Source organism: Sanguibacter sp. 25GB23B1, from assembly GCF_040012415.1.
Lineage (GTDB): Bacteria > Actinomycetota > Actinomycetes > Actinomycetales > Cellulomonadaceae > Sanguibacter.
Genome location: NZ_JBDYKL010000035.1, coordinates 1 through 53,757, shown reverse-complemented (window position 1 = coordinate 53,757; position 53,757 = coordinate 1). Strand labels below are relative to the sequence as shown.

Sequence of the window (53,757 nt, the reverse complement as noted above, 5' to 3'; positions counted from 1 at the left end):
ACCACGCACGACGAAGGCCGGGACCCGCGGGTCCCGGCCTTCGTCGTGCGTGGTTCAGCGGCGGCGGACAGCCGAGGCGATCGAGGTGCCGACGAGCGCCACGCCAGCGGCACCGAGGAGCACGATGAGCGCGAGGTCGTTGTCGAACTCGGCGCCGAGCGCGCGGGCGAGGATTCCCGCACCGACGACGGCGACGACCAGACCCCAGATGATCGTGCTGGGGCGGAGCGGGCGACGCGCCGGCGGGATGGGCTCGGTAGCGGCCGTGGCCTCGGGCTGGACGGGGAGCGGTGCGGTGGGCTGTGAGTCGGTCATGACTCCTCCTTGATGAAGATCTCGCCGGCCCCGGCCTTGACGACCAGGTGGATGTCGGGCGTCGCGCCGTCGCGGACGTCCTCGGTCTCGAACTCGGCACCGGCGGTGCCGACGCCGCCGCGGACGTCGTCGTCACCGTCGAGCTGCCAGTACACCTGGCCGGCTCCGAGGGTGATCTCCGCCGAGGCCGACGGGTCCTGCGGGAGGATGACCGTGACGTTGCCTGCCCCCATCTCGACGGGGACGGTCACGGGTCGGTCGTCGACCGGCGGGAGGTCGAGAGAGGTGAGGTCGAGCGTGATGTCGCCCAGCCCGAACGAGTAGCCGTCCTCGGCGTCCTCGACGGTCTCCGGTGCGTAGGAGCTGCTCCCGATGGCCGAGCGGTTGGCACCGTCGAGGAAGATGCCGTCGGAGGACCAGGACGCCGCGGGTGCGCCCACGATGATGGCGACGATCGCGAGGAAGCCGAGGCCACCGGAGGACCGGCCCCGGATGCCGGCGAGGACGATGGCGAGCCCGGTGAGGATCACCCCGACGCCGACCGCCGTGAGCCACGGGCTGTAGTCGAAGTCTCCGGAACGGTCGAGGAGCAGGAGGGCGGCGAAGGTGAGCAGGCTCAGGCCGAGGACCGAGCTGACGTACGTCACGCCGGCGCTCCGCGGGCCGCGAGGGTGGTCGCCGGGCTTCTGGTTCCCGTCCCACGTCGCCCCGTAGACCTGCGGTCCGCGCGGCGGACCGCCCGGCGCCTGCCACGGCTGCCCCGAGCCGGGGTGGATCGCGCCGGTGCCACTCGGGGTGCCCTGCCCGGACTTCTGGAGGTTCGGTCCGTGGACGGTCCCGGTCGTGGGCGACGAGGGGACGGCGCCGGCGGCGAACGTGCCGGACGGCATGGCGACCGTGGGGGTCGAGCCCGGCGGGGTCGGCGCGGTCGGTCCCGCGTGCGGGAAGCCCTGACCGGGCGCGCCGGGCGAAGGCGCACCGGGCCCCGGGACGAAGGGCGGCTGACCGTTGCGCTGGTTGCGGAACGTCACGAGGGCGTAGACGGCGAAGACGGTGAGAGCGACCCAGAACATCGCGCCGAACCAGTGCCCACCGTCGCCCCACCATCCGAGGCCGCCGGTCGTCACGCCGACGAGGAAGACGATCCCCGCACCGACCAGAGCCGAGTCGAAGCGACCACGGATCGCCTCCTGGAGGTGGATCCGGCCGTCGATCTGCTCCGGCAGGAGGGCCCAGCCCAGGGCGTAGAGGACGAAGCCGACCCCCGAGACGAGGAAGAGGACACCGAAGGCGGCCCGGACGAGGAGGGCGTCGACACCGAGCCGGAGGGCGACACCGGAGGCGACGCCCCCGATCCAGCGGTCCTGCGCACGGACGATACCGGCTCGGCGGATCGAGTCGAAGAACTCGTCGACCTTGTCGGGAGGGCCCACCGGGGTGGTGGGCGGTTCACCCGGTGGCGTCCCGGGTGCGGAACCTGCTGCGGAGGAGTCGGAGGTGTTCATACCGACGATCCTTCTCGCTCGGCAGCCTCCCGACCATCGGGTGTTCCCCTGAGACCCCCCTGATTCTTCGCCCGGGCGACCCTGAAGAACTCCTCGGATCCCCTCCGGGACGCCTCTCGCGTGTGACGATCAGTGAGTGAGCCCATCGACCACCCTGCCCGGCGCCCCGCGCGCACGCCTCCCGCTGCGTCGTCCACCCGGGAACCGTCTCCTCGGTGGCGTCTGCCTCGGCATCGCCGCGCACCTCGACCTGCCGGTGCGCTCCGTGCGCATCATGGCGACGATCCTCGCCCTCGGTGGTGGCATCGGAGTGCTGGCGTACGTCTTCCTCTGGGCCACGGTGCCGACCGGTGACCCGGCCGCCGTCGCCGCGGAGCAGCGTGACCCGGCGCTCGCTCGGATCGCCTCCCGCGGGCAGCAGCGCTGGGACGCCGAGCGCCAGGACCTGTGGTCGAACGTGCCGGTGCGAGACATCCTCGTCGGCGGCCTGCTCGTCGTCGCGGCGGCCGCGCTCGTCGCAAGCCGTCTCGGTGTGACGATCGAGTGGTCGTGGGTGCTTCCGGTCCTCATCGCCCTCGCGGGGGTCGGGATCGCGTGGAGCCAGCTCGACGAGACGGAACGTGGCCGGTGGCTGACGCGGGCCGGTGGCCGGACACCCAACGTCGTGCTCCGGCTCGCGGGCGGCATCGTGCTCGTCCTCATCGGCGTGCTCCTCCTCGTGAGCCAGGACATGAGCGGCTCGGAGATGATCCCCGCGGTGGTCGCTGCGACGGCGGTGCTCGCCGGGGCCGCGCTCGTCCTCGCACCCTGGTGGTTGCGACTGGGTCGGGAGCTCAGCGAGGAGCGGGCGGCCCGTGAGCGCGCGAACGAGCGCGCAGACATCGCCGCGCACCTGCACGACTCGGTGCTCCAGACCTTGGCGCTCATCCAGCGCAGCGCGGCACGACCCGGCGAGGTCACACGGTTGGCGCGCAACCAGGAGCGGGAGCTCCGGGAATGGCTCTACAAGGACCGTCCGGCCGCCGGCACGTCGCTCGCGGCGGACGTGGCGGCACTCGTCGCCGAGGTCGAGAACACGCTCACGGAACGGACCGGCGGTGACGAGTCGGTGTCGATCGACGTCGTCGTCGTGGGGGACTGCCACCCGAGCGAGGCGACGAGCGCCCTGCTCCAGGCGACCCGGGAGGCGCTCGTCAACGCCGTGGTGCACGGCGCGCCGCCGGTGTCGCTCTACCTGGAGATCAGCGAGCAGGCTGCCGAGGTCTACGTGCGCGACCGTGGCGCGGGCTTCGACCTCGACCAGATCCCGCACGATAGGTTCGGCGTGCGGGAGTCGATCCTCGGACGCGTGCAGCGCAAGGGGGGCGAGGCCACGGTCGTCTCCCACGGGGACCGCGGGACCGAGATCGCGCTGCGCATGCCGCTGGCGGACACGAACCACAAGCAGAGCACGACCGAGGAGCGAGCACGATGACAGCGACAGAGCAGGTGCGAGTGGTGCTCGTGGACGACCACGACATGTTCCGGGCGGGGGTGCGGGCGAGCCTCGACGCTCACGTCGAGGTGGTCGGCGAGGCGGCCGACGTGGACGGTGCGGTCGAGGTCATCCTCGCGACCCGGCCGACGGTGGTGCTCCTCGACGTCCACCTCCCGGGCGGCGGTGGCGGTGGTGGTGCGGAGGTTCTCACGCGGTGCGTGCCCGTCATCGGTGAGACCCGCTTCCTGGCGCTGTCGGTGTCCGACGCGGCGGAGGACGTCGTGGCGGTCATCCGGGCCGGCGCTCGCGGGTACGTGACGAAGGCGATCTCGGGCCCGGAGCTCAGCGCCGCGATCGACCGTGTCGCCGGCGGCGACGCGGTCTTCTCGCCGCGGCTGGCCGGCTTCGTGCTGGACTCGTTCGGAACGCAGGCGGCAGACGTCGCCGTGCGGGACGACGAGCTCGACCGGCTGTCTGCCCGCGAGCAGGAGGTCATGCGCCTCATCGCGCGCGGGTTCTCCTACCGGGAGGTGGCCGGTGAGCTGTTCATCTCGATCAAGACGGTCGAGACCCACGTGTCGGCGGTGCTGCGCAAGCTCCAGCTCTCCTCCCGGCACGAGCTCACGCGCTGGGCGGCGGCGCGGCGGCTGCTCTGACCTGTCGGAGGCTCGACCGTCGCCCGTGTCTCAGTAGATCGGGTCGGTGACGAGGCGGCTGCGGAGCTCGGTGACGAGGCGGCTGCGGAGCTCGGTGACGCTGATCGAGGGGGCGGTGGTCGTGGTCGTGGCCGTGCCGTCGATGGGTTGGTAGGTGGTGCCGCCGTCGAGGGAGAGCTCGCCGGTCCATCGGGTCGTCATCGTGACGGCATAGTCGCCGGCCTGCGTGTAGGGATGGGCAACGGTGTGGTGGGGCCAGGCGTGGCCCGGGTCCGTGGTGGTTGTCGGGGTGCTGCCGTCGGCCCAGTCCCAGGTGAACTCGGTCGGTGTGGCACGGACGGTGACAGGCTGTCCGACGATGGTGGTGGCGAGGATCTGTGGGGTCGCGTCGGTGTAGGCGATGTTGTCCATCTGGACGGGGAGCCAGCCGCCGGTGGGGCCGACGACGATGACCGACGGGGTGATCGGGAGCGCCTGGAACTCGGCCGCGGTCATGGTCACCGGGAGCGCACCGGTGGGAGTCGTCGCGCAGCTGACGAAGGAGTTGTGCACGGGTGCGGTCCAGTTCCCGAACGTGTCGAGCTCGCTGATGCTGGTGGGCGCGAACTCGAAGTCGGTCGGGTCCTCGCACCGCTCGGCTGCTTCGTTCGCCGAGACCGTCGCACACATCACGACCATCGCCCCGGGCCCACAGCTCATGGACGTGGGCGCGATGTGGACTCTCTGCTGGCTCTTCTTCGGGTCAGCGAGAGTGGTCCAGCGTGCAACCTGACCGTCCAGCGTCACGATGTCGTCTGTCGCCGACGCGCCGAGCGTGCGTTCTTCTGACTTGTCACGTGGAGCAACCGCCACCACCGTGTCTCGCGACGGTGCCGGGTTGACGTCAGTCACGGACCAGCCCGTGTCGGGGCTGAGAGTGATTGCCACCGCGAGGGCCGTCTGAAGAGCGATGCCTCTCATCAGGAGACCTCGGTCGGACCGTCGATGCCGACATTGAATCCCCACCATGCCCCGGAGTCGAAGAAGACGGCGACGCCCCCCGAGTAGCTTCCGGTGAGGCTGGACGAGACCTGATCACCGTCTGGTCCGAGTACCTCAAGTGGGGCTTGAGTGATCTCTCCCTTCAGGACATACATGCTTGAGTCGTCTTGCCTGCTGATCGCCGGTTCGCCGGTCCAGCCGATGTCGCCACCGACAAAGCGCTCTTGTGCCTCCGTCTGGTCCGCGACCTCCTGCTCTGTCGTCGCACAGAAGCTGCTCTCGTCGTGGCAGAAGGCATCGAGCAGCGTCACGTCGCCGGACTGCAGCGTGTAGCCGTAGAGCGCGAGGAAGTAGTCTGCGGCGGCGCGAGCGCCGGCCTCGTCGTCGTTCGCCATCGCGGCCGGTTTCTCGGGCGGTGCTGGTGGCTCGGAGGGAGCCGTGGTGGCCTCGTCGTCAGCCGTCGGGGTGCTTGTTGCGCTCGGCGGCGAGCTCGGCTCGGGATCTGCGGTGCACGCCCCGAGCGTGAGGAGAGCAGCGAGACCTCCGACGACCGTGAGGGTGCGGACATAGTGACGAGGGGGCATGGACTCGACCTTAATGTCTCGATCGCCCGCATGGTCGGCTCGTCCATCGCCTGTGGATGAACGCTCGCTGGCTGACGAACCCATGCCGAGCGTCGATCCGGCAAGATGGCTCCATGACCACTTCGAACGACCAGGCAGGCAGCGTCCAGGACGACATCGAGGGCACGGACGGACGCCCGGTGCTCGTCGCGTGCTCGCACGGGACGGACAACGAGCAGGGCCAGGCGATCATCCGTGACCTCGTGGCCGCGGTGCGTGACCTGCTCCCGGACGTCGAGGTCCTCGAGACGTACGTGGACGTCCAGTACCCGCAGGTCGACGAGGTCGTGGCCAGCGTCGCCCCGGAGCGCGGCGTCGTCATCGTCCCCCTGCTCCTCTCCGGCGGCTTCCACGTGCACGTGGACATCGCTGCGGCAGTGGAGACACGGTCGGCCACCGGCGGGCCGACGGTCGCGGCACGAGCACTCGGCCCGGACGAGCGTCTCGCCGAGATCCTCGTCGAGCGGCTCGTCGAGGCCGGTGCGCGCCAGGACGACTCCGTGGTCGTCGCGGCGGCCGGGTCCAGCGACGCGCGAGCGGCGCGGGACGTCGAGCAGGTCGTCGAGACGGTGGCCCACATGTGGAACGGTCCGGTGAGCGTCGGGTACGCCTCCGCGGCGGCTCCGCGGGTCGCCGTCGCGACCGACCTCGCCCGCGCCTCCCTCGGAGGGCCCGCCCACGGTCGTATCGTCGTGGCGACGTACCTCCTCGCGCCGGGCTTCTTCCTCGACGGTCTCGGCCGTGTCGGTGCCGACATCGTCTCCGCGCCCATCGGTGCGCACCCGCTCCTCGCCCAGATCGTCGTCGACCGCTACCGCGCGGCTGCGGCGACGCTCGCGACCGACTGACGTGGACACTCCGCTGCGCGTGACGAGCGACCTGCTCGTCCCGGCGAGCGAGCTCACCTGGCGGTTCTCGCGGTCGTCGGGGCCCGGCGGCCAGGGCGTGAACACGGCCGACAGCCGTGTCGAGCTCCTCTGGGCACCGGCGGCGTCGCCGTCCGTCGCGGCGCTGCCCGAGCCGCTCCGTGAGCGGCTCCTCGAGCGGCTGCACGGCCGGCTCGTCGGTGACGCGGTCGTCGTCGTCGCGTCCGAGCACCGTGCCCAGCTGCGCAACCGGACGGCTGCGCGGGAGCGGCTCGCCCAGATCCTCCGGGAGGCGCTCGCGCCGCCGCCGCGGAAGCGGCGCGCCACCCGGCCCACGCGCGGCTCGGTCGAGCGCCGACTCGGGGCGAAGAAGAACCGCTCGGACATCAAGGCGGGGCGGTCGGGTGACCACCGCCGGTCCGGAGCCTGAGCCTGAGCCGCGAGGCGCATCCGGTAGCTAGTGCTGCTCCACCCAGTCGGGGGAGCGGCGCACGACCTCGCCGACCACGGTGATCGCCGGCGGGCGGACGCCCGCGGCGACGGCGCGCTCGGAGATCGTCGCGAGCGTCCCGACGGTCGTGCGCTGGCGTGCCCCGTACCCGTCCTCGACGACGGCGGCCGGCGTGCTCGGGTCGCGCCCGTTGGCGATGAGGCCGGCGGTCGTCAGGGGCAGGTGGGAGACGCCCATGAGCAGGATGACCGTGTGGTCGGGAGCCGACGGGACGTGGCCGACGTCCTCGTGGCCGGTGAGGACCGTGAAGCCCCGGGACAGCCCACGGTGCGTCACCGGGATGCCGGCCGCGGTGGGGACGGAGATCGCGCTCGTGACGCCGGGCACCACCTCGACAGGGATGCCGGCCGCCTCGCACGCGTCGAGCTCTTCACCGCCGCGCCCGAAGACATAGGGGTCGCCACCCTTGAGCCGCACCACGCCGCGTCCGGCGAGAGCGTGCTCGACGAGGAGCTCGTTGATGCGGTCCTGCGGGATGGGGTGGTGCCCGGCCGTCTTGCCGACGTCGATGACATCGACGTCCCGCGGCAGCTCGTCGAGGATGGCGCGCGGGGCGAGCCGGTCGATGATGACGACGTCCGCCGCGGTGAGCAGCACCCGGGCTCGGACGGTGAGCAGGTCGAGGCGGCCAGGACCGCCGCCGACGAGCGCGACCCATCCCTTCGTCGTGGGCGCCGCCACGGATGACGCGGGGTCGCCCGTCCCGGTCACGCTCGTCGCGACCGCCCCGGCCGTCGGGCGCGGGGGCGTGTGCCGGACCGGCAGGGTGCCGTCGCGCAGACCGCGCTCGATCGCGTCGCGCACCCGGATGGACCGGCGAGGGTTGCGCTCGCGCGCGGACGACGACGTCACGGACACGATCACGTCGTCGACGACCGCGACCGCCGGGACCCACGCGGTGCCGGCGACGGCGTCACCGGCGGCGATGCAGAAGACCTGACGCTCGTCGGCGTCGGCGGAGACGCGGGCGTCCGCGTCGCGGTCGCCGGTGGCGGTGTGCACGAGCCACGCGCCGTCGAGGTCGCCGGGCGCGTACTCGCGCTCGTGCTCCCAGGTGACCGTCCCGGCCGCCACAAGCTCGGCCATCGGGGCGCACAGCGCGGGGGAGACGACGGCGACTACGGCACCCGCGTCGGCGAGCGAGCGGGCACGGCGTGCGGCGACGAGGCCGCCGCCGACGAGCACGACGCGCCGTCCGGTGAGGCGCAGCCCGAGCGGGAAGATCTCCGAGGTGGCGTTGTCGTCCGTCATGGGACCAGACCCTACGACGATTGTGTTCCCGGTGTCCGTGCGGTCCGCGAGTTAGGCAGGGGGGAGTGTCCACAGGCGGATCGCCTGCCTGCCGACGAGCGGCAGGTGGGTACCGTGCGGCCGTGTCAGATGCGAAGCTGTCGCGGCCAGAAGAGAACGGGATGTTCGTGTCGCCCGAGTCGTGGGCGACCCGCTTCGGATCTCTTGAGTGCCCTGGTGAGTAGGGCGGGTCATCTCCAGATTGCGTGTCTGGTGATTCTGCGCAGATGTCGCACGCCGTCCCGGAAGGGTCGCAGGTGTGAACGGCGCCCTGTTGCGACGGGGCCGAGGACTACCGGGTGTTCTCCGATGCGAAGTCCGGTGCGGTGTGCCTGGATGATCATCTCGGTGGCGTATTCCATGCCGGTGCTGTGCGGGGAGACCGCGAGCATGGCTGAGGGTGTGGTGCTTCGCAGACCGCAGTGGACGTCGGTGACCGACGTGCCGATGGCTGCGCGTGTCAGTGCGGACAGCCCGCGGTTGCCCCACAGGTGCATCAGACTCATCGCGCCGTGCACGCGCGCAGTACCGAGGCGGTTTCCGATCACTACGTCGCATGACCGTTCGGTGGCGATCGGATCGTAGAACGCGTCGAGGTCGCCCAACCCGTAGGTGTTGTCGGCGTCGGCGAAGATCACGACGCGACCTCTGGCGTTGACGGCCCCCGATCGCAGTGCACGTCCGTAGCCGACGCGCGGCTCGCTGATGACGCGGGCACCAGCGATGCGCGCAGCCGTGGCAGACCGGTCTGTGCTCGCGTTGTCGACGACGAGCACCTCACCGACAAGCCCCCGTCCAGCGATCCAGGTGAGTGCGTCCGTCACGCAGATGGCCACCGTGCGCTCCTCGTTCCGGCACGGCAGCAGGATGGTGACGTCGATCTCTTCGGTGACCGCTGTGGACGTTCTGTGCTCTCGTCGAGCGGGATCCACCCTCACGGAACGCAGGTGCTGTAGAGGGCCCAGTGCGTGTTGTTCGCCCGAGGGGGGACGCCTGCCGGGAAGGTCGCTTGCTGGTCCAGCGGTGTGTAGGGGCCGTATCCGGCGAGCAGCGCCGCCTCCATCGTCAGCGGTTGGAGCAGCACGCCCTCCAGTGCCTCGCCCCCGACCTGAACCTGAGCCAGTCGTAGGTCGAGGTGCCATGCAGCGATCGGGACCATCGCGGGACTACGTACGACCAGTGGCCGCGCGCAGGCATCGACGAGGTCGGAGTCGAGCACGTCTCGAGCCGCCTCGAACACCTCGTGGCGCATCTCCCGTGCCTCGCGAACATCTCGCCACCCTGCGACGTTCGCGGCCACGGTGGCCGCCACGAGGACTGTCGCCAGGAGCGGGCCGGCCACGGCGCGGGCGACACCAGCTCGAGGGATCCGCACCGCGGCGAGCATTGCAGCGGCCAGCGGCACGCTCAGGAGTGCTGCCAGGAGGAGGTAGCGGGAGACCAGCGGGGTGCCCAGTGCGCCCTGCGCGAGGTAACCGAGGCAAGCGACGGCCGCGATGCATGCGATCGTCAGCACGGCCCGTCGGCGCTCCTCTGCCTCTGCGGATGCTGCTGTGAAGGCAGCGGGGGCCTGGTGTCGGAGGACAACGGGCAGGAGGCCGATCGCGACCGTCAGGAGTGCGGTAATGATCACGACGCCGCTCGTCGGTGACGCCAGTCCAGCGGCGAGGGTCGTGAACGCGGTGCTCACGCCGCGGGGGTTGTTGTTCAGCTCGGCGTTGCCAGCGGCCGAGTGAATGGCCACCAGAGCGTCGCCACCAGCCGCGCCCAAGACGATCCAGGCTGCGACTGCAGCGGTGAGTCCGCCCGTGAAGACCCACACGGTCCTCGAGAGCCGCGGCTGCCGCGTGTCGGATCGCCGGATGCGGCGCCACTCGAGGCTTAGCGGGACGAGCGCGAGGAGCACCGCTTCCGGTCGGAGCAGGGCCGCGACCATGAAGACTCCGACTGAAGCGCTGTGTTGGCCTCGTACGGCCAGGACGGTCGCGCCCACCGCGAGTGCCGCGTATGCGATGTCGAGCGATCCGTTCATGACGAGGAGCGCGACTGGTGCGCTGACGAGACCGATGAGGATCGCGCCAGTCGCTGCAACCTTGTCACCCGAGGTTCGCATCGCCAGCGCCCCCAGCAAGAGAAGGAGCGCGACGGCAGCGATGGCCGAAAGGACTCCTGTCAGGAGCTCAGCGAGGTCGCGCGGGAGGCCGCCGACCGCGATCGCGCCGAGGACCGTGAGGGGGTGCGGCGTGGGCGAGGAAGGGTGCGTGTAGTCCAGTCCCGCGCCGTGCATGACGTCGCGTCCCCAGGCGAGGGCGTACAACGCGTCATACCCCGGCCGAACGAAGAGGGAGACGGCGATAACGATTCCGGCAATCGCGACCGTCGAGATAACGCGGATGGCGATTGCCTTAACCGATAACGAAGAGCGCACTTCGTAATCAGTTTTTTCTTTTTTCGACAAATCCTGGCCTTCCCCCTCAAAGTGGTGCCACACTACAGCCAATCCGTTCCATGAGGAGCGTTTCTGCAGGGGGAGAAGTACGTTCATGCACCATCGTTCTCGCGCGCGCCAAGGCGTCAGAGTCTTCACGGGTCGCTTTCCCCAGCGACCTGTCAGCCCAGCGATCACGGGGCTCCTCGTCGCCGTCGTCGGCCTTGGAACGATGGTGGTCGTGCCCGCCGCCCCTTCTGCGGCCTACGTCGCAGTCACGGCGGACCCAGCTCCGGTCGGCACGGTGGCCGACTCCTCCGGGGTCGTCCCGGTGACTCCCACCTCGGCGCCGGTCGAGGAAGCGCGGGTCGAGTCCTGGACTCCGAGCAGTCATTCAGTCACCGAGAACGGTGAGACAACCCTCGATCTCTTCCCTCAGCCGGCGTTCAAGCGAACGTCGGACGGGTGGTCGGCAGTCGATCCGACGATCACGGCCGGCGCCGGTGCGTACCCCTTCGAGGCGCTGGGTCTGGTCAACCCCGTTCATTTCGGTTCGGACGCTGCGGCCCTGGTGACGATCGACACGACCAGCGGACCGATCGCGTTCGGCCTGGAAGGTGCGACGGTCACCGCCCCCACCCTCGACTCCGGAGTCGTCACCTACGCCGAGGTCTTCCCGGGCGTAGACCTCGAGTTCCGTACCGAAGGTGGCCGGGTCGGAAAGCACCTCGTCATCCACGACGGCTCGTCGCCACAGTCGTTCCGCTTCGTCATCGCAGACCCCGGGCACACTCTCGGCGACCCGGTCGAAGGTAACGCCGAGTCGTGGGACTTTCCATCCGCAGTGGCCTTCGGAACGGGCATCTCACTTCCCGCGCCCGCTGCATGGTCTGCGGCCGACCAGTCTGCGACCGGTCTTCCCGGGAGCTCCCACCAAGAGGTGTCGGTCGTGCCCGACGGATACGCCGTCGACCTCAGCCTCGACCCTCTCTGGGCCGCCGGGGCAGAGTTCCCCGTCGTGCTCGATCCCGCGATCGAGTGGACCGACGAGTACTGGACGCAGGACGATGGCCTCTCCCTCGCCTTTGCTCCGACTGGAGCCACCACCTGTGATGGTGGACCGTGCCAGCTCGCTGATCCCGTCGAAGGCAGGATGTGGGTAGGGGACCCGGATTCTGACGATCCTGACCTGGGTTCCTACCTCGCATACGCGGGAGTCGACCTCTCGGCGCTCAGCGATCGGCAGGTCACGTCCGCGGTGCTGTCCGGATACGACTACTGGGTCATTCCCGAGCTTTACGCTCTGTGCTCTCCGATCCTCGCGGACAGCACCGGTAGGGATCTTTCGGACGCGCGCTGTGATGCGACGACACCTCTCAACACCGACCGGCCATCATCGACCTCGTGGTTCGTCGATACGACGGAGACTGTTCGCTCGGCCATCTCGGGAACCGGCCCGACGGGCCTGCAGGTCGGGTTTGCGATCGATGGGGAACTCAGAGATTCCTGGGCTCCAGAGGATGGGCGGCGGATGTACGCCCCGTACTTCCAGATCAGCTATTCCGGCTACCCCGCCCCTCGTCCACTCACCCAGGAGCAGACCTTCGGCTGTGACTGTTGGGCGGGGCGTTCTACCGCCAATCAGGCCCTCGCCGCGGACCCGGTGAACACCGCAACCGGCGCCCTGATCGAGCGCTTCGAGGATCTCTCGATCGCCGGGGTCGGCCAGCAGATCGACCTCGCGCGCACCTACAACAGCCTTGACACCGCACCGGGTCCTTTCGGGCCCGGATGGGCATACTCCTACGGCGCGACCCTGACCGAGAACGCGAGCGGAGAGCTCGTCTTCCGCGACGGGTCCGGGACACAGTCCCGGTTCGGCGCGCTGATCGACGGCGGCTACGCACCCCTGGACCCAGCAGTCTCCGCCGACCTGACAGCCGGTCCCGATGGCACGCATGTCATGCGAAACCTGACCGGGTCGACGATGACCTTCGACTCCGCCGGTCTGTTGGTCGCGGCCGCTGACGAGCGCGGCCAAGGTCTGACGTTTGCGTACTCGGCCGGGACCTTGACCACGATCACCGACGCCCTCGGCCAGTCGCTCGAGCTGGCGTGGGACTCAGGCGTCGGGACGGATGCCCGGATCACCTCGGCGACGGCCTCCGACGGCCGCACCGTCAGCTACACGTACACGACCACTGCGGGAGACAAGCGCCTGACGGCAGTCACCGGCGTCGACGGGACGACAACGACGATCGCGTACGCCAGCACCGGGGGCATCTCCAAGATCACCGACCCCCTCGGGAACGTCAGTGCCCGCAACACGTACGACTCCGCCGGCCGGATCGTCAAGCAGCTCGATCAGATGGGCTTCCAGACGACGTTCGCGTGGGACGCCTCAACGCAGACCGCGACAATCACCGACCCGACCGGCAAGACTCGCCAGGACGTCTACAACGGTCTCAACCTCGTCAAGCAGATCGACGGTTCCGGCGCCTCAACGCAGACCCTGTACGACGGCGACAACAACCCGGCCGGAACGGTCAACGACTCCAACCAGCTGTTCCGTCAGGAGTTCGACGACCGCGACCGCCTCGTACGACGCGTCGCTTCCGCGCCGCTGCACTACAGCGAGTCCTGGACCTATGACGACGGCGACCGGGTCACGAGCTACACCGACGCCGAAGGCCATGTCACGTCCTACGCCTACGACACCTCCGGTCTTCTGCTCTCCGAGACCGACGCCAACGGTGGGGTCACGACGTACGCCTACACCACCGGTTCTGACGACGCGCCAGCGCACCTGCTTGCGTCCGTGACCGATCCGCTGGGGCGGACGACGACCATGGACTACGACGCCGCCGGTGACCTGGTCTCGACGACCTCCCCTGGCGGGCGGGTGACCACGAGCACCTACGACGCCCAGCACCGCGTCACCTCGACGACGAGCCCGTCCGGCGCCGTCACGTCCTTCACCTACGACGCAGCGGGCCGCCTGCTGACGTCAACCGATCCGCTCGGCGCGATCACCAAGAACGCCTACGACCTCGATGGCCGCCTGACGTCGACCACCAACCCCCTGGGCCGGGTGGTCCGGTACACCTACGACAAGGCCGACCGACTCCTCAAGGTGAGGCACTCCTCGGGCCGAACGACATCGACCTCCTACGACAAGGCCGGACGGGTGGCAACCACCACCGATGCGCTCGGAGCCGTCACCTCCTACGCCTACGACGACACCGGTCGTCCGATCTCTGTCACCGACGCCCTCGGCCAGGTCGCCACGACGACCTACGACGACCTCGGTCAGGTGATCGCCACGACGGACCCGTCCGGCGCCATCACGACATACACCTACGACGTCATCGGTCGACAGACATCCGTGACCGACCCAGACGGGGTGACGGTCTCCACGAGCTACAACCGTCGCGGCGATGTCACGAGCGTCCATGATGCCTTCGGGTACTCCGAGACCAACTACGACCCCGTCGGCCGCGTGAGAGGCACGTACGACTCCGACGGCGTCTACGCCGAGCGCTCCTACGACGCCGCCGGCCAGCTCACCGAGATCGTGACCGAACGCTCGACGAGCAACTACATCCCGAACTACTGGAGCGACCGCACCACCTTCGGCTACGACCTCGACGGCTTCACGACCACGACGGTGGACCCGCGCGGCAACGTTCCAGGCGCGGACCCAGCGGCGTTCACCACCACGAGAACCTACGACGCCGACGGCCGGCTCGCCGCAACGACGGACCCCTTGGGCCGCACGGTCTCGACCAGCTATGACCTGGCCGCGCGCCCCCTGTCGGTCACAGATCCTGCGGGCTTCACCACATCCACGGCGTACAACGCACTGGGTCTGCCGGTCACCATCACCGAACCCAACGGCGCGCGGACGCAGTTCGCGTACGACGGGTACGGACAGGTCACCAAGCGGGTGGACCAGCTAGGACGATCGACCCTCTACGCCTACGACGCAGCCGGATCCCTCATCTCACAGACGGACCCGCTGGGTCGCGTCACCTCGACCGCCTACGACGCCGTCGGGAACGTCTCGACCATCACGAAGCCCTCAGGCACAGCCACGAGCACCGTGAGCACGGACGGGCAGATCACGTACGACTACGACGAGGTCGGACGCGTCACGTCATCCACCTTCAGCGACGGCACCCCGTCCTTCCAGTACACCTACACACCCGCCGGCCGCCCCCAGGCCGCCTCCCGCGTCCAAGACACCACGACGCTCGCCACGGCCACCTTCGCCTACGACGCTGCAGGTCGAAAGACATCGACCGAGCGAACCGGACCCGGCGGAGGGACCTCGAACTACGCCTACACCTCCACCGGCCGCCTCGCGGGCGCGTCGTGGCCGACCGGTCAATCCGAGGCGTACAGCTACAACAGCCTCGGACAGCTCACCACCATCACCCCGTCTGGGGTGGGCGCCGTTGGTCCGGTGTCCTACCAGCATGATCCAGCCGGTCTGTTGACATCGGTGACCCGCAACGGCGCAGTGATCAACACGAGCACCAGCACCTATGACGCAGCAGGCCAGCTCGAGTCGCTCACCCACAGCGCCGCAGGCACGCCCCTGAGCTCCTACGGGATCGTCCGAGATGTCCGGGGCAACCCCTCAACAGTCACCGCTTCACGGGCCGCAGTGGACACGACGCCCGCATCAACGAAGACAACCCTGTACTCCTACGACAAGATCAACCGCATCACTTCCGAGTGCCAGGTACTGCGAGGCGCGACCTGCACCAGCACGTCCGCCAAGACAGCGTTCTATTACGACAAGGTAGGCAACCGCACCTCGCAGAACGTCCGACCCGCCGGCGGCGGAGCGTCGGTCGTGACGGACTACGCCTACGACACCGCCGACCAACTGCTCACCCAGCAGGTCGCCGGCACCGTCACCGCGACCGACACGTGGGATCTGAACGGCAACCTCCTCACCTCCCAGACCAGCGCGGGGACACGCACGTTCGACGTCAACCTCGCCGGGGAGACCGACTCAGTCGTCCTCGAAGACGGCAACACAGTGGGATACACCCACGACGCGCAAGGCAACCGCACCTCGCGAACGTACAACGACGCAACCGAGGCGACCTGGGCCTGGGACGACATCACCGGCATCACCACCCGACTAGCCGAGTACGACCAGAACGGTGCCATGACCTCCACATGGCTACCCGACCCCACCTCGAGCACCGGCACGCCCCTGGCATGGACAAACACCACAGAGACCTCGTGGTTGCTCAGCGACCCCTTCAAGAACGTCTCAGACTCCGTCCCCGCTGGAAGCGCGACCGTCGCCGGAAGCCAAACGCTTGGAGCCTTCGGGACCCCGATTGCCCCAGCGAGCGGCTCGATGATCGACCAGTCACTGGGCTTCCACGGCCAGTACCTCGACGCCCGCACCGGCCTGTACAACGTACGAGCCCGCGACTACTCCGCACAGACCGGCCGCTTCACAGCCAGCGACCCGATCACCATCCCCCATGGCTCTCCCTACGCCAACGGCTACACCTACGGCTTCGGGAATCCCATGATCGCCACCGACCCGAGCGGGCTCTGGCCCGACTGGAGCGAGATTGGGAGTGCGATCGGGGACAGCTTCGCGACGGCTGGGCGTCGCTTCGTGGGTTTCAGCACGGGCATCGCACTCGGTGTCGGGGACACAGCCACCGGGCTGTGGGGGGTAGTTCGCCATACCGAAGAGACGGCCGAAGCACTCAGTGCCCAGTGGAACGCCGACATGGATGAAGGTGGCCTCTATCAAGCGGCCATGTTCTACAACCCGGGTTACCACATCCTCGTGAACGGTGCCGCAACCATTGATGCTATTAAGGCAGGTTGTGCGACAGAAGCCGGGAGGAGCTTCGCCCACACAACGCTGAGTGTCGCGGGAGCAGCCACACTCGCAGGTGGAACCGTCCGTGCCGGAGCCGGCCTGGCGCGCAAGCCGGGCGCCTCGGTGCCAACCGGGATCGCGGCGAACCAGGCTGCCGGCAACGCTGGGCGCGATGCCATCGCTGCAAGATTCCCTGGGTCGCAAATCGAGCAGACCTTCACGACGTCTGCTGGAGTACGGCGACTCGACGTCCTGACTGTGACCCGTATGGGCATCGAGACGAAGGTAGGACGTACGTCGCTTACGACCATGACCACGTCTCAGATCGCCAAGGACTCGTTGCTTCTGCAGAGCGGCCAGGTCCGCAGCATCGAGTGGATGTTCATGCGTAGTGGGGTCACGGGTCAGATCGGCCCGACCGCACCACTGGCCGCTGCCTTGAACAAGGCGGGTATCAATTGGAGTCTTGTGCCATGAGTATCGACTGGAACGGTTACGAGACCTACGAGACCTACGAGCCCATCGGCCCTGGTTCGCCGAGTCATCTTCCTCGAATCGAGGCGCGGAGGTTGTTCGAGGAGCGTATGGAGGCCCGGCATGCTCGCATCGAGATGCTCGGGCGACTCGTTGCTGCCAGCGGTGTGGTGCTCGGAAGCGATGACGCGGCTGTCCAGGATCTCAACGATTGGATCGTTGCCCACATCGAAGCTGATCCGGAGAATCCAGGCTTCCCGCTGTCCGAGTGGTACTCGGTGTGCCATGACACGGCGTTGTTCCTCGGTGAGGTCATGATCGAGCGGCACCCGAATCTGTACTGGGAGTTCTTCACGTGGGGTAAGAAGAACGTGTCCTTCCAGCGTCATGTGCTCATGGGACTGAGCACCGAGGACCCCAAGTTCCACACGAACATCGACATCGATGGGATGGTCGTGGGCTACTCGCACGAGATCCTTGAATCGCGGGGATCGATCCCGACTTATGGCCTGGTTGAAGTCAAGGACCACCTGATCGACGTCGATGCTTTTGCTGCGCGCCACCGTCTACAGGAGCTCGACTCGCAGAGGTTCTGGGACTGGCTCCGAATCGCAGCTCAACGAGCCTGACACGAGCTCCACCTGCCACGCAGCAAGCACACGGCGTCGAACTCGACGTGATCGAGTCCACGGCCCAACGGCCACATCGATCTGGTGCTCGCCCTCGGGCCGGCCTGCCAATGCAGACAAGATTTCCGTGTCGATCTCGCACCTCTCCGGAGCACAGGGCGGCGCGCCCTTTCGCCAGCCGCTTGGTACGAGGGTGTGTCCTCTGGAACCGCTCCGCGGCCCCGCTGTCACTCGAGCCCCCTACTTGTTCAAGTCAGAGTGCTGGATCTGTGTCCCGCGGCCGCGCGATCGCCGGGCCTTCTTCGCACCGCCCGCGCGGCCCTTCGTCACCTCGGTCGCCGGTCGCCCCTGGCCAATGTCAGCGCGAACACGGGCAGCGACGACGTCGCTGTCGATCCCGCGAGACTCGAGGTCGTGGGCCATCGTCTCGCGCCTCTCCGCGCTGTCATAGGAGTCGCGGGCTTCCTCACGCACCGCGTCGGCGCGCAGCCTCTCCGCCTCCGGCTCGATTGTGCCCTCGGGAGAGGATTCGTTGGCCTCTCGTTCGGCTGTCTGGTCGATCCGATCAGCTTCAGCCACCAGCGACCGGCCTCTAGCGGTGTCCTTCTCCGCTCGCGCACGCTCTTCTGCGGCCTGTGACCGCAGTCTTTCGGCTCGTTCGACGGCTTCGCGGACCGCTACGGGATCACCGTTCGCGTCGTCGACGTCGAAAGGGCTTGAATCTCGACACGAGTCTTGTCCTGCGCACCTCGGGCCGGTCTGCCACCTACCGCTACAACGGCGCGATCATCAACTCCACACACCTCGCACGGGCCAACGCTGGGTGAGTCGGGAGTGCGATGGTGGGATCGGTCTGACCTTGCCGTTCAGGCTCTGGCGCTGGGATGTGGAAGGTCACCTGTCGGCGTCCACCGCGAGCCCGCGCCGGCGCATGACCGCGCGCTCGACCGGGGCGAAGAACAGGAGCTCGACGGCGATCCCGACGACGAGGATGAGGATGATCCCGACGAAGATCCGGGACATGTCGCCGAGGTCGCGGCCCTGCTGGAGGAGCTGGCCGAGCCCGAAGCCGATGTCGCCGCCGACGGCGATGAGCTCGGCGGCCATGAGGGAGCGCCACGAGAACGCCCAGCCCTGCTTGAGCCCGGCGAGATACCCGGGCAGGGCGGCGGGCAGGATGACGTGACGGACGAGCTCGACCGGGTTCGCGCCGAGGACGAGGCCGACACGCTTGTAGAGCGGCGGCACCTGGTCCACGCCCGCGACGATCCCGTTGATGATGGACGGGACGGCACCGAGGAGGATGACCGAGTAGATCGTCACGTCGCTCAGGCCGAACCAGATGACGGCTGCCGGCACCCACGCGACGGACGGCAGCACCTGCAGGCCGGTGATGAGCGGCCCGAACGACGAGCGGATCCACCGCACACGGGCGACGACGATGCCGAGCGGCGTGCCGATGAGCGCCGCGAGGAGGAACCCGACGACACCGCGCTCGACGCTCGTGACGAGAGCCTCGACGACCGTGGCGTCCTCCCAGAGGCGCAGGAACGTCAAGCCGACGAGGGCGGGCGGCGGGAAGCGCGTGACGTCCTGCGGGCCGAGCCGGAACGCGACCTCCCACACGAGCAGGAGGACGGTGACCGAGATGGCCAGGGGGAGGAGGGCGCGCAGGGCCTTGCGGGTGCCCTTGGTGCGCGTCTTGGTCGAGGTCTGGAGGGCGTCGAGGCCCGCCTCGAGAGAGGAGAGGTTGTCGTCCTTCGAGGACGAGGACGGTGGGGTCGCGGACGGGACCACGGTGCTAGACGGCATGGCGGCGGATCTCCTCGCGCAGCTTGTCGGTGATCTCGTGGGCGAGGCGGGCGACCTCGGGGGCGGAGATGCTCCGCTCGCCGGTGACGTCGACCTCCCACTCGCGGACGATGCGTCCGGGACGGCTCGACATGAGCAGGACCCGCTGGCCGAGACGGACGGCCTCGCGGACGTTGTGGGTGATGAACACGACGGTCCGCCCGGTGGCCTGCCAGACGCGCTCGAGCTCGTCGTGGAGGAGGTCGCGCGTGATGGCGTCGAGCGCCGCGAAGGGCTCGTCCATGAGGAGGACGTCGCGCTCCTGGGCGAGGGCGCGGGCGAGGGCGACGCGCGAGCGCATCCCCCCGGAGAGCTCGTGGACGCGCTTGTCCGCCGCGCCGCCGAGGTGGACGAGGTCGAGGAGCTCGCCCACGCGACCGCTGCGAACCCGCTTGGGGACGCCGCGCAGCTTGAGCGCGAGGTCGACGTTCTGCCCGGCGGTGAGCCAGGGGAAGAGGGCGGCCTCCTGGAACATGAGCGCTGCGCCCTCCCCGATGACGTCCACCGTGCCGGCGCTGGGCCGCTCGAGACCGGCCATGATGTTGAGGAGCGTCGACTTGCCGCAGCCGGAGGCGCCGAGGAGGCAGACGAACTCACCGGGCTGGATGGTGAGATCGATCCCGTCGAGGACGAGCGGACCGTCGTCGGCGAAGCGCTTGCTCACGCCCGCGATCTCGACCGCGCTGCGTGGCGCGGCGACGCCGGCCGCGCCGGAAGAGGCCGGCTCGGCGGTCGCACGAGGTGTGGTGGTGATGCTCATGTCGTTCATTCCTTGCCGAGTCCGGCGGAGTCCACGAGCGGCTGGCCGTGGCTGTCGAGCACTGCGTTGAGGAGGCGGAGGTCGTACACGCCGTCGAGCGCGCCGTCCTGCGGGATCCCGAGGGGAAGCTGGGTCGTCCCGGCGTCGAGGCCGTCGGTGAAGAGGTCGTCGAGCGTCCCGGCGAGCGGGTCGGTGGTGAAGGTCAGCGCCGCGAACGAGCGGTCGAGGACGTCCTCCCGGAGCGCCTTGCCGGCCTTCTCGACGAGGGCGTCGTTGACGACCGCCGCGGCCTCGTCGGGGTGCTCCGTGATCCAGCCGACCGCGTCGACGTGGGCCTCGAGCACGGCGCTCACGGTGTCCGGGTGCTCGCCGAGGAACTCCTGGGTGGCCACGACGTTCGTCGTGACGAACTCCCCGCCGGGCCACAGGTCCTTCTCGTCGACGAGCACCTCGGCGCCGGCCTCGAGGACGAGGCGCGACGCCCACGGCTCCGGGAGCCAGGCCCCGTCGATCTGGCCGTCGGCGAAGAGCTGCAGCGTCTGCGCGTTCGTCGTCGGCACGAGCGCGACGTCCCCGCCGCCCGTGAGGTCGGTGCTCAGTCCGTTCTCCTCGAGGAACGCCCGGGCGGCGACGTCCTGGGTGCCGCCCCGCTGCGGCGTCGCGATCTGGGTGCCGGCGAGGTCGGCCACCTCGGTGATGGACGGGTCCACGACGAGCTGGGCGCCGCCGGACGCGGCCCCCGCGATGATCCGCAGGAGGCTGCCGTTCGTCGTGACGTACCCGGTGATCGCCGGGTTGGGACCGAGGTAGGCGATGTCGATGGACCCACCGCGCAGCGCCTCGATCGCGGCCGGCCCGGCGTTGAACGTCGAGATGGTGATCTCGACGTCCGGGCCGAGCGCGTCGGCGAAGTAGCCCTCGACGTCCGCGACGAGCGCGGGGGCGTGCGTGATGTTGGCGAAGTACCCGACGCGGACCTCGTCGGCCGGTCCCTGGTCGGTGAAGACAGCCGCGTTCGCGGGCCGCCCGGTGGTTGCGCACGCGGCGAGACCCAGCGCCACCGCCGGGACCAGCAGCGCGGCCGCGGAGCGGCGGACGATGCCGGCGAACCGGGAGGTGGGCGGAGGCATGGCGGTCAGATCGTGTACTGCGCGGGACGGTCCTCGGGCGTGATCGCCGCGGCCAGCGCGTCGCCGACCATGCCGGCGGCGAGCGTGCCACCGTCTGCTGCGTCGATGAGGAGGAACGCGCCGGTGCGGCGCGAGACGAGGTACTCCTCGGCGGCGATCGGCGACGCGAGCCGCAGCGTCACGCGGCCGATGTCGTTGAGCTCGAGGCGTTCTGCCGGCTCGAGGGTCGCCGTGTCGAGGTCGAGCTTCCCGACGACGTCCCGGACGACGGCCTGGACCGTCTTCGTCGTGTGCTTGAGGAGCACGCGCGCCCCGGGGACGAGCGGTCGCTCGGCGAGCCACGCGACCGTGCCCTCGACGTCCTGCGTCGGCACGGGGGCGTCCGCTGCGGTGGCGATGAGGTCGCCACGCGTGATGTCGATCTCGTCGGTGAGGCGCAGCGTGACGGACTGGGGTGCGAACGCCTCGGCGAGCTCGCCGTCGGCCGTGTCGATCCCGGCGACGACGGACCGCTTCCCGGACGGCAGGACGACGACGGCGTCACCGACGCGGACCACGCCGGCGGCGATCTGGCCGGCGTACCCGCGGTAGTCGACGTGCTTCGGGTCGCGCGCCGCCCCCTGGGGACGGATGACCGTCTGGACGGGGAAGCGGAACGACTCGTCGCTCGGCTCGTCGGCCTGGGGAAGCTCCTCGAGCAGTTCGAGGAGGCTCGGCCCGGTGTACCAGGGTGTCTTCGCGGAGCGGTCGACGACGTTCGCGCCCTCGAGCGCGGACACGGGGATGGTGCGCAGGTCGGCGACGCCGAGGTCTGCACCGGTCTGCGTGATCTCGGCGGCGAGCTCACGGTACCGCTCCTCGGAGTAGCCGACGAGGTCGATCTTGTTCACGGCGACCACGACGTGGGCCACGCGGAGCAGCGACGTGACGGCCAGGTGGCGGCGGGTCTGTTCGAGGAGCCCCTTGCGGGCGTCGATGAGCAGCACGACGACGTCGGCCGTCGAGGCGCCCGTGACCGTGTTGCGCGTGTACTGCACGTGCCCGGGGCAGTCGGCGAGGATGAACGAGCGTCGTGCGGTGGCGAAGTAGCGGTAGGCGACGTCGATCGTGATGCCCTGCTCCCGCTCGGCCCGGAGGCCGTCGGTGAGCAGCGCGAGGTCGGTCGTCTCGAGACCGCGGTCGCGACTGACCCGCTCGACCGCGTCGAGCTGGTCGGCGAGCACGGACTTGGAGTCGAAGAGGAGGCGACCGACGAGGGTCGACTTGCCGTCGTCGACCGAGCCGGCGGTAGCGAGGCGCAGGAGCGTGGTCTCGGTGCTGAGTGTCTGAGCGCTCATTAGAAGTACCCCTCTTTCTTGCGGTCTTCCATGGCGGCCTCGGAGATGCGGTCGTCGGCGCGGGTGGCGCCGCGCTCGGTGATGCGGGTGGCGGCGACCTCGGTGATGACGTGGGCGACGTCGACGGCGTCGGACTCGACGGCGCCGGTGCAGGACATGTCGCCCACGGTGCGGTAGCGCACCTGCTGGGTGAAGACCGGCTCGGTCTCACGCGGCTGGGAGTACGGGCCGACGGCGAGGAGCATGCCGTCGCGCTCGAAGACCTCGCGGTCGTGCGCGTAGTAGAGGCTCGGCAGCTCGATGCTCTCGCGCTCGATGTAGCGCCAGATGTCGAGCTCGGTCCAGTTGGAGATGGGGAAGGCGCGCACGTGCTCGCCGGGGCGGTGGCGGCCGTTGTAGAGGTTCCACAGCTCGGGACGCTGGTTGCGAGGGTCCCACTGGCCGAACTCGTCGCGCAGCGAGATGACGCGCTCCTTGGCGCGAGCCTTCTCCTCGTCGCGACGCGCTCCGCCGAACACCGCGTCGAACTTGTGCCCGGCGATCGCGTCGAGCAGCGGGAGCGTCTGCAGCGGGTTGCGGGTGCCGTCGGCACGCTCGGCGAGCCGACCGTCGTCGAGGTAGTCCTGCACGCTGGCGACCTCGAGCCGCAGGCCCAGCTTCTCGACGGTCGCGTCGCGGAACGCGAGGACCTCGGGGAAGTTGTGCCCCGTGTCGACGTGCATGACGGGGAAGGGGACCGGCGCCGGCCAGAACGCCTTGACGGCGAGGTGGAGCATGACGACGGAGTCCTTGCCGCCGCTGAAGAGCAGCACGGGACGCTCGAACTCGGCGACGACCTCGCGGATGATGTGGATCGACTCGCTCTCGAGCCAGTCGAGCTGGCTCAGGCGACGCTCCGCTCGCGGCGGCGTACCGGGCGCGACGAGCGCGACGTCTTCGGTCTCGGTGATCGTCATACGTGGAGCCCACATTCGGTCTTGTCGAGTCCGGCCCAGCGGCCGGAGCGGGGGTCTTCGCCGGGGGCGACGCGGTTGGTGCAGGGAGCGCACCCGATGGAGGGGTAGCCGTCGCCCAGCAGGGGGTTGAGGATGACCTGGTGCTGCGCGGCGTACGCGAGCAGGTCGTCGTAGGACCAGGCGGCGAGCGGGTTGATCTTCACGAGCCCGTTCTTCTCGTCCCACGTGACGAGCGGCGTGGTGGCTCGGGTCGGAGCCTCGTCGCGGCGCACGCCGGTGACCCAGAGCTCGTAGCCCTGGAGCGTGCGGTGCAGCGGCTCGACCTTGCGCATCGCGCAGCAGGCACCGGGGTCACGGGCGAAGAGATCCTTGCCATGCTCTGCGTCCTGCTCGGGGACGGTGAGCCGGGGGAGGACGTCGACGATGGTGACGTCCATCTGCTGCTCGACCGCGTCCCGCGTCCCGCGGGTCTCGGCGAAGTGGTAGCCGGTGTCGAGGAAGAGGACGTCGACCCAGGGGGCGAGCGCCGCGACGACGTGGGGCAGGACCGCGTCGGCCATCGAGCACGCGACCGCGATCGAGTCGCCGAACTCACGCACGGCCCAGGCGATGACCTCCTCTGCGGTGGCCTCGTCGTCGGCGCCGATCCCGGAGCCTCCGAGCTCGACCTGGCCACGCTCGGCGATCGCGCGGAGCACCTCGGGGTCGCGCTTCGGCCGGGCGTCGAGCGCGCGACGCTGCGCGTGGGCGGACTTCGCCGCGTCACGCTGCTCGGTCCGAGCCTTCGCGACGGCGCGGAGCGCCGCGAGAGGGCTGGCGTCGGTGGACTGGCTCACTGGAGTGCCTCCTCGTCGGCGCGGTGGGACCACTCGGCGAAGGTCTCGTCGCCGGTCTTGTCCGACTCGTAGCGGCGCACGACGCGCTCGACGTAGTCGGTGAGGTTCGCAGCTGTGACCTTGAGCCCGCGCACGGTGCGGCCCATGCCCGCGAGCTCGCGGTCCTGGTTGGCGAGCCCGCCACCGAGGTGGACCTGGAAGCCCGGCTCCTGCTCGCCCGCGTCGTTCGTCACGAGCTGACCCTTGAGGCCGATGTCGGCCGTCTGGATGCGCGCGCACGAGTTGGGGCACCCGTTGACGTGCAGCGTGATCGGCTTGAGGCGCGTGGTGTCGCCGAGCCGCGTCTCGAGGTCGTCGATCGTGGCGCGCGCGGTGTCCTTCGTGTCGACGATCGCCAGCTTGCAGTACTCGATGCCGGTGCACGCGATGGTGTTCCGGCGGAAGGCGCTGGGCTCCGCCTCGAGGCTCAGCGCGCGCAGGCCGGTGACGACCGTCCGGACGTCCGCGGGCGGGACGTCGAGCACGAGGAGCTTCTGGTGCGGGGTGAGGCGCACGCGCTGGGAGCCCACCGACTCGGCGAGGTCCGCGACCCCCGAGAGGATGGTCCCGGACACACGGCCGACGTACGGCGCGGCGCCGACGTAGAACTTGCCGTCCCGCTGCTCGTGGACACCGACGTGGTCGCCGGGGGACGGCGGCTTGGGCGCGGGCGGGCCGTCGGGGAGCTGGTAGCCGAGGTACTCGTCCTCGAGGATCTGCCGGAACTTCTCGGTGCCCCAGTCGGCGAGGAGGAACTTCAGGCGGGCCTTGTTGCGCAGGCGGCGGTAGCCGTAGTCGCGGAAGATCTGGACGACGCCGTGCCACACGTCGGGCGCCTGCTCCTGGGTGACGAACGCGCCGAGCCGCTCGCCGAGGCGCGGGTTCGCGCTCAGGCCACCGGCGACCCAGAGGTCGTAGCCGATACCCAGCTCGGGGTGCTCGAGCGCGACGAACGCGACGTCGTTGATCTCGTGGACGACGTCCTGGCTCGGGTGGCCGGTGATCGCGGTCTTGAACTTGCGGGGGAGGTTCGCGAGCTCGGGGATGCCGATGTACCGGCGCGTGATCTCCTCGATGACCGGGCGGGGGTCGATGAGCTCGTCCTTGGCGATGCCGGCGACCGGGCTGCCGAGGACCACGCGGGGGACGTCGCCGCAGGCCTCGGTCGTCTGGAGGCCCACGGCCTCGAGGCGGCGCCAGATCTCGGGGACGGCCTCGACCTCGATCCAGTGGAGCTGGATGTTCTGACGGTCGGTGATGTCTGCGGTGTCGCGACCGAACTCGGTCGAGATCTCGGCGATGACGCGCAGCTGCTCGGTGGTGAGCCCGCCGCCGTCGATCCGGACGCGGAGCATGAAGTAGCGGTCCTCGAGCTCGTGCGGCTCGAGGGTGGCCGTCTTCCCGCCGTCGATGCCCGGCTTGCGCTGCGTGTAGAGACCCCACCAGCGGAAACGTCCGTGGAGGTCGTCTCCGGTGATCGAGTCGAAGCCCTCCTTGGAGTAGATCGTCTCGATGCGCTCGCGGACGCTCAGGCCGCCGTCCTCCTGCTTCCACACCTCGTTGCCGTTGAGCGGAGCGGTGCCGTCGACCTTCCACTGCCCGTTCGGGCGGGCAGCGCGAGCGGGCCGCGCGGGGCGTGCGGTGGTGCTGGGTTCGTCGGCAGAGCGCGCGGCCGTGGTGGCCTGGGAAGGCGTCATGGTGTCCTCGTGGAGTCTTCGATGGCACGAGGATCGGCCTGCTCGTCGGAGAGATCTCTCGACCGGGCGGCTGATCTCGCGCGCCCTGGTCTGGATGTCGCTCCCGGCTGTGTGCGGGGCGTCAGGTCAGGCGCGTGTCAACAACAGCAACAGGTGCTGCTGGAACCACGGGTCGGCAGGGCGTGACGAGGTGTCACTGCCGGGGCGCTCCACGTGGTGGTCATAGCGACGAAGGTACGGCGTGGGTCGAGGCACTGTCGAGACTGTCCGCATAGCGGACTCTCGTTCTGCATCGTGAGACGAAGGTCCCGGCCGGACGACCTGACAGCATGCCCGCGGTGCCGGCGCAGGTCCGCCGCACGAGCCTTCGCATCGCCGACCACCGCCCCGACTCCCTACGATCGGCACATGGACATCCTGTACGACCTCCTCCTCGTCCTCCACCTCGTCGGCTGGGCCATCGTGCTCGGCGGCTGGTTCGCCACCCTCAAGGACCCCGGCGTCTACCGCGGCACCCTGCACGGCGCGCTCACCGCCCTCGTCGCCGGCATCCTCATGGTCGGCATCGCCAGCGCGTCCGACGACGTGCGCGACCCCGACACGACCAAGGTCGCCGTCAAGCTCCTCGTCGCCCTCGCCGTCACCGTCCTCGCCGTCCTCGCACGCCGCAAGGGGACCGACGTCGCCCCCTGGGTCAAGCACGCGATCGGCGGGCTCACCCTCGTCAACGTCGTCGTCGCGGTGCTCGTCTAGATGGACGGTCTCCTCGAGCTCCTCGTCGGGCTCGCCATCCTCGTCGGACTCTTCGGTGCCGTCACGCAGATCATCCCGGGGAGCATCATCGTCCTCGCCGCCGTGGGGGTGTGGGCCGCGTTCACCGGCGGCGCCGTCGCGTGGGTGGTCTTCAGCGTCGGCTTCGCCGCCGTCGTCGCGGCCGCGATCGTCAAGTACGTGCTCGCCGGGCGGCACCTCAAGAACGCCGAGGTGCCCGGGTCCACCCTCGTCGTCGGGGGAGTGCTCGGGATCGTCGGGTTCTTCGTCGTCCCCGTCGTCGGTCTGCCCCTCGGCTTCGTCGGAGGCGTCTACCTCGCCGAGCTCTCCCGGCGCCGCGACCAGCGCCTCGCGTGGACCTCGACGAAGGCGGCGCTCGCCGCCACCGGCATCACGATCGTCGTCGAGCTCGCCGGCGCGCTCGTCGCCACCGGCGCGTGGGTGGTGGGGTTGCTCGTGACGTGACACTCATCATGGTCGCGTCCTGGCCGATGAGGTGCGCACACCGTCCCTCAGAGATCTGCGAGTGCCACTGATGTCACGCCTGAGCTCCACGTCGATCATGACCCGTCTCGTGGTCATCGTCGTCCTGTCCGCCGTCGGCATGGGGATCCTGTCCCTCGTCGCGTCCGTCATCGTCCGCGACCGCATCATGTCCGAGAGACAGGACGCGACACGCACGGTCGTCGAGACCGCGTCCGGCGTCATCGAGTACTTCGGCGCACAGGCCCAGTCCGGGAGCATGACGGAGACCGAGGCGCAGGACGCCGCGATCGCCGCCGTCCGGGACCTGCGCTACTCCGGCGAGGAGTACTTCTGGATCAACGACACGAGCCCGACGATGATCATGCACCCCATGAAGCCTGAGCTCGACGGCACCGACCTGTCGCAGAACGCCGACCCCGACGGCAAGCTGCTCTTCGTCGAGATGGTCGAGGTCGTCGAGGCCGACGGCGCCGGGATGGTCTCCTACCAGTGGCCGAAGCCGGGCGCCGAGGACCCGCAGCCCAAGGTCTCGTTCGTCAAGGGCTACGAGCCGTGGGGCTGGATCATCGGTTCCGGTGTCTACGTCGACGACGTCCAGGGTGCCGCGCTCGCCGACGCGGGCAAGCTCCTCCTGGCCGCCGCCGCGATCATGGTCCTGTCCGCCGGTGCCTGCATCGGGATCGCCCGCTCGATCGTGCGTCCCATCCGTCGCGCCGCCGACGTCCTCGCAGCGGGCGACCTCAACGCACGGCTCGACGAAGGCCGCGGTCGGACGGAGCTCGAGCACCTCGCGGTCTCGCTCAACGTCATGCTCGACCGGTCGTCCTCCGTCGCGGCGGAGGTCACGATGGTGGCCGACCAGCTCGCGACCGCGGCGTCGCGGCTCATCGAGAGCGGCGACGGCATCGCCGCGGCGGCGGACTCCTCGGCCGCGCAGACCGTCGCGGTCGCGGGCGCCGCGGGCGAGGTGTCGTCCGGCATCGACTCCGTCGCGTCGGGTGCGAGCGAGATGGGTGCCTCGATCGCCGAGATCGCGCAGAACGCGCACTCTGCCGCCCGCATCGCCTCCGACGCGGTCCGCGCGGCGGACGCGACCAACCGGACGGTGAGCGCGCTCGGCGAGTCCTCGGCGCAGATCAGCAGCGTGGTGAAGGTCATCACGTCGATCGCTGCACAGACCAACCTCCTCGCCCTCAACGCGACGATCGAGGCCGCCCGTGCCGGGGACGCAGGCAAGGGCTTCGCGGTCGTCGCGAGCGAGGTGAAGGACCTCGCCCAGGAGACCGCGCGCGCCACCGACGGGATCTCCGAGCAGGTCGTGGCCATCCAGACCGCCGTCGAGCAGGCAGCGGGCGAGATCACGCAGATCTCCGACATCATCGGCCGGATCAACGACTTCCAGGTGACCATCGCCGGTGCGGTCGAGGAGCAGACGGCCACGACGAACACGATGGCGCAGACGATGGCGTCGGTCGCCGACGGCGGTCGGAGCATCGCCGTGACGCTCCAGGGCGTCGAGGACGCGTCGCGGACGACCGCCCGGGAGATCGGGACGATCCGCGAGGCTGCACGCGAGCTCGCCGAGACCTCGGACAAGCTCCAGACGGCTGTCGCGGCGTTCACCCGGTAGGTCGGTGGTGAGCGGTGTGGGCGGCCCGGCCTAGGCTTGTCCCGCTATGACATCGCTCTTCGATCACCTCCCCGGTTTCAACGCCTCCTTCGGCGCGCCCGACTCCGCTGCCCCCGCTCCGGGCCCAGCGGACGACGGAGCGGCGCGACCGCTGTCGGGCGCCCGCGCGTCCACGCAGGCGTCCGCTGCGCAGACAGCCGCGTGGGAGGACTCCGCGCAGGACGTGCGCGCGGCCGGTGCGGACCGGACGGCGGCGCTCGTCGAGGGGCTCAACACCGAGCAGCGCGAGGCCGTGGTGCACAGCGGCGGGCCGCTGCTCATCGTCGCCGGTGCTGGCTCGGGCAAGACACGGGTCCTCACCCACCGCATCGCGTACCTCCTCGCGACAGGTCGGGCGCGGCCGGCCGAGATCCTCGCGATCACGTTCACGAACAAGGCCGCCGCGGAGATGCGCGAGCGCGTCTCCGCCCTCGTCGGTCCGGCCGCGGGCCGGATGTGGGTCTCGACCTTCCACTCTGCGTGCGTGCGGATCCTGCGCCGCGAGGCTGCCGCCCTCGGGATGCGGCAGAGCTTCTCCATCTACGACTCGGCGGACTCGCAGCGGTTGCTGACGATGGTCCTGCGCGAGCTCGACCTCGACCCGAAGAAGTACCCGGCCAAGCAGCTGAGCCACAAGATCTCGGCTCTCAAGGACGAGCTGATCTCTCCGGAGCGGTACGCGCTCGAGTCCGGGGCCGCGGACCCGTCGGGGTCGACCGCGAACGAGTTCGACGGGGTGCTGTCGACCGTCTACGCGCGCTACCAGGCCCGCCTCCGCCAGGCCCACGCGCTCGACTTCGACGACCTCATCATGACGACGGTCCAGCTGCTCCAGGAGCACCCGGCGGTCGCCGAGCACTACCGGCGCCGGTTCCGCCACGTCCTCGTCGACGAGTACCAGGACACGAACCACGCCCAGTACACGCTCGTCCGAGAGCTCGCGGGCGCGACGGGCGACTCGCACACGGCCGAGCTCACGGTCGTCGGCGACGCGGACCAGTCGATCTACGCGTTCCGCGGGGCGACGATCCGCAACATCCTCGAGTTCGAGGCCGACTACCCGAGCGCGCGGACGATCCTGCTCGAGCAGAACTACCGCTCGACCCAGAACATCCTCTCTGCGGCCAACGCGGTCATCTCCCGCAACCCGGACCGCAAGGCCAAGCGCCTGTGGACGGACGCCGGCGACGGCGCGAAGATCATCGGCTACGTCGCCGACAACGAGCACGAGGAAGCGCGGTTCATCGCCCAGGAGATCGACCGCCTCGGGGACAGCGACGGCGTGCGGCCGGGCGACGTCGCGATCTTCTACCGCGCCAACGCCCAGTCGCGAGCGCTCGAAGAGGTGCTCATCCGGGTGGGCCTGCCCTACAAGGTCGTCGGCGGCACGCGCTTCTACGAGCGCAAGGAGATCAAGGACGTCATCGCGTACCTGCGCGCGGTCGCGAACCCGGACGACGACGTCAGCCTGCGCCGCGTGCTCAACGTGCCCAAGCGCGGGCTCGGCGACCGCGCCGAGGCGATGGTCGTCGCCCAGGCGGAGCGCAACCGGTCGTCGTTCGGCGAGGCGCTCGACCACGTCGAGGACATCCCCGGCCTCACCACCCGCTCGCTCAACCCGCTGCGCGCCTTCCGTGACCTCATGTACGGGTTGCGCGAGCTCGCCGAGACGGGAGCGGGCCCGGCGACCGTCCTCGGTGAGGTCCTCGACCGCTCCGGGTACCTGGCCGACCTGCGCGACAGCGACGACCCCCAGGACGGCACCCGGGTGGAGAACCTCGCCGAGCTGCACGCGGTGGCGAGCGAGTTCGAGGAGTCCGAGCCGGAGGGGACGCTCACCGACTTCCTCGAGCGTGTCTCGCTCGTCGCGGACTCCGACCAGATCCCGTCGAGCGACGACGAAGGTCACGAAGGTGCTCCGAAGGTCGACCCCGGTGTCGTGACGCTCATGACGCTGCACACCGCGAAGGGCCTCGAGTTCCCGGTCGTCTTCCTCACCGGCATGGAGGACGGCACGTTCCCGCACATGCGCTCGATGCACGACGAGGTCGAGCTCGCCGAGGAGCGCCGCCTCGCCTACGTCGGGATCACCCGCGCACGGGAGCGGCTCTACATCTCCCGCTCCGCCGTCCGCTCGGCGTGGGGGACACCGAACGAGTTCCCGCCGAGCCGCTTCCTCGACGAGATCCCCGACGAGCTGTGGGACTGGCGTCGGCGCGAGTCGAGCATGTCCGTCCTGCGCGGCCCCGGCGGCTACACCGGCGGCTACGGCTCAGGAGGCTACGGCTCCGGGGCGCGGCGCCGCTCGTCCGACGACGACGACTTCGGCGCACCCATCGGCAGCGGTGCGCCGCGCGGGCGCTCGTCGACCCCGACGATCCCCGCGTGGAAGAGGCAGGCCGAGCCGGCGAGCCCGAGCTTCGGCTCGGGCTCCGGCAAGGCCGACGCGGACATCCCCAGCCTCGCGGTCGGGGACCGTGTCACGCACGACTCCTTCGGTCTCGGCACGGTCGTGGCGGTCGAGGGAGCCGGGGCCAAGGCGGTCGCGAAGATCGACTTCGGTGCAGACGGCCAGAAGCGGTTGCTCCTGCGGTTCGCGCCGGTCACGAAGCTCTGAGACGCGAGCCTCTCGACGCGACTCCCACGGGCATACTCGTGCCCATGCGAAGCGAACTCTTCAACCAGGTCCACAACGCCGTCCACACGGGCGAGCGCTACACCCTCCAGAGCAGCAAGATGCTCAAGGTCGCGCTCGGACCTGACGTGCTCGCCGCGAAAGGGGTCATGGTCGCCTACACGGGGACGATCACCTTCCACCACGAGGGTGCGGGCAGCATGGCGAAGCTCATGAAGCGCGTCGTGACGTCCGAGGACCAGCCGCTCATGCGCGTCGCCGGTCAGGGCGAGGTGTACTTCGCCCGCGCGGCGAGCACGATCTTCACGCTCCTCCTCGAGGGTGAGGGCATCAGCGTGGGCGGCGGCTCGATCCTCGCGTTCGACGCGAACCTCACGTGGGACGTCCACCGCACCAAGGGGGCAGGCATCCTGGGTGGCGGGCTCTTCAACACGGTCATCGGCGGACACGGGACGGTCGCGCTCACGTCCGACGGTCCGCCGCTCATCCTCGACTGCTCCCAGCAGCCGGTGTTCGTCGACACCGATGCCGCCGTGTGCTGGTCCGCGAACCTCACGCCGAGCGTCGTCAACAGCATGAACGTCAAGTCGATGCTCCGTGGGGGGTCCGGCGAGGCCGTCCAGTACTCGTTCTACGGGCCGGGCTTCGTCGTGGTCCAGCCGTCCGAGGGATCGGCCATGCCTGCGTCGGCGGGCAGGGCCTGACCGTCCCGGCCCGACGGTCCCCCCGAGCGAGGGCCGGCTGACCGCGGGGCCGCCGTCGACCCGCGGACCACGAGGGTGGGCAGCAGCACCTCGTGGCGGTCCGTGGTCCGTCCGGCCAGGCGCTCGGCGAGCATCTCGGCGGCGAGCGTCCCCATGAGGGGCCGCGGCTGGTCGACGCTCGTCAGCCGCGGCCGGACGATCCGGGAGATCGTCGAGTTGTCGTAGCCCACGACGGACAGGTCGTCCGGGAGGGAGGCGCCCGACGCGGACGCGGCATCCATGACGGCGAGCGCGGCGACGTCGTTGGACGCGAACACGGCGGTGGTGCGGGGGTCGGTGACCGCTCGACGGGCGACGGCGTCGAGGTCTTCGTCCTCACCGTCGACGCGCTCGCGCGCGTGGACGGTCGCGTGCGGTCCGAGCCCGAGGCGCTCCATCGTCGAGAGGTACGCCTCTCGTCGGGACCGTGCCGCGGGCCGCAGCGAGGCGCTCACGTGGGCGATGTGCGTGTGGCCGAGAGCCGCCAGGTGGCGCACCGCGAGCTCTGCGCCCGCCTGGTCGTCGTTCGCGATGGTGTCGACGCCGGGGACGGGCGCCTCCAGGCGACCGATGACGATCGTCGGGAGCGTCCGACCGAGGCGTTCGAGCGCCGCCACGGGGATGCGTGAGCCGACGAGCACGAGACCCTCGACGTTGAGCCCGAGGAGCATGTCGACCTGGAGCTCGGTGCGGTGGGGGTCACGCTGACCGTGGGTGAGGAGGGTGGTCGCCCCCATGGCGGTGGCACCGTCCTCGATGCCCGCGACGATCTCGGTGTGGTACGGGTTGGAGAGGTCGTTGAGGACGACGCCGACGAGGGCGCTGCGCCCCTCGACGAGCGCGCGGGCGAGGCGGTTGCTGCGGTATCCGATCTCCTCGGCGCACGCGAGGATCCGTGCGCGGGTCTCGTCCCCGATGCCGGCGCTGCCGCGGAGGGCGAGCGAGACCGCCGACTTGGAGACCCCGGCACGCGCTGCGACGTCGAGGATGGTGGGTCGGCGCACGGCGGCGCGGTCCGGTGTCACCTCTCAAGGATGCCTCACGAGATGCCGTGCGGGCGGCTCTCGAGGCGCCGGGCAGCGATGCGACTGGAACGTTCCAGTTCTGTTCACCTTCTCGTCGCCCAGCGGCAGGCGGACCGCCCTAGCGTCAGTGGTGCCACCGACGTGAGGAAGTTCCGTGCCCCAGCAGACCCCCCAGCTCGCCCCCGAGACGACCGACGATCGCCCGCCCGCGCTGCGTCACGCCCCGCAGGCTCTCCTGCTCGACTTCGGCGGCGTCGTGTTCGAGACACACCGCCGCGCCGACGGCCCGGACACGGTGATCGCCCGGTGGGCCGCCCGTCTCGCCGCCGCAGGCCACACCTGCCCGCCGCACAGCCTCCGGTCGAGCCTCGACGCCGGGCGTGCGGCCCTCAAGGACTGGAAGAACGCCGCGGGCCGGCGGCTCGAGCCCCGGGAGATGACCCACCGCGAGATCGTCGAGGACTTCCTCGCCTCCGACCTCCCCGTCGTCGTGCGAGAGGTGCTCGCGAGCGATGCGACCGAGGTGCTCGCCGAGATGTCCGTCCTCATGTCGGAGCACGTCGTCCGCCCGGGGGTGCGTGACCTGCTGGCGCACGCACACGAGCGAGGCATCCCCGTCGGGATCGTCAGCAACGCGCACGCCGGGCTCGCGCACCGCCGACTGCTCGCCCAGCACGGCCTCGACGCCCTCGTCGCCGTCCAGACCTACTCCGACGAGATCGGGATCCGCAAGCCCCACCCCGAGACGATCCGTCGCACGGCGGTCGCGCTCGGGACGACCGCTGACCGCTGCTGGTACGTCGGCGACACGCAGGACCGCGACGTCGTCGCCGGCCGCCGGGCCGAGGTCGGCGCAGTCCTGCTCACGCGGCACCGCCACACGGACACACCGCCCTACCCCGTCTCCGTGCGCGCCGACGCAGTCCTCGACTCGCCGGAGGGTGTCCTCGACCTCCTCGAGCGCGCCCGCCACGCCGAGCCGCTCCCGGAACCTGCTCCCGGACCGCGCCACCCGGTGACGCCCGCTGGTCCGGAGCGCCCGGCGCCTCGCGCGCGTGCTCCCCGCGGCGCAGGCACCAGGCCGGCGGCCCTGCTCCTCGACCACGGTGGCGTGGTGGTGACGAGCGCTCCCGACCCGGCCGCGGCCGACCTCTTCGCCAGCGAGCTCGCCGGCGTCCTGGACCGGGCCGGTCACGCTGTCCCCGCCGACCGGGTCTCGAGCTCCATCGCTCGCGCTCGGCAGGCCTACCACGCGTGGAAGGCCGACCTCGCTGACGGACTGGTCGTTCCCGAGACCACTCCGAGGGAGTTCTGGGACACCGCCTCCGCCGGGTGGCCGGACGGGGCGCGGGAGCTCGTGCGCCTCGAGGCCGTCGATCTCACCGCTCGGTACGCCCGGAGCAAGAGCCGCGTCCAGCTCAGGGAGGGCGTCGTCGAGCTGCTCGACGAGACGACGCGGCTCGGCATCCCCGTCGCTCTCGTGTCGAACACCATCAGCGGTCGCGTCGTGCGCGAACGCCTCCGGCACCACGGGCTCCTCCACCGCCTCGCGGTCGTCGTCTGCTCCGACGAGGTCGGCCGGCGCAAGCCGGACCCGGAGCTGCCGCGCACGGCGCTCCGTGCGCTCGGCGTCGACGCGCAGGACGTCTGGTTCGTCGGCGACAAGCCGCACCGCGACGCGCTCGCTGCTCGACGCGCCGGTATCGGGTCCGTGGTGCTCGTGCGCGGCGGCAGCACCACCGACGCACCCCTCGACGCCGCGCTCGCTCCCGACGCCACCGGCGCTCCCGCGCTCGCCGACCACGTCGTCGACGACCTCACGGGCGTCCTCGCGCTCCTCACCAGCTCACCTTCCGCCGCGCCCCACGAGAGGTAGACCCATGTCGCTCCCACGCACCACAGCCCCCGACACCACGCCGGCCCGCCCGACCGGCGGGTTCCAGGTCCGCCGACCGGACGAGCTCACGCAGGCGCAGAAGCTCATGGTGTTCGTCCTGTCCATGTCGCTCTTCGGTCTCGCCAACATCGTCACCGAGGTCTTCCCGGAGGTGACGATCGGCCCGATCGACCTCTCCGTGTCCTACTTCGTGTTCGTCCCGCTCGTCATGGTCTGCCTCTTCAACCCGCTCTACGCGGCGCTCGGCGCCCCGCTCGGCGAGATCGTCTTCACGGACCTGCTCATGGGTGACTTCTCGGGCCTCGCCGAGATCGAGGGCTACCTCCAGATGTTCCTCGCCCTCTACCTCGCCGGCTCCCTCGTCCGCGACCCGCGTCGACGCGGGCAGGTGGCGCTCGCCGCGGTCGTCATCGTCGTCGTCGACAAGCTCCTCTCCGCGATTGTCGACGTCGCCAAGGTGTGGATCGGGATCGAGGACGCCGAGCTCGTCGAAGGTCTTCCCGAGTCCATCCTCGCGATCGAAGGAGTCGGCCTCGTCGTCGACGTCGCCATCAGCGGTGTCCTCTTCGGGGTGATCCCCGCGCTGTGGCTCGTCCCGCGGCTGTACGGCAAGATCGAGCCGCTCATGGGGATGTCGCCGCGCGACCCGGTCGAGAACCCGGTGCCGGCCCTGCGTGTGACGGCACCGACCGTCCTCACCGGCCTCGTGATCGTCGCGGCAGGCACAGGGTTCGCGTTCCTCGAGGAGATCGACGCCAACGTCGGCGTCTGGGAGCCCGGCTTCCTCGACCGCTTCGGAACCCAGTTCCTCTGGGTCGGTGTCGGGATGGCCTGCACGGCGATCGTCGCCGTGCTGCTCGTCGCGCGGTCGGTGCGCGCCAGGCGCCAGGACCGATGACGGCCGTCATCGAGGTCGAGGGTTTCCGGTTCCGCTATCCGGGTGCCACCGTCGAGTCGCTCCGCGGCGTCGACCTCACCATCGAGCAGGGGGACTTCGTCGCCGTCGTCGGCGGCAACGGGTCGGGCAAGACGACGTTGTGCAAGACCTTCAACGGCCTGGTCCCGCACTACTGGAGCGGGCGGACCGACGGTCAGGTCGTCGTCGCGGGCGTCCCCACGGCTACGGCGAGCGTCGCTGAGCTGTCGGCCGTCGTCGGTTACGTCTACCAGGACTTCACGAACCAGCTCGTCCGGCCGACCGTCCGGGACGAGGTCGCCTTCGCCGCCGTGAACTTCGGGCTCGTCGACCACGCTGCGCGTGCAGCGCAGGCTCTCGAGATGCTCGGGATCACGCACCTGGCCGACAAGTTCGTCTGGCAGCTCTCCGGTGGGCAGCAGCACCTCGTGGCGATCGCCGCGGTCATGGTCCTGCGGCCCCAGGTCCTCGTCGTCGACGAGCCGGTCGCCGAGCTGGATCCCGGTCGCGCAGCCCACATCTACGAGTCGCTCGCCCACCTCAACGCCGCGTACGGCACGACGATCGTCGTCATCGAGCACCACACCGACTTCGTCGCACGGTATGCCCGCAGCGTCGTGCTCATGGCGGACGGCGCGGTCGTGTGGCACCTGCCCGTCGCCGAGGCGCTCGCGCGCTCCGACGAGCTCGACGCCCACGGGGTCCCCGCGCCGCAGGTGGTGCAGGTGGCCCGCGCGTACGAGCAGCACGGGCCGGTCCCGCTGACGCCCGTGGACGCGGCACGGTGGCTCACCGAGCGAGGTGTCGAGGTTCGTCGTGGCGCGCTGCGCGACCCGTCCGAGCCCGAGCCCTCCGTGCCCGCCCGGCCCGACGCGGCCCGGTCCGCAGAGCGGACGCTCGTCGCTCGGCTCGACGACGTGCGCCACGGCTACCGGGGGGTCGACGGCCGGTTCGACACCGTCCTCGACGGGATCGACCTCGACCTCCACGAGGCGGAGCGCGTCGCGCTGGTCGGGAGCAACGGCGCCGGCAAGTCCACCCTGATGCGGCTCCTCACCGGCCTGCGCGTGCCCCGGTCGGGCACCGTCACCGTCGAAGGTGTGAGCACCCGGGACGTGAGCGCCTCGATCATGGCCGACCGGGTCTGCTATCTCTACCAGCGGCCCGAGGAGATGTTCCTCACGGACACCGTCCGCGGTGACGTCGCCCTCTACCCGACCGGGCGAGACGTCCCCGACGCCACGCGGCTCGTCGACGAGGTCCTCACCCTCGTCGACCTCCACCATCTCGCCGACCGCGACGGCCGGACGCTCTCCGGAGGTCAGCAGCGCCGAGCGACGCTCGCTGTCGGGCTCGCGATGCGCCCGTCGCTCCTCCTGCTCGACGAACCGACGTCGAGCCTCGACATCGGGAGCCGGGACGGCGTCATCGCCATGCTCGCGCGGCTCGCCGACCACATCCGGTGCGTCGTCGTCGCGACGCACGACATGCACCTCGTCGCGGAGTGGGCCACCCGTGTGGTGGTCCTCGACCAGGGAGCGGTCGTCGCCGACACCACGCCCGCCGAGCTCTTCGGCGACGTGGATCTCATGGCCAGAGCAGGCCTGGTCCCGCCGCAGGTGGCAGAGCTCGGCCGCCTCCTCGGGATGGACCCGCCGCCGCTCTCGGTCGTCGAGATGGTCGGGCGCACCGGGACAGGGGCCGCCCTCGTCACCCCGGGCCACGGCCCGGGTCGCTCCGACAGGACGGAGGTCGGTCATGGCGCGCACCACGCATGACGTCATCTCGGTCGAGTGGATCAAGCTCGAGCTGCTCCGCACCGCCTACGCGACCCGCGGCGGGCTGCTCTCGCGGATGGACCCCCGAGTCGTGCTCGCCTGGTACGTGCTCGTCGCGCTCGCCCCGTGGTTCACCCACGACAGCACTGTCCTCGGGCTGCTCTTCGTCTTCTCCGTCGTCATGGTGATCGTCTCGAGGGTCGGACCGCTCGTCCTCGGTCTCTTCGTCGTCGGTCTCCTCACGGAGGGCATCTACCTCGCCGTCGCCGCATGGCTGTTCGGGGGCGACCTCGACACGCTCATGGCGCTCGCAGAGCTGACGCTCAAGCTCGGCATCGTCTCGCTCGCGAGCATGGCGGCGTTCGTGTCTCTCGACCCGGAGAAGCTCTCCGACGCGCTCCTCGCGCTGCGTGCCCCGGCGCTCGTCGCGTTCGGCGTGAGCTACGGGTACCGGATGCTCCCGATCTTCATGGAGGAGTTCCACACGATCGTCGACGGGCACCGGTTGCGGGCGCGACCGGTGCGGTCGAGAGGACTCTTCGCGTGGCGGACGGTCGTGCACGTCGGTGTCGTCTTCGTCCAGGCGTTCTACCCGATGATGCTCAACACGGCGAAGCGGACGCGGACGACCGTCGAGGCTCTCGAGACGCGCGGGTTCACGTTCGCTGCGCACGACGCGGCGAGCCGACGGGTGCGCCTGGCGCACCTGCGTGTCTCGCTCCTCGACGTCGTGGTGCTGGCCGGGACCGTGGCCGTCGTCGTCGTGGCCTATGGGGCGGGGGCCCTCTACCCGACGTCGCTGCGGTGACGGCCGGTGCGGGCGTCCCGGGACAGCGCCTTCCGTCCGGGACGCGCCGGTCGCACCCGCACCGGGCGCCGGCCGCACCCCCGCTGTGGTCCAGCCGACAGTCGGTCGGGTCCCGCCGAGTGCCCGGGCAGACTACTCTGTGGAGAAAGTGTCTCGATGTCGAGACACCTGTGTACCGGTCGACGAAAGGACGCAGCAGGGTGGACCTGTTCGAATACCAGGCGCGCGACATCTTCGAGAAGCACGGCGTACCCGTGCTTGGGGGAGTGGTCGCCACCACCCCTGAAGAAGCTCGCACAGGCGCAGAAGAGCTCGGCGGAGGAACTGTCGTCGTCAAGGCGCAGGTCAAGACCGGAGGCCGCGGGAAGGCGGGCGGCGTCAAGCTCGCCCACTCTCCCGACGAGGCCGCCGAGAAGGCCGCAGAGATCCTCGGCATGGACATCAAGGGCCACACGGTCCACCGCGTCATGATCGCGGCCGGCGCGAAGATCGCTGAGGAGTTCTACTTCTCCGTGCTCCTCGACCGCTCCAACCGCACGTACCTCGCCATGGCGAGCGTCGAGGGCGGCGTGGAGATCGAGCAGCTCGCCGTCGAGCGTCCGGAGGCGCTCGCCCGCGTCGCGGTCGACCCGATCGTGGGCATCGACCAGGCGAAGGCCGACGAGATCGCGACCGTGGCCGGCTTCGCCGACGACATCAAGGCGCAGGTCGCCGACGTCTTCATGAAGCTGTGGACGGTCTACAAGGAAGAGGACGCGACGCTCGTCGAGGTCAACCCCCTCGTCCGCACCGAGGACGGCTCCATCGTCGCGCTCGACGGCAAGGTCACGCTCGACGAGAACGCGTTCTTCCGCCACGCGGACCACGCCGAGCTCGAGGACACCGCTGCGGCCGACCCTCTCGAGGCGAAGGCCAAGGAGAACGACCTCAACTACGTCAAGCTCGACGGCACGGTCGGCATCATCGGCAACGGCGCGGGGCTCGTCATGAGCACCCTCGACGTCGTCGCGTACGCCGGTGAGCTGCACGGCGGCGTCAAGCCCGCGAACTTCCTCGACATCGGGGGCGGCGCCTCCGCCGAGATCATGGCTGCCGGGCTCGACGTCATCCTCGGCGACGCCCAGGTGAAGTCCGTGTTCGTCAACGTCTTCGGCGGCATCACCGCGTGCGACGCCGTCGCCAACGGCATCGTCAAGGCGCTCGAGATCCTCGGCGACCACGCGACGAAGCCGCTCGTGGTCCGTCTCGACGGCAACAACGTCGAGGAAGGCCGCCGCATCCTCGCGGACGCCGCTCACCCGCTCATCACCATCGCGGACACGATGGACGGCGGCGCCGACAAGGCGGCCGAGCTCGCCCACGCCGCCGCGACGAACGCCTGACGGCCCGAGAACGAGAGCAGAAGCAGACACATGGCAATCTTCATCACTGCGGACTCCAAGGTCATCGTCCAGGGCATGACCGGCTCCGAAGGGCAGAAGCACACGACGCGCATGCTCGCGTCGGGCACCAAGGTCGTCGGCGGCGTCAACCCGCGCAAGGCCGGCACGTCCGTGTCCTTCCCGTCGGGCGAGTCGACCGTGGACGTCCCCGTCTACGGGTCGGTCTCCGACGCGATGGCCGCGACCGGCGCCGACGTCTCCGTGATCTTCGTCCCGCCGGCCTTCACCAAGGCCGCCGTGGTCGAGGCGATCGAGGCGCAGATCCCGCTCGTCGTCATCATCACGGAGGGTGTGCCCGTCAAGGACACCGCCGAGTTCTTCGCGCTCGCGCAGGAGAAGGGCGTGCGGCTCATCGGCCCCAACTGCCCCGGCCTCATCAGCCCCGGACTCTCCAACGTCGGCATCATCCCCGCGAACATCACGGGTCCGGGCAAGGTCGGCCTCGTGTCGAAGTCCGGCACGCTGACGTACCAGATGATGTACGAGCTCCGTGACTTCGGGTTCTCCACCGCGATCGGCATCGGTGGCGACCCCATCATCGGGACCACGCACATCGACGCCCTCGAGGCGTTCGAGGCCGACCCCGACACCGCCGCGATCGTCATGATCGGCGAGATCGGCGGCGACGCCGAAGAGCGTGCTGCGGCGTACATCAAGGAGCACGTGACGAAGCCCGTCGTGGGTTACGTCGCCGGCTTCACGGCGCCCGAGGGCAAGACGATGGGCCACGCCGGCGCCATCGTCTCCGGCTCCTCCGGTACCGCCCAGGCCAAGAAGGAAGCCCTCGAGGCTGCGGGCGTCAAGGTCGGCAAGACGCCGTCCGAGACGGCCGCGCTCATGCGCGAGATCCTCTCCTGACCTGCACCACCTGCAGCACCCTCGCGTAGCTCCACGGGCGCGCGCACGAAGGGCCGTCCCGCGACCAGCGGGACGGCCCTCCGTCGTCGAGGAGGGCGTCTACGACGCCGCCCGACGCGCGGCTCGCCGGGCGGCCTGCCCGAGCAGACCGCGGTCTCGGGAGACGATGGCGGGGTGACACCACGACCTCCCGCCCCGTCGCCACCACCGGCTCCCGCGGTCACCGACCGTCTCGGTGCGTTCCGGCGCACCCTCGAGCAACGACTTCCGTCGGACACGAGGACGAGCGCATCGACGGCCGGTGCCTCGACCTGGGTGTCGGGTGTGCTCAGCGGTGTCCAGGCGCTCGTGTTCTCCCTCGCGGTGACGCTCGTCCCTGCGGTCGCGATGGCGATCGCCGGCTCGGCCCAGGCGGGCGACCAGCCGACGCCGTGGGGCGGGGCGCTGGGCGTCTCGAGCGGGATCTGGCTCCTCGCTCACGGAGTCCCGCTCATCACCGGTCCGGCGACGCTGACACTCGTCCCGCTGGGCCTGAGCGTCGTCACGCTCTTCGGTGCGTTCGCCTCGGCCCGGCGCACGATGGCGCCCTCCTGGTCGGCGTTGGTCGCCGGGGTCCTCGCCTATGCGGTCGGCACGTGCTTCGTCGCGCTCGTCGCCGGCGCGGGAGAGATCTCGCAGGTGGTGGCTGCGGCGTTCGGCGGTGTGCTCGTCGGTGCCCTCGGGCTGGGAGCAGGGCTCTTCGCTCGACCCGACGCCGGTCGTCTCCGCCGGGGTGCCGTCGCGCTCGTCGGTCGGCTCCCGGTGAGCGTCCGCCTCGGCCTTCGAGGTGCGCTCGTCGCCGTCGCGGCGCTCGTCCTGGCGTCGACGCTGCTCGTGCTCGTGTGGGTGCTCTCAGGCCGGTCCGCGAGCCGCGACGTCATCGCGGCGCTGGGCCTCGACGGCCTGAGCGGGGTGTCGCTCGCGGTCGCTCAGCTCGCCCTCGTCCCGGATCTCGTCGTGTGGGCCCTCACCTGGCTCGCCGGACCCGGCTTCGCGGTGGGCTCGGGGACGCACTTCGGGATCGACGGCGTCACCTCAGGTCCGCTCCCGGCGATCCCGCTCCTCGGCGGGCTCCCGGGCCCGTCCTCCGGCGGTGGAGCGGCCGCATGGGCGCCAGCCGTCGTCGTCGCGGCGGGCATGCTCGCGGGAGTGGTCATCCATCGCGCGCTCGAGCGGATCGCCTGGTGGCACGTCCTCGTGCTCGCGCCGGTCTGCGGGCTCGGCGCCGGGGCGGTCAGCGGCGCGCTCGTCGCCCTGGCCTCCGGTTCTGCCGGTCCGGGACGGCTCGGGGACGTGGGTGCGTCGGGGACCTTCGTGGGACTGTGCGTCGCGGCGCTCGTCGCGCTCGGGTGCCTGGTCGTCCTCGTCGTCGCTCGGCGCGAGGTGCGTGGTGCCGTGCGCGGTGCGGTGCGCCGCCGGACCGGCGCCGGCTCGCCCGCCGACCAGGTGGACCCCGCACTCACCCCGTGAGCGAGTCCTGGTACTCCTCGAGGCCCTCCCGGTAGTCGGTGAGGCACTGTGCACGGGCGGAGTGGGTGATCGCCTCGCTCATGCACGTCTGGCGCTCCATCTCGACGTCCCAGACCGGGATGACGGCGAGCGTCGCCAGCCCGAGCGTGGCCGAGACCGCCATCCCGGCGGCGACCGCGACGACGACCATGCCCCGGACCTTCGCACGCCAGGCGCGCCGGAGCGCCAGACCCCCGGCGACGAGGGCCGCGACCGCGAGCGCGACGCTGCCCATGCGCCACGGGAGGGGCGCAGAGCTGAGGAGGAGGCAGGCGAGGAGGATGAGCGCGAAGACCATGAGGCGCCGGGACAGGTGTCGCACGACCTCGGGGTCGACGGGCTCGCGCGGTGCCCGCGCGCCCGCTCCGCGTCGGCCGCGCGGCTGCTGCTCGGGCGTCCTGTCGCCCCACCCGTCCGGCGTGGGTCCGGCGGGCTGACGCTGCTGGTCGCCCTGCTGGTCACCGGACGGCGGAGGGGTGCCCGGAGGCTTCGGTGCGTACGGGTTTCCCATGCGTCCATTGTCGCCCATCACCGCCGGTCTCCCGCCGCTGCGACGCCTGCACCCGCTAGAGTTCCGAGCGTGACGTCATCTCGCCCCGACCCCCGATCCCACCCGGCCGCGCGTCCCGGAGAGGCCGGTCGGCGTACTCCCTCGGGCCATGCCGTCGAGGTGGTCGGGACCGGTTCGTCGACCGCACGGGTCGTCGTCCTCGCCTCAGGGGGTGGCAGCAACCTGGCCGCCCTCCTGGCTGCGCACGACGACGCGGCGTACGGTGCGCGCGTCGTCGCCGTGGTGACCGACAACCCGGGTGCGGGCGCGCTCGGCCTCGCTCGCGACGCCGGTGTCGCCAGCGCGGTCGTCGAGCCCCGGTCGTTCGCCGACCGTGCGGAGTGGGACGCGGCGCTCGCCGAGACCGTGGCCGTCTTCCACGCCGACTACGTGGTCAGCGCCGGGTTCATGCGCATCCTCGGTCCCGCGTTCCTCGGCCGGTTCGGGGGGCGGACCGTGAACACCCACCCGGCGCTCCTGCCGTCCTTCCCCGGGGCGCACGGCGTCCGCGACGCGCTCGCGTACGGTGTGGCGGTGACGGGCTGCACGCTGCACGTCGTCGACGCCGGTGTCGACACGGGGCCGATCGTCGCGCAGGTCGCGGTGGCCGTCGAGCCCGATGACGACGAGGCGACGCTGCACGAGCGGATCAAGGCGGAGGAACGTCGGCTGCTCGTGGAGTGGGTCGGGCGGATCGCGCGGGGTGGCCTGCACGTCGACGGTCGTGTCGTCGTGGTGGGGCACGACAGGACGGTGTCGTAGGCACGGTGAGACCTCACGCGTGCTGGGTGGTGCGCCACCAGCCGACGGTCTCGGTCGCGATCGTGTCCCACGTCGTGGGCGTGATCCCCAGGGCGCGCTGTGACGCGGTCGAGTCCATGACGAACGGCTCCGTGAACTGGTAGCCGATCTTGTGGATCTCGCGCATCATCGGGACCGCGACACCCGCGGCGGCGACGGCCCACATCGGCACCGGCCTGATCCTCGGCTCGGGGACGGCGCTCGTCCGTCGGGCGGCGTCTGCGAAGGCGCTCACCACCTCGCGGAACGAGCGCGGGTCCGGGGACGGTGCGTGCCAGGCGTGGCCCCAGGCGCTCTCGGTCCGGCCGGCGGCGACGAGCGCGGCGGCGAGGTCCGGCAGGTACGTCCAGGTGTGCGGGGCGTCGGCGCTGCCGACGGGTCGGATGGTGCGTCCGGCGAGGAGCGGTTCGAGGATCCGCTCGCCGACGTGCGAGGTGACGAGGGCGCGAGGCCCGATGTAGTCGCTCGCGCGCACCTCGGTCGCGCGGAGGCGTCCGGCGGCGTGCCGACGCTCGGCCTCGCGCCACATCTCGGCGCGCACCTGGGCCTTCGGCAGTGTGCTGGACAACGGGGTCGTCTCGGTCATGGGGCCTGTCGTGGGTCCGTAGGCGTAGAGGTTGGCTGCGGTGACGAGGACGGCGTCGTGCGTCTCGGCGGCTGCCAGGAGTGCCTCTCCGACCGGGGGCCAGTCGGTGAGCCAGCGGTGGTAGGCGGGGTTGGCGCAGTTGTAGAGGACGTCGGCGTCCTGTGTGGCGCGGACGAGCTGCGACGTGTCGGCGGCATCGGCGGCGACGTGGTGCGCTCCGGCGGTCGCCGGCTCGTCCCGTCCGGGAGCTCCGGAGCGGCTGACGATCCGGACGTCCTCTCCGGCGGCGAGGAGGTGGGCTGCTGTCGTGGTGCCGATGGGGCCCTTGCCGAGGACGACGTGCAGGGTCATGGTTCTCTCCTCCGAGGTGTGAGCGGTGCTCTCCGGTGCGATCGATGCTCGCACGGGCGCAGGGAGTGCGTCAAGAGCACTGCTCTCTTTTGCGTGCAGCGCTTCCACCGGGCAGACTTGCCCGGTGAACACACCCCGGACCGCACGCGAACGAGCGCGCGCAGAAGTCATGGCGGAGCTCCTCGCCGCCGCCAAGGAGAGGCTGAGCGTCGAGGGCGCCGCCGGGCTCTCCCTGCGTGCGGTCGCACGCGACCTCGGCATGGCGTCGTCGGCCGTGTACCGCTACGTCGAGTCCCGTGACGCGCTGCTCACCCTCCTCATCATCGAGGGGTACGACGCCGTCGGGGACGCCTGCGAAGAGGCCCTGCGCGTGTCCCACGAGCGCGGCGAGACCCCGGCACAGGCATGGCTCGCGGTGGCCCGCGCCGTGCGCGCGTGGGCCGTCGCGAACCCCCGCAGCTTCGAGCTCGTCTACGGCACGCCCGTCCCCGGGTACCAGGCGCCCCAGGACACGGTCGCCTCGGCGGTCCGTCTCTGGGGCGTCGTCCAGACGATCCTTCTCAGCGCGCTCGCAGACGGCTCCCTGCGGCCACCGGGGGGTCGGCTCGACGCCTCCGGGCTGCTCTCCAGCGAGACGCTCACCTTCGTCGGCATCGACCTCACGGACCCGACCGCGGACCCGGAGACCCGGTGCGCCCTCGAGAACGCGGTCGCCCGATCCTTCACCCTCTTCTCCTCGCTCGTCGGTGCGATCAGCGCCGAGCTCTACGGACACCTCCACCGGGTCGTCACGGACTACGACCGCGCCTTCGACGTGACCATCGCGACCGCGGCGGCCGGCGTCGGGCTCTTCATCGAGCTCGACTGAGCAGATAGGATCGGGGACGGTCGCGACTGGCGAGGGTGGGGTTCACCACCGGGGAGCGGCCGATCGTCCCTGTGCAGCGCCGTCCGCCTGGGCGCCTGGGCATTCGTAGTGACCCACCGGAGAGCCGTGCTCTCCGACATCACGATCGACCCGCCACGACAGGAGTACGCAGATGTCCGCAGCACCCAGCCCCTCCGCCCACCCGACGGCCGCCGCCCCGCAGCTCTCCGACGACACGCAGCGCCCCGTGCGCCGCGCCCTCGTGAGCGTGTACGACAAGACCGGTCTCGCCGAGCTCGCACAGGCACTCCACGCCGCAGGCGTCGAGATCGTCTCGACCGGCTCGACCGCCTCGACCATCGCCGCAGCAGGCGTCCCGGTCGTCGGCGTCGAGACGCTCACCGGCTTCCCCGAGTGCCTCGAGGGCCGCGTGAAGACCCTGCACCCCCGCGTGCACGCGGGCATCCTCGCGGACACCCGCAAGGAGGACCACCTCCGCCAGCTCGACGACCTCGACATCGCACCGTTCGAGCTCGTCGTGGTCAACCTCTACCCCTTCACCGCGACGGTCGCGTCCGGCGCGAGCCCCGACGAGTGCGTCGAGCAGATCGACATCGGCGGCCCCTCTATGGTCCGCGCCGCCGCGAAGAACCACCCGAGCGTGGCCGTCGTCGTCGACCCCGCCGGGTACCCGGCCGTCGTCGACGCCGTCCGGTCCGGCGGCTTCACCTACGCCCAGCGCAAGGCGCTCGCCGCCGAGGCGTTCGTCCACACGGCGACCTACGACGTCGCCGTCGCGAGCTGGATGGGCAACGTCGTGTCGCCCACCGACACGGTGGTCACCGAGGCGGGCCCGGTCGCCTCCGGCTTCCCCGCCTGGGTCGGCGCCACCTGGACCCGCTCCGACGTCCTGCGCTACGGCGAGAACCCGCACCAGCGTGCCGCCCTCTACACCTCCGGCGACGCCGCTCCCGGTCTTGCGCAGGCGACCCAGCTGCACGGCAAGGCGATGAGCTACAACAACTACGTCGACGCCGACGCCGCGTGGCGCGCCGCCCACGACCACTCGCGCCCCGCCGTCGCGATCATCAAGCACGCCAACCCGTGCGGCATCGCCGTCGGCGACGACATCGCCGACGCGCACGCCAAGGCGCACGCGTGCGACCCGCTCTCCGCGTTCGGCGGAGTCATCGCCTCCAACGGCCTTGTGACGCGCGCCGCAGCCGAGCAGATCGCCCCGGTCTTCACCGAGGTCGTCGTCGCACCGGGCTTCGAGCCCGAGGCGCTGGAGATCCTCACGGCGAAGAAGAACATCCGTCTCCTCCAGGTCGACGCCTCGCCGAGCGCGCCCGTCGAGCTGCGACCGATCAGCGGCGGTCTCCTCATGCAGGCGGTCGACAGGGTCGACGCCGCAGGACCCGACGGCGGGGACGACCCGCAGTCGTGGACGCTCGCCGCCGGCGAGGCAGCGGACGCTGACACGCTCGCCGACCTCGAGTTCGCCTGGCGCGCCGTCCGCGCCGTGAAGTCGAACGCGATCCTCCTCGCGTCCGGCGGAGCGTCTGTCGGCGTCGGGATGGGGCAGGTCAACCGCGTCGACTCCTGCCGTCTCGCAGTCGAGCGGGCGAACTCCGGTGACACCGAGCGGGCCCGCGGCGCCGTCGCGGCGTCGGACGCCTTCTTCCCCTTCGCGGACGGCCTCCAGGTCCTCCTCGACGCGGGCGTGCGCGCCGTCGTCCAGCCTGGTGGATCCGTGCGAGACGCGGAGGTCGTGGCCGCCGCGGAGGCGGCAGGCGTGACGCTCTACCTCACCGGGACACGTCACTTCGCCCACTGACGGGCAGCTCGCTGACGGGCGGCCGGCCGACGGGCGATCCGTCAGCGAGCCGCGCACCGAGGAGCCCGGACCGGGCGTCGACCGCCCGGTCCAGGTCGAGGGCGACCGGCCCGTTCGCCATGAGGCGCCGCGCTGCGCCGACCTCGCGCGGCGAGTCGACCACGAGGATGCCCGTGACCAGGCCGTGGGGCGCCACGTACAGGGCGCTCCACGGCGCGCCCGGCACCGACGGTTCGCCGCGCACGACGACGCGGTCGACGACAGGGTCCGGCAACCCGAAGAGAGCGATGTCGTGGCCGAGCTGGCGCGAGAACACGTAGGGCGCCGGAGCGGTGGCATCCTCGGGCACGAGGCCGAGGACGGCCCGCGCCACCCGGTCCGGGTCGAGGAGAGCGGCAGACCAGTGGCCGCCCGGGACGTGCTCCCACACCGGGTCCTCGCGCGTCGCGCAGTCCCCGACGGCGTACACGGCCGCCAGGTCACCGCCCGTCCGGACGCGACCGGATGCGTCCGCCGCGATCGAGCCTCGTGCGTCCATCGGGACCGCCCCGCGGAGCCAGTCGGTCGCCGGGCGCGCCCCGACCGCCGCCAGCACGACGTCGGCAGACAGCAGCCGCTCCGTCCCGTCGTCCGACCGCAGGCGCACACCGTCCGCCGCGACGCCCGTCACCGCGCTCGACACGACGAGCTCGACTCCGGCGTCCGCGTACCACGGAGCGACGAGCGACCCCACCTGCTCACCGAGCTGCCGGTCCAGCGGCACGGACGCCGCCTCGACGACGCTCACACGACATCCGGCCCCGACCGCCGCGCCAGCCACCTCTGCGCCGATCCACCCCGCGCCGACGCACACGAGCCGAGCACCGGGCCGCAGGCTCTCGCGGAGGATCGCCGCGTCCTGGGCGCTGTGCAACGACAGCGCATGCTCCCAGCCCGCCGGGCGGACCGGCTCCGCGCCACAGGCGAGGACGACGACCTCTGCGGTGAGCCGCCGGCCCCGAGCGGTCGTGACCGTCGTCGCGTGCTCACCGACGACGAGGCTCACGGCGGCGTCGTCGAGAACCACCTCGTCGGCGAGCGCCTCGAGGTCCACACCGAGCTCGTCCGAGATCCAGGCCGGCTCCGGGCGAGAGAAGAGCTCCTTGGAGAGCGGAGGTCGGTCGTAGGGGAGGACACCCTCGTCGCCGAGGACGGTCAACCGGCCCGCACAACCGTGCTTGCGCAGCGCCGCGACAGTCTGCGCACCGGCCAGCCCGGCTCCGACGACGAGGACGGACGCGGGGCCGGCGCTGGGTACGGTCTCTGGCGGGTGCGTCAGGTGCATGGAGGCAACGGTAGTCTCAGTGCGGTGGAGTGCTCGTGAACGCGACAGGCAGCGTGATGGTCGACGACGAAGGACAAGGCAGGCTGCACGACAGTGCGCCGGACGCTCGGGCGACCCCTGGGCGACCGGACCAGCCGGACCAGCCCGGTCATCCCGGTGAGCCAGGCGCTGATCCGGGGCGCAGCGCTCCGTGGTACCCGATCGCGACGGGTTCGGAGAGCGGTCAGGTTCCTCGGCACGCTCCCAAGCCGCCTGTCCGCCGCGAGACGGCGATGTGGCTCGTCTGTGTGGGTGTCCTCGCCGTCGTAGCGATCGCGCTCGGGCTCGGAGCGCGCGAGGCTGCCCTCGCTCTCGCGGCGCTCCTGCTGACCGGCAGTGTCGCGCGGGCGGTGATCCCCGGACCCGGGCCGATCGGTATCACCATCCGCTCCCGGGGCGTCGACGTCGCGATGTTCGCCACCCTCGCTCTGATGATCGGCATCCTCGCGCAGACCGCACCGGACATCTAGACCGCGACACCATCTCGACCGCGACACCTGGGTCGCGTGGATCCCGCCAGACACAGCGATGCCCGGCACGTCGCCACCGGAATCCGGTGCAGACGTGCCGGGCATCGGCTGCTCGGTGCTACTTCGAGGGCTCGACGGTGTCGTCCGGGCCGCTGTCCACAGAGTCGGTGGACGGTTCTGCGGGCGGCGCAGGCGAAGCGGGCGCGGAGGCCGCTCCGTCCGCGGCGGGGCCCGTGGTCGGTGCCTTCTTCGCCGGTGCCTTCCGTGCGACGGGCGGCTTGGCCTGTGCCTTCGCCGGTGCCTTCGCGGGCGTCTTCGCCGGTGCCCGCCGGACGGGCGCCTTCTTCACCGGAGCGGGCGCCGCATCGGGGGCGGGCTCCGCGGACGGGGCGGCCTCGGTCGTGGGTGCGGGTTCCGCAGCGACCGGTTCGGTCGGTGCAGGTGCAGCGGCGGCCGTGGTGCTCGTGGTGCTCGTGGTGTCCGTCGAGGTCGACGGCTCGTCGGCGGGGACGACCTCGGTCACGACGACGACCTCCTCGACCTCGGTGACGACGTCGACGTCGTCCTCACCGTCGAGGGTGTCGTCGCGGTAGACGTACTCGACGACGGGCTCCGTCGTCGTGAACCCGCGGTAGAAGAGCGCCGCGATGATCGCGCCGACCAGGGGTGCGGCCCAGAAGATCCAGACGTCCCCGAGGGCCCAGCTGTCGGAGAAGAGCGCGGCGGCGAGCGAGCGCGCAGGGTTGAGCGATCCGCCGGAGAGCGGCGACGCGAGCAGGACGAGGAAGCCGAAGGAGAGGCCGACGACGACCGAGGTGAAGCGGATCCGTGCCCGCTTGTCCGTGACGGCGAGGATGACGCCGACGAAGAGCGCGGTCGCGACGACCTCGATGATGGCGACGGACGTCGCGTCGAACTTCGCGAAGGTGGGGACGACGAGCTGGCCGGCCGAGACGGCCTCGTCGATCTGCTCCTGCGTGGCGCCCTGGTCGAGGTACGTCTTGAAGAACGCTGCGCTCGCCGTGGCGAACGAGGGCGAGTTGTCACCGAATCCGTTGGCGGTGATGGAGAAGAACTCCTTGAGGCTGCCGTACGCCGCGGTGTCTCCGGAGGCGAAGCTCTTGGGGATCGTCGTGAAGAGCGTGGCCGCAGCAGCGACCGCTCCGACGATCTGGGCGACCCAGTAGACCGGGACGTCCTTCCAGGACGTGCGCCCCGCGACCGCGTACCCGAGCGTCACGGCCGGGTTGAAGTGTCCGCCGGAGATGTGGCCGACGGACGCCATGCCGGCCATGAGCGCGATGCCGAAGCCGAGCGCGACGCCGAGGGCGCCCGCTCCGCTGTACGTGGCATAGAGCGCGATGCCGAGCCCGACGAAGACGAGGAGGAACGTGCCGAAGAGCTCTGCACCGATGACCGCGAAGGTGCTGGGCCGGTCGGTGTCACCTGCGGGGGAGAGCCGACGGTCGGAGACCGTGCGGTCCTCGATGAGGGTCTGCTGCGCAGACGCATCCTGAGACATGGGGATCCTGTCGTGTGTGGTGTCGGGTGGGGCTGGAGCTGGTCGCGTCGGGTGCCGCGTTCGCGCGGCACCATCGTGCATCGTTCCACCTCAGTCTGAGAAGCACATGAGTGCGTGCGCGCTTCCCAGCAGGCGGACCGTCGGGTGCAAGATCTCTTGACGTCGAGAAAAGTCGAGTAATCTGGTCGATGGCAATCACCAGACATACAGGAGCGTGCCTCGCATGGGCAAGATCAAGGTAGTAGGGCCGGTCGTCGAGCTCGACGGCGACGAGATGACTCGGATCATCTGGCAGTTCATCAAGGATCGTCTCATCCACCCGTACCTCGACGTCGACCTGCGGTACTTCGACCTGTCGATCGAGAACCGTGACGCCACGGACGACCAGGTGACCATCGACGCGGCGAACGCGATCAAGGAGCACAACGTCGGCGTCAAGTGCGCCACGATCACGCCCGACGAGGCGCGCGTCGAGGAGTTCGGCCTGAAGAAGATGTGGGTCTCGCCCAACGGGACGATCCGCAACATCCTCGGTGGCGTCGTCTTCCGCGAGCCGATCATCATCTCGAACATCCCGCGGCTCGTCCCGGGCTGGAACAAGCCGATCATCATCGGCCGTCACGCGCACGGCGACCAGTACAAGGCGACGAACTTCAAGGTTCCCGGCGCGGGCACCCTGACGCTCACGTACACCCCCGCCGACGGCTCGGAAGAGATCAAGACCGAGGTCGTCACCTACGGGGACGACGGCGGCGTCGCGATGGGTATGTACAACTTCAACGACTCGATCCGCGACTTCGCGCGCGCGTCGTTCGCGTACGGCCTCCAGCGCAGCTACCCCGTGTACCTCTCGACGAAGAACACGATCCTCAAGGCCTACGACGGCCAGTTCAAGGATCTCTTCCAGGAGGTCTTCGACGCGGAGTTCGCCGAGCAGTTCGCTGCGGCCGGCCTCACGTACGAGCACCGTCTCATCGACGACATGGTCGCGTCGGCCATGAAGTGGGAGGGCGGCTACGTCTGGGCGTGCAAGAACTACGACGGCGACGTCCAGTCCGACACGGTCGCGCAGGGCTTCGGTTCGCTCGGCCTCATGACGAGCGTCCTCATGACCCCGGACGGCAAGACCGTCGAGGCCGAGGCTGCCCACGGCACGGTGACACGTCACTACCGTCAGCACCAGCAGGGCAAGCCGACGTCGACGAACCCCATCGCGTCGATCTTCGCGTGGACCCGTGGGCTCATGCACCGCGGAAAGCTTGACGGCACGCCCGAGGTCATCACCTTCGCCGAGACGCTCGAGGACGTCGTCATCACGACGGTCGAGTCGGGCAAGATGACGAAGGACCTCGCGCTGCTCATCAGCAAGGACCAGGAGTGGCTCACCACCGAGGACTTCCTCGCCGCGCTCGACGAGAACCTCGCCGCGCGCCTCGCCTGAGGTAGCGATCCACCGCCGGGTGCGTGATCGTTGGACCGGGACGCGAGTCCCCGGTCGACGGTCACGCACCCGCGTCCGTCCGCCCGGTCACCGGCCGGTATCTGTTCTGACAAAGGAGTTGTGACATGAGCCCCACCCCTGTGAACGTCACCGTGACCGGTGCTGCCGGCCAGATCGGGTACGCCCTGCTCTTCCGGATCGCTTCCGGCCAGCTCCTCGGTCCGGACGTTCCGGTCCGTCTGCGTCTCCTGGAGATCCCGCAGGGGGTCAAGGCGGCGGAGGGCACCGCCATGGAGCTCGACGACTGCGCCTTCCCGCTCCTCGCCGGCATCGACATCTTCGACAACCCGCGCGACGGCTTCGACGGCGCCAACATCGGACTCCTCGTCGGGGCGCGCCCACGGACGAAGGGCATGGAGCGCGGTGACCTCCTCGAGGCGAACGGGGGGATCTTCAAGCCGCAGGGCGCGGCCATCAACGCCGGCGCCGCGGACGACATCCGGGTGCTCGTCGTCGGGAACCCCGCGAACACGAACGCGCTCATCGCTGCCGCGCACGCGCCGGACGTCCCGTCGTCGCGCTTCAGCGCGATGACGCGCCTCGACCACAACCGTGCACTGACGCAGGTGGCCAAGCGCGCCGGGGTGGCCGTCGACGACGTCCGCAGGCTGACGATCTGGGGCAACCACTCGGCCACCCAGTACCCGGACGTCTTCCACGCGGAGCTCGCCGGAGCACCTGCGACCTCCCTGACGGCCGACGAGTCGTGGCTCGTCGACGACTTCATCCCCGTGGTGGCGACGCGCGGCGCGGCGATCATCGAGGCGCGCGGCGCGTCGTCAGCAGCCTCGGCCGCGAACGCCGCCATCGACCACGTGCACGACTGGGTCAACGGGACGCGCGAGGGCGACTGGACGTCGGCCGGCATCGTCTCGGACGGGTCCTACGGCGTTCCGGAGGGACTGGTGTCCTCGTTCCCGGTCGTCTCGCACGGCGGGGACTGGGAGATCGTCCAGGGTCTCGAGATCGACGACTTCTCACGGGCGCGGATCGACGCTTCGGTGGCCGAGCTCACCGAGGAGCGGGACGCGGTCAGGGCGCTCGGCCTGATCTAGGCGTGACGCGGGGGGGGGGGGGGGGGGGGGGGGGGGGGGGGGGGGGGGGGGCG

General features: G+C 70.5%; 44 protein-coding genes and 1 riboswitch. Of the genes, 24 read left to right on the top strand and 20 right to left on the bottom strand.

Annotated features, from left to right (window positions below):
* Positions 1-54: 54 nt before the first annotated feature.
* Both ABKW26_RS16660 and ABKW26_RS16655 read right to left on the bottom strand, forming a co-directional pair.
* A complete protein-coding gene (locus ABKW26_RS16660; protein ID WP_348595099.1) occupies positions 55-315 on the bottom strand; it encodes a hypothetical protein in 261 nt (86 codons plus the stop codon).
* Positions 312-1,820 (bottom strand): PspC domain-containing protein, encoded by a 1,509-nt coding sequence (locus tag ABKW26_RS16655; protein WP_348595098.1) that lies wholly within the window; start codon positions 1,818-1,820, stop codon positions 312-314. Before ABKW26_RS16655 ends, ABKW26_RS16660 begins: the two co-directional genes overlap by 4 nt.
* A gap of 136 nt (positions 1,821-1,956) precedes the next feature.
* On the opposite strand from ABKW26_RS16655, the gene ABKW26_RS16650 reads away from it, so the two are divergent.
* Together ABKW26_RS16650 and ABKW26_RS16645 are read left to right on the top strand one after the other, a co-directional pair.
* A complete protein-coding gene (locus ABKW26_RS16650; protein WP_348595097.1) occupies positions 1,957-3,294 on the top strand; it encodes a PspC domain-containing protein in 1,338 nt (445 codons plus the stop codon).
* A complete protein-coding gene (locus tag ABKW26_RS16645) occupies positions 3,291-3,953 on the top strand; it encodes a response regulator transcription factor (protein ID WP_348595096.1) in 663 nt (220 codons plus the stop codon). The genes ABKW26_RS16650 and ABKW26_RS16645 overlap by 4 nt, the downstream gene beginning before the upstream one ends.
* A gap of 30 nt (positions 3,954-3,983) precedes the next feature.
* Here ABKW26_RS16645 and ABKW26_RS16640 read toward each other — a convergent pair whose 3' ends face one another.
* Both ABKW26_RS16640 and ABKW26_RS16635 read right to left on the bottom strand, forming a co-directional pair.
* Positions 3,984-4,739 carry a hypothetical protein gene (locus ABKW26_RS16640; protein WP_348595095.1) on the bottom strand — a complete coding sequence of 252 codons (756 nt, stop codon included), beginning with the start codon at positions 4,737-4,739 and terminating at the stop codon, positions 3,984-3,986.
* A 173-nt stretch (positions 4,740-4,912) separates the two neighbouring features.
* Positions 4,913-5,518: a DUF6318 family protein gene (locus ABKW26_RS16635; protein ID WP_348595093.1), complete on the bottom strand. Its 606-nt coding sequence runs from the start codon at positions 5,516-5,518 to the stop codon at positions 4,913-4,915.
* Positions 5,519-5,631: 113 nt separating this feature from the next.
* On the opposite strand from ABKW26_RS16635, the gene ABKW26_RS16630 reads away from it, so the two are divergent.
* Positions 5,632-6,405 (top strand): CbiX/SirB N-terminal domain-containing protein, encoded by a 774-nt coding sequence (locus tag ABKW26_RS16630; RefSeq protein WP_348595091.1) that lies wholly within the window; start codon positions 5,632-5,634, stop codon positions 6,403-6,405.
* Between the two features lies 1 nt (position 6,406).
* Positions 6,407-6,853: an alternative ribosome rescue aminoacyl-tRNA hydrolase ArfB gene (gene arfB / locus ABKW26_RS16625; RefSeq protein ID WP_348595090.1), complete on the top strand. Its 447-nt coding sequence runs from the start codon at positions 6,407-6,409 to the stop codon at positions 6,851-6,853.
* A 27-nt stretch (positions 6,854-6,880) separates the two neighbouring features.
* Here arfB and cobA read toward each other — a convergent pair whose 3' ends face one another.
* From cobA to ABKW26_RS16610, 3 genes are all read right to left on the bottom strand, one after another.
* Complete coding sequence (gene cobA, locus ABKW26_RS16620) at positions 6,881-8,185, bottom strand: uroporphyrinogen-III C-methyltransferase (RefSeq protein WP_348595088.1); 1,305 nt, start codon at positions 8,183-8,185, stop codon at positions 6,881-6,883.
* Between the two features lie 230 nt (positions 8,186-8,415).
* A complete protein-coding gene (locus tag ABKW26_RS16615) occupies positions 8,416-9,162 on the bottom strand; it encodes a glycosyltransferase family 2 protein (RefSeq protein ID WP_348595086.1) in 747 nt (248 codons plus the stop codon).
* Positions 9,159-10,769 carry a hypothetical protein gene (locus tag ABKW26_RS16610; protein WP_348595085.1) on the bottom strand — a complete coding sequence of 537 codons (1,611 nt, stop codon included), beginning with the start codon at positions 10,767-10,769 and terminating at the stop codon, positions 9,159-9,161. Before ABKW26_RS16610 ends, ABKW26_RS16615 begins: the two co-directional genes overlap by 4 nt.
* A 124-nt stretch (positions 10,770-10,893) precedes the next feature.
* On the opposite strand from ABKW26_RS16610, the gene ABKW26_RS16605 reads away from it, so the two are divergent.
* Complete coding sequence (locus ABKW26_RS16605; protein ID WP_348595083.1) at positions 10,894-16,992, top strand: DUF6531 domain-containing protein; 6,099 nt, start codon at positions 10,894-10,896, stop codon at positions 16,990-16,992.
* Positions 16,989-17,618 carry a hypothetical protein gene (locus tag ABKW26_RS16600; RefSeq protein WP_348595082.1) on the top strand — a complete coding sequence of 210 codons (630 nt, stop codon included), beginning with the start codon at positions 16,989-16,991 and terminating at the stop codon, positions 17,616-17,618. The genes ABKW26_RS16605 and ABKW26_RS16600 overlap by 4 nt, the downstream gene beginning before the upstream one ends.
* Before the next feature lie 240 nt (positions 17,619-17,858).
* Here ABKW26_RS16600 and ABKW26_RS16595 read toward each other — a convergent pair whose 3' ends face one another.
* The 8 genes from ABKW26_RS16595 to ABKW26_RS16560 form a co-directional block, all read right to left on the bottom strand.
* A complete protein-coding gene (locus ABKW26_RS16595; protein WP_348595081.1) occupies positions 17,859-18,197 on the bottom strand; it encodes a hypothetical protein in 339 nt (112 codons plus the stop codon).
* Positions 18,198-18,512: 315 nt separating this feature from the next.
* Entirely contained in the window at positions 18,513-19,430 is a 918-nt protein-coding gene (locus ABKW26_RS16590) for an ABC transporter permease (protein ID WP_348595079.1), read from the bottom strand.
* Positions 19,420-20,229 carry an ABC transporter ATP-binding protein gene (locus tag ABKW26_RS16585; RefSeq protein WP_348595078.1) on the bottom strand — a complete coding sequence of 270 codons (810 nt, stop codon included), beginning with the start codon at positions 20,227-20,229 and terminating at the stop codon, positions 19,420-19,422. The genes ABKW26_RS16590 and ABKW26_RS16585 overlap by 11 nt, the downstream gene beginning before the upstream one ends.
* A gap of 5 nt (positions 20,230-20,234) precedes the next feature.
* A complete protein-coding gene (locus ABKW26_RS16580) occupies positions 20,235-21,359 on the bottom strand; it encodes an ABC transporter substrate-binding protein (RefSeq protein ID WP_348595076.1) in 1,125 nt (374 codons plus the stop codon).
* A gap of 5 nt (positions 21,360-21,364) precedes the next feature.
* Positions 21,365-22,696: a GTP-binding protein gene (locus ABKW26_RS16575; RefSeq protein ID WP_348595074.1), complete on the bottom strand. Its 1,332-nt coding sequence runs from the start codon at positions 22,694-22,696 to the stop codon at positions 21,365-21,367.
* On the bottom strand, positions 22,696-23,652 hold the full coding sequence (gene cysD / locus ABKW26_RS16570) for a sulfate adenylyltransferase subunit CysD (protein WP_348595072.1): 957 nt from the start codon (positions 23,650-23,652) through the stop codon (positions 22,696-22,698). The genes ABKW26_RS16575 and cysD overlap by 1 nt, the downstream gene beginning before the upstream one ends.
* Positions 23,649-24,338, bottom strand: a complete 690-nt coding sequence (locus ABKW26_RS16565; RefSeq protein ID WP_348595101.1) for a phosphoadenylyl-sulfate reductase — start codon at positions 24,336-24,338, stop codon at positions 23,649-23,651. The genes cysD and ABKW26_RS16565 overlap by 4 nt, the downstream gene beginning before the upstream one ends.
* A 146-nt stretch (positions 24,339-24,484) precedes the next feature.
* Positions 24,485-26,224 carry a nitrite/sulfite reductase gene (locus ABKW26_RS16560; RefSeq protein WP_348595071.1) on the bottom strand — a complete coding sequence of 580 codons (1,740 nt, stop codon included), beginning with the start codon at positions 26,222-26,224 and terminating at the stop codon, positions 24,485-24,487.
* Between the two features lie 408 nt (positions 26,225-26,632).
* On the opposite strand from ABKW26_RS16560, the gene ABKW26_RS16555 reads away from it, so the two are divergent.
* The 5 genes from ABKW26_RS16555 to ABKW26_RS16535 all read left to right on the top strand — a co-directional run bounded on the left by ABKW26_RS16555 (position 26,633) and on the right by ABKW26_RS16535 (position 32,489).
* Positions 26,633-26,977 (top strand): hypothetical protein, encoded by a 345-nt coding sequence (locus tag ABKW26_RS16555; protein WP_348595069.1) that lies wholly within the window; start codon positions 26,633-26,635, stop codon positions 26,975-26,977.
* A complete protein-coding gene (locus tag ABKW26_RS16550; protein ID WP_348595067.1) occupies positions 26,978-27,460 on the top strand; it encodes a DUF456 domain-containing protein in 483 nt (160 codons plus the stop codon).
* Positions 27,461-27,530: 70 nt separating this feature from the next.
* Entirely contained in the window at positions 27,531-29,111 is a 1,581-nt protein-coding gene (locus ABKW26_RS16545) for a methyl-accepting chemotaxis protein (RefSeq protein WP_348595065.1), read from the top strand.
* A gap of 46 nt (positions 29,112-29,157) precedes the next feature.
* Complete coding sequence (gene pcrA, locus ABKW26_RS16540; protein WP_348595064.1) at positions 29,158-31,767, top strand: DNA helicase PcrA; 2,610 nt, start codon at positions 29,158-29,160, stop codon at positions 31,765-31,767.
* Between the two features lie 44 nt (positions 31,768-31,811).
* On the top strand, positions 31,812-32,489 hold the full coding sequence (locus tag ABKW26_RS16535; protein ID WP_348595062.1) for an AIM24 family protein: 678 nt from the start codon (positions 31,812-31,814) through the stop codon (positions 32,487-32,489).
* On the opposite strand, the gene ABKW26_RS16530 is transcribed toward ABKW26_RS16535, so the two are convergent.
* Positions 32,417-33,553: a LacI family DNA-binding transcriptional regulator gene (locus tag ABKW26_RS16530; protein ID WP_348595061.1), complete on the bottom strand. Its 1,137-nt coding sequence runs from the start codon at positions 33,551-33,553 to the stop codon at positions 32,417-32,419. The two genes, ABKW26_RS16535 and ABKW26_RS16530, sit on opposite strands and share 73 nt — an antisense overlap.
* Before the next feature lie 154 nt (positions 33,554-33,707).
* Between ABKW26_RS16530 and ABKW26_RS16525 the strand changes: the two genes are divergently transcribed.
* From ABKW26_RS16525 to ABKW26_RS16495, 7 genes are all read left to right on the top strand, one after another.
* Positions 33,708-35,429 (top strand): HAD-IA family hydrolase, encoded by a 1,722-nt coding sequence (locus ABKW26_RS16525; RefSeq protein WP_348595060.1) that lies wholly within the window; start codon positions 33,708-33,710, stop codon positions 35,427-35,429.
* Between the two features lie 4 nt (positions 35,430-35,433).
* Positions 35,434-36,348, top strand: coding sequence for a cell division protein FtsQ (locus ABKW26_RS16520; protein WP_348595059.1), 915 nt, complete (start codon positions 35,434-35,436; stop codon positions 36,346-36,348).
* Entirely contained in the window at positions 36,345-38,144 is a 1,800-nt protein-coding gene (locus tag ABKW26_RS16515) for an ATP-binding cassette domain-containing protein (RefSeq protein WP_348595058.1), read from the top strand. The genes ABKW26_RS16520 and ABKW26_RS16515 overlap by 4 nt, the downstream gene beginning before the upstream one ends.
* Positions 38,125-38,952 (top strand): energy-coupling factor transporter transmembrane component T, encoded by an 828-nt coding sequence (locus ABKW26_RS16510; protein ID WP_348595057.1) that lies wholly within the window; start codon positions 38,125-38,127, stop codon positions 38,950-38,952. The genes ABKW26_RS16515 and ABKW26_RS16510 overlap by 20 nt, the downstream gene beginning before the upstream one ends.
* 200 nt (positions 38,953-39,152) lie before the next feature.
* A complete protein-coding gene (gene sucC, locus ABKW26_RS16505) occupies positions 39,153-40,334 on the top strand; it encodes an ADP-forming succinate--CoA ligase subunit beta (protein ID WP_348595056.1) in 1,182 nt (393 codons plus the stop codon).
* Positions 40,335-40,364: 30 nt separating this feature from the next.
* Positions 40,365-41,252 (top strand): succinate--CoA ligase subunit alpha, encoded by an 888-nt coding sequence (gene sucD, locus ABKW26_RS16500; RefSeq protein WP_348595055.1) that lies wholly within the window; start codon positions 40,365-40,367, stop codon positions 41,250-41,252.
* Positions 41,253-41,426: 174 nt separating this feature from the next.
* On the top strand, positions 41,427-42,761 hold the full coding sequence (locus ABKW26_RS16495) for a DUF6350 family protein (RefSeq protein ID WP_348595054.1): 1,335 nt from the start codon (positions 41,427-41,429) through the stop codon (positions 42,759-42,761).
* Here the strand turns inward: ABKW26_RS16495 and ABKW26_RS16490 are convergent.
* On the bottom strand, positions 42,751-43,311 hold the full coding sequence (locus tag ABKW26_RS16490) for a hypothetical protein (RefSeq protein WP_348595053.1): 561 nt from the start codon (positions 43,309-43,311) through the stop codon (positions 42,751-42,753). The genes ABKW26_RS16495 and ABKW26_RS16490 overlap by 11 nt on opposite strands.
* A gap of 159 nt (positions 43,312-43,470) precedes the next feature.
* Here ABKW26_RS16490 and purN point away from each other — a divergent pair, with 159 nt between their 5' ends.
* The gene (gene purN, locus ABKW26_RS16485; RefSeq protein WP_348595100.1) at positions 43,471-44,112 is read left to right on the top strand and encodes a phosphoribosylglycinamide formyltransferase; all 642 of its coding nucleotides are present in this window, start codon (positions 43,471-43,473) and stop codon (positions 44,110-44,112) included.
* A gap of 13 nt (positions 44,113-44,125) precedes the next feature.
* On the opposite strand, the gene ABKW26_RS16480 is transcribed toward purN, so the two are convergent.
* Complete coding sequence (locus tag ABKW26_RS16480) at positions 44,126-45,088, bottom strand: NAD-dependent epimerase/dehydratase family protein (RefSeq protein WP_348595052.1); 963 nt, start codon at positions 45,086-45,088, stop codon at positions 44,126-44,128.
* 124 nt (positions 45,089-45,212) lie between these two features.
* Here ABKW26_RS16480 and ABKW26_RS16475 point away from each other — a divergent pair, with 124 nt between their 5' ends.
* Positions 45,213-45,956 (top strand): helix-turn-helix domain-containing protein, encoded by a 744-nt coding sequence (locus ABKW26_RS16475; protein WP_348595051.1) that lies wholly within the window; start codon positions 45,213-45,215, stop codon positions 45,954-45,956.
* Between the two features lie 12 nt (positions 45,957-45,968).
* Positions 45,969-46,056, top strand: a riboswitch (ZMP/ZTP riboswitch).
* 72 nt (positions 46,057-46,128) lie between these two features.
* The gene (purH, locus tag ABKW26_RS16470; RefSeq protein WP_348595049.1) at positions 46,129-47,793 is read left to right on the top strand and encodes a bifunctional phosphoribosylaminoimidazolecarboxamide formyltransferase/IMP cyclohydrolase; all 1,665 of its coding nucleotides are present in this window, start codon (positions 46,129-46,131) and stop codon (positions 47,791-47,793) included.
* On the opposite strand, the gene ABKW26_RS16465 is transcribed toward purH, so the two are convergent.
* Complete coding sequence (locus tag ABKW26_RS16465) at positions 47,765-49,117, bottom strand: NAD(P)/FAD-dependent oxidoreductase (protein WP_348595048.1); 1,353 nt, start codon at positions 49,115-49,117, stop codon at positions 47,765-47,767. The genes purH and ABKW26_RS16465 overlap by 29 nt on opposite strands.
* Before the next feature lie 272 nt (positions 49,118-49,389).
* Here ABKW26_RS16465 and ABKW26_RS16460 point away from each other — a divergent pair, with 272 nt between their 5' ends.
* A complete protein-coding gene (locus ABKW26_RS16460) occupies positions 49,390-49,626 on the top strand; it encodes a DUF3017 domain-containing protein (RefSeq protein WP_348595047.1) in 237 nt (78 codons plus the stop codon).
* A 118-nt stretch (positions 49,627-49,744) separates the two neighbouring features.
* Here the strand turns inward: ABKW26_RS16460 and ABKW26_RS16455 are convergent, their stop codons facing one another.
* Positions 49,745-51,148, bottom strand: a complete 1,404-nt coding sequence (locus ABKW26_RS16455) for an aquaporin (RefSeq protein ID WP_348595046.1) — start codon at positions 51,146-51,148, stop codon at positions 49,745-49,747.
* Positions 51,149-51,371: 223 nt separating this feature from the next.
* Here ABKW26_RS16455 and ABKW26_RS16450 point away from each other — a divergent pair, with 223 nt between their 5' ends.
* Both ABKW26_RS16450 and ABKW26_RS16445 read left to right on the top strand, forming a co-directional pair.
* Positions 51,372-52,589, top strand: coding sequence for an NADP-dependent isocitrate dehydrogenase (locus tag ABKW26_RS16450; protein WP_348595045.1), 1,218 nt, complete (start codon positions 51,372-51,374; stop codon positions 52,587-52,589).
* Positions 52,590-52,714: 125 nt separating this feature from the next.
* Positions 52,715-53,704 carry a malate dehydrogenase gene (locus tag ABKW26_RS16445; protein ID WP_348595044.1) on the top strand — a complete coding sequence of 330 codons (990 nt, stop codon included), beginning with the start codon at positions 52,715-52,717 and terminating at the stop codon, positions 53,702-53,704.
* Positions 53,705-53,757 lie beyond the last annotated feature (53 nt).

Bases quoted from the DNA above. Each gene is read 5' to 3' on its own strand.
- ABKW26_RS16660 (WP_348595099.1), bottom strand. From the start codon at position 315: ATGACCGACTCACAGCCCACCGCACCGCTCCCCGTCCAGCCCGAGGCC.
- ABKW26_RS16655 (WP_348595098.1), bottom strand. From the start codon at position 1,820: ATGAACACCTCCGACTCCTCCGCAGCAGGTTCCGCACCCGGGACGCCA.
- ABKW26_RS16645 (WP_348595096.1), top strand. From the start codon at position 3,291: ATGACAGCGACAGAGCAGGTGCGAGTGGTGCTCGTGGACGACCACGAC.
- ABKW26_RS16635 (WP_348595093.1), bottom strand. From the start codon at position 5,518: ATGCCCCCTCGTCACTATGTCCGCACCCTCACGGTCGTCGGAGGTCTC.
- ABKW26_RS16630 (WP_348595091.1), top strand. From the start codon at position 5,632: ATGACCACTTCGAACGACCAGGCAGGCAGCGTCCAGGACGACATCGAG.
- cobA (WP_348595088.1), bottom strand. From the start codon at position 8,185: ATGACGGACGACAACGCCACCTCGGAGATCTTCCCGCTCGGGCTGCGC.
- ABKW26_RS16610 (WP_348595085.1), bottom strand. From the start codon at position 10,769: ATGAACGTACTTCTCCCCCTGCAGAAACGCTCCTCATGGAACGGATTG.
- ABKW26_RS16600 (WP_348595082.1), top strand. From the start codon at position 16,989: ATGAGTATCGACTGGAACGGTTACGAGACCTACGAGACCTACGAGCCC.
- ABKW26_RS16590 (WP_348595079.1), bottom strand. From the start codon at position 19,430: ATGCCGTCTAGCACCGTGGTCCCGTCCGCGACCCCACCGTCCTCGTCC.
- ABKW26_RS16585 (WP_348595078.1), bottom strand. From the start codon at position 20,229: ATGAGCATCACCACCACACCTCGTGCGACCGCCGAGCCGGCCTCTTCC.
- ABKW26_RS16580 (WP_348595076.1), bottom strand. From the start codon at position 21,359: ATGCCTCCGCCCACCTCCCGGTTCGCCGGCATCGTCCGCCGCTCCGCG.
- ABKW26_RS16575 (WP_348595074.1), bottom strand. From the start codon at position 22,696: ATGAGCGCTCAGACACTCAGCACCGAGACCACGCTCCTGCGCCTCGCT.
- cysD (WP_348595072.1), bottom strand. From the start codon at position 23,652: ATGACGATCACCGAGACCGAAGACGTCGCGCTCGTCGCGCCCGGTACG.
- ABKW26_RS16560 (WP_348595071.1), bottom strand. From the start codon at position 26,224: ATGACGCCTTCCCAGGCCACCACGGCCGCGCGCTCTGCCGACGAACCC.
- ABKW26_RS16555 (WP_348595069.1), top strand. From the start codon at position 26,633: ATGGACATCCTGTACGACCTCCTCCTCGTCCTCCACCTCGTCGGCTGG.
- ABKW26_RS16550 (WP_348595067.1), top strand. From the start codon at position 26,978: ATGGACGGTCTCCTCGAGCTCCTCGTCGGGCTCGCCATCCTCGTCGGA.
- ABKW26_RS16545 (WP_348595065.1), top strand. From the start codon at position 27,531: ATGTCACGCCTGAGCTCCACGTCGATCATGACCCGTCTCGTGGTCATC.
- pcrA (WP_348595064.1), top strand. From the start codon at position 29,158: ATGACATCGCTCTTCGATCACCTCCCCGGTTTCAACGCCTCCTTCGGC.
- ABKW26_RS16535 (WP_348595062.1), top strand. From the start codon at position 31,812: ATGCGAAGCGAACTCTTCAACCAGGTCCACAACGCCGTCCACACGGGC.
- ABKW26_RS16520 (WP_348595059.1), top strand. From the start codon at position 35,434: ATGTCGCTCCCACGCACCACAGCCCCCGACACCACGCCGGCCCGCCCG.
- ABKW26_RS16515 (WP_348595058.1), top strand. From the start codon at position 36,345: ATGACGGCCGTCATCGAGGTCGAGGGTTTCCGGTTCCGCTATCCGGGT.
- ABKW26_RS16510 (WP_348595057.1), top strand. From the start codon at position 38,125: ATGGCGCGCACCACGCATGACGTCATCTCGGTCGAGTGGATCAAGCTC.
- sucD (WP_348595055.1), top strand. From the start codon at position 40,365: ATGGCAATCTTCATCACTGCGGACTCCAAGGTCATCGTCCAGGGCATG.
- ABKW26_RS16490 (WP_348595053.1), bottom strand. From the start codon at position 43,311: ATGGGAAACCCGTACGCACCGAAGCCTCCGGGCACCCCTCCGCCGTCC.
- ABKW26_RS16480 (WP_348595052.1), bottom strand. From the start codon at position 45,088: ATGACCCTGCACGTCGTCCTCGGCAAGGGCCCCATCGGCACCACGACA.
- purH (WP_348595049.1), top strand. From the start codon at position 46,129: ATGTCCGCAGCACCCAGCCCCTCCGCCCACCCGACGGCCGCCGCCCCG.
- ABKW26_RS16465 (WP_348595048.1), bottom strand. From the start codon at position 49,117: ATGCACCTGACGCACCCGCCAGAGACCGTACCCAGCGCCGGCCCCGCG.
- ABKW26_RS16460 (WP_348595047.1), top strand. From the start codon at position 49,390: ATGTGGCTCGTCTGTGTGGGTGTCCTCGCCGTCGTAGCGATCGCGCTC.
- ABKW26_RS16455 (WP_348595046.1), bottom strand. From the start codon at position 51,148: ATGTCTCAGGATGCGTCTGCGCAGCAGACCCTCATCGAGGACCGCACG.
- ABKW26_RS16450 (WP_348595045.1), top strand. From the start codon at position 51,372: ATGGGCAAGATCAAGGTAGTAGGGCCGGTCGTCGAGCTCGACGGCGAC.
- ABKW26_RS16445 (WP_348595044.1), top strand. From the start codon at position 52,715: ATGAGCCCCACCCCTGTGAACGTCACCGTGACCGGTGCTGCCGGCCAG.